General features: G+C 63.6%; 50 protein-coding genes (1 of these 50 running past the window's edge). 29 read left to right on the forward strand and 21 right to left on the reverse strand.

What is annotated here, in order from left to right:
• From A3AI_RS43460 to A3AI_RS0126675, 3 genes are all read right to left on the reverse strand, one after another.
• The coding region (locus A3AI_RS43460) for a cbb3-type cytochrome c oxidase subunit I (protein ID WP_036049552.1) at positions 1-433 on the reverse strand (433 nt) is incomplete at its 3' end.
• A 206-nt stretch (positions 434-639) separates the two neighbouring features.
• A complete protein-coding gene (locus A3AI_RS0126670; RefSeq protein ID WP_024518520.1) occupies positions 640-1,065 on the reverse strand; it encodes a CBS domain-containing protein in 426 nt (141 codons plus the stop codon).
• A gap of 48 nt (positions 1,066-1,113) precedes the next feature.
• Positions 1,114-1,947 (reverse strand): universal stress protein, encoded by an 834-nt coding sequence (locus A3AI_RS0126675; protein ID WP_024518521.1) that lies wholly within the window; start codon positions 1,945-1,947, stop codon positions 1,114-1,116.
• 214 nt (positions 1,948-2,161) lie between these two features.
• On the opposite strand from A3AI_RS0126675, the gene fixL reads away from it, so the two are divergent.
• The 4 genes from fixL to A3AI_RS0126695 all read left to right on the forward strand — a co-directional run bounded on the left by fixL (position 2,162) and on the right by A3AI_RS0126695 (position 5,592).
• Positions 2,162-3,682 (forward strand): sensor protein FixL, encoded by a 1,521-nt coding sequence (gene fixL, locus A3AI_RS0126680; protein WP_024518522.1) that lies wholly within the window; start codon positions 2,162-2,164, stop codon positions 3,680-3,682.
• A 3-nt stretch (positions 3,683-3,685) separates the two neighbouring features.
• Positions 3,686-4,303 (forward strand): response regulator FixJ, encoded by a 618-nt coding sequence (gene fixJ, locus A3AI_RS0126685; protein ID WP_024518523.1) that lies wholly within the window; start codon positions 3,686-3,688, stop codon positions 4,301-4,303.
• 43 nt (positions 4,304-4,346) lie between these two features.
• Positions 4,347-4,808 (forward strand): response regulator transcription factor, encoded by a 462-nt coding sequence (locus A3AI_RS0126690; RefSeq protein ID WP_024518524.1) that lies wholly within the window; start codon positions 4,347-4,349, stop codon positions 4,806-4,808.
• Between the two features lie 85 nt (positions 4,809-4,893).
• Positions 4,894-5,592, forward strand: a complete 699-nt coding sequence (locus tag A3AI_RS0126695; protein ID WP_024518525.1) for a helix-turn-helix domain-containing protein — start codon at positions 4,894-4,896, stop codon at positions 5,590-5,592.
• Between the two features lie 15 nt (positions 5,593-5,607).
• Here A3AI_RS0126695 and A3AI_RS0126700 read toward each other — a convergent pair whose 3' ends face one another.
• From A3AI_RS0126700 to A3AI_RS0126715, 4 genes are all read right to left on the reverse strand, one after another.
• Complete coding sequence (locus tag A3AI_RS0126700; protein ID WP_024518526.1) at positions 5,608-6,915, reverse strand: MFS transporter; 1,308 nt, start codon at positions 6,913-6,915, stop codon at positions 5,608-5,610.
• Between the two features lie 18 nt (positions 6,916-6,933).
• A complete protein-coding gene (locus A3AI_RS0126705; RefSeq protein ID WP_024518527.1) occupies positions 6,934-7,386 on the reverse strand; it encodes a PRC-barrel domain-containing protein in 453 nt (150 codons plus the stop codon).
• A gap of 71 nt (positions 7,387-7,457) precedes the next feature.
• Positions 7,458-9,668, reverse strand: coding sequence for an amylo-alpha-1,6-glucosidase (locus A3AI_RS0126710; protein WP_024518528.1), 2,211 nt, complete (start codon positions 9,666-9,668; stop codon positions 7,458-7,460).
• A 161-nt stretch (positions 9,669-9,829) separates the two neighbouring features.
• A complete protein-coding gene (locus tag A3AI_RS0126715) occupies positions 9,830-11,593 on the reverse strand; it encodes an ABC transporter ATP-binding protein (protein WP_024518529.1) in 1,764 nt (587 codons plus the stop codon).
• Between the two features lie 330 nt (positions 11,594-11,923).
• Here A3AI_RS0126715 and A3AI_RS0126720 point away from each other — a divergent pair, with 330 nt between their 5' ends.
• The gene (locus tag A3AI_RS0126720) at positions 11,924-12,994 is read left to right on the forward strand and encodes a glycosyltransferase family 4 protein (protein WP_024518530.1); all 1,071 of its coding nucleotides are present in this window, start codon (positions 11,924-11,926) and stop codon (positions 12,992-12,994) included.
• Positions 12,995-13,002: 8 nt separating this feature from the next.
• Here A3AI_RS0126720 and A3AI_RS43465 read toward each other — a convergent pair whose 3' ends face one another.
• The gene (locus tag A3AI_RS43465; RefSeq protein WP_024518531.1) at positions 13,003-13,809 is read right to left on the reverse strand and encodes a GntR family transcriptional regulator; all 807 of its coding nucleotides are present in this window, start codon (positions 13,807-13,809) and stop codon (positions 13,003-13,005) included.
• 175 nt (positions 13,810-13,984) lie between these two features.
• Between A3AI_RS43465 and A3AI_RS0126730 the strand changes: the two genes are divergently transcribed.
• The 5 genes from A3AI_RS0126730 to A3AI_RS0126750 are packed head-to-tail and all read left to right on the forward strand — an operon-like array spanning position 13,985 to position 18,576.
• On the forward strand, positions 13,985-15,244 hold the full coding sequence (locus A3AI_RS0126730) for an ABC transporter substrate-binding protein (protein ID WP_024518532.1): 1,260 nt from the start codon (positions 13,985-13,987) through the stop codon (positions 15,242-15,244).
• Positions 15,245-15,262: 18 nt separating this feature from the next.
• On the forward strand, positions 15,263-16,132 hold the full coding sequence (locus tag A3AI_RS0126735) for a branched-chain amino acid ABC transporter permease (protein ID WP_036049672.1): 870 nt from the start codon (positions 15,263-15,265) through the stop codon (positions 16,130-16,132).
• Positions 16,132-17,130, forward strand: a complete 999-nt coding sequence (locus A3AI_RS0126740; RefSeq protein ID WP_024518534.1) for a branched-chain amino acid ABC transporter permease — start codon at positions 16,132-16,134, stop codon at positions 17,128-17,130. The genes A3AI_RS0126735 and A3AI_RS0126740 overlap by 1 nt, the downstream gene beginning before the upstream one ends.
• Positions 17,127-17,879, forward strand: coding sequence for an ABC transporter ATP-binding protein (locus tag A3AI_RS0126745; protein ID WP_024518535.1), 753 nt, complete (start codon positions 17,127-17,129; stop codon positions 17,877-17,879). The genes A3AI_RS0126740 and A3AI_RS0126745 overlap by 4 nt, the downstream gene beginning before the upstream one ends.
• Positions 17,872-18,576, forward strand: a complete 705-nt coding sequence (locus A3AI_RS0126750) for an ABC transporter ATP-binding protein (RefSeq protein WP_024518536.1) — start codon at positions 17,872-17,874, stop codon at positions 18,574-18,576. Before A3AI_RS0126745 ends, A3AI_RS0126750 begins: the two co-directional genes overlap by 8 nt.
• A 120-nt stretch (positions 18,577-18,696) precedes the next feature.
• Here the strand turns inward: A3AI_RS0126750 and A3AI_RS0126755 are convergent, their stop codons facing one another.
• Together A3AI_RS0126755 and A3AI_RS0126760 are read right to left on the reverse strand one after the other, a co-directional pair.
• The gene (locus A3AI_RS0126755) at positions 18,697-20,646 is read right to left on the reverse strand and encodes an alkyl/aryl-sulfatase (protein ID WP_024518537.1); all 1,950 of its coding nucleotides are present in this window, start codon (positions 20,644-20,646) and stop codon (positions 18,697-18,699) included.
• Positions 20,647-20,690: 44 nt separating this feature from the next.
• A complete protein-coding gene (locus A3AI_RS0126760) occupies positions 20,691-21,935 on the reverse strand; it encodes an acyl-CoA dehydrogenase family protein (protein WP_024518538.1) in 1,245 nt (414 codons plus the stop codon).
• Between the two features lie 103 nt (positions 21,936-22,038).
• On the opposite strand from A3AI_RS0126760, the gene A3AI_RS0126765 reads away from it, so the two are divergent.
• Both A3AI_RS0126765 and A3AI_RS0126770 read left to right on the forward strand, forming a co-directional pair.
• Positions 22,039-22,860 (forward strand): IclR family transcriptional regulator, encoded by an 822-nt coding sequence (locus tag A3AI_RS0126765; RefSeq protein ID WP_024518539.1) that lies wholly within the window; start codon positions 22,039-22,041, stop codon positions 22,858-22,860.
• Positions 22,861-23,032: 172 nt separating this feature from the next.
• Positions 23,033-24,007: a Bug family tripartite tricarboxylate transporter substrate binding protein gene (locus tag A3AI_RS0126770; protein WP_024518540.1), complete on the forward strand. Its 975-nt coding sequence runs from the start codon at positions 23,033-23,035 to the stop codon at positions 24,005-24,007.
• A gap of 19 nt (positions 24,008-24,026) precedes the next feature.
• Here the strand turns inward: A3AI_RS0126770 and A3AI_RS0126775 are convergent, their stop codons facing one another.
• Positions 24,027-25,031, reverse strand: coding sequence for an ABC transporter substrate-binding protein (locus A3AI_RS0126775; RefSeq protein ID WP_024518541.1), 1,005 nt, complete (start codon positions 25,029-25,031; stop codon positions 24,027-24,029).
• 99 nt (positions 25,032-25,130) lie between these two features.
• Between A3AI_RS0126775 and A3AI_RS0126780 the strand changes: the two genes are divergently transcribed.
• The 6 genes from A3AI_RS0126780 (at position 25,131) to A3AI_RS0126805 (ending at position 30,355) form a co-directional block, all read left to right on the forward strand.
• The gene (locus A3AI_RS0126780) at positions 25,131-25,778 is read left to right on the forward strand and encodes a TetR/AcrR family transcriptional regulator (RefSeq protein WP_024518542.1); all 648 of its coding nucleotides are present in this window, start codon (positions 25,131-25,133) and stop codon (positions 25,776-25,778) included.
• Positions 25,779-25,871: 93 nt separating this feature from the next.
• Positions 25,872-26,645 (forward strand): ABC transporter permease, encoded by a 774-nt coding sequence (locus A3AI_RS0126785; RefSeq protein ID WP_024518543.1) that lies wholly within the window; start codon positions 25,872-25,874, stop codon positions 26,643-26,645.
• Between the two features lie 14 nt (positions 26,646-26,659).
• Complete coding sequence (locus tag A3AI_RS0126790; protein ID WP_024518544.1) at positions 26,660-27,697, forward strand: NAD-dependent epimerase/dehydratase family protein; 1,038 nt, start codon at positions 26,660-26,662, stop codon at positions 27,695-27,697.
• Positions 27,684-28,514, forward strand: a complete 831-nt coding sequence (locus A3AI_RS0126795) for a GNAT family N-acetyltransferase (protein WP_024518545.1) — start codon at positions 27,684-27,686, stop codon at positions 28,512-28,514. Before A3AI_RS0126790 ends, A3AI_RS0126795 begins: the two co-directional genes overlap by 14 nt.
• A 9-nt stretch (positions 28,515-28,523) precedes the next feature.
• Entirely contained in the window at positions 28,524-29,579 is a 1,056-nt protein-coding gene (locus A3AI_RS0126800; protein WP_024518546.1) for a dihydrodipicolinate synthase family protein, read from the forward strand.
• Complete coding sequence (locus tag A3AI_RS0126805; protein WP_024518547.1) at positions 29,567-30,355, forward strand: ABC transporter ATP-binding protein; 789 nt, start codon at positions 29,567-29,569, stop codon at positions 30,353-30,355. The genes A3AI_RS0126800 and A3AI_RS0126805 overlap by 13 nt, the downstream gene beginning before the upstream one ends.
• On the opposite strand, the gene A3AI_RS0126810 is transcribed toward A3AI_RS0126805, so the two are convergent.
• The 4 genes from A3AI_RS0126810 to A3AI_RS0126825 are packed head-to-tail and all read right to left on the reverse strand — an operon-like array spanning position 30,356 to position 35,423.
• Positions 30,356-31,429 carry an isocitrate/isopropylmalate dehydrogenase family protein gene (locus A3AI_RS0126810; protein WP_024518548.1) on the reverse strand — a complete coding sequence of 358 codons (1,074 nt, stop codon included), beginning with the start codon at positions 31,427-31,429 and terminating at the stop codon, positions 30,356-30,358.
• Between the two features lie 25 nt (positions 31,430-31,454).
• Entirely contained in the window at positions 31,455-32,558 is a 1,104-nt protein-coding gene (locus A3AI_RS0126815) for an ABC transporter ATP-binding protein (protein ID WP_024518549.1), read from the reverse strand.
• A 19-nt stretch (positions 32,559-32,577) separates the two neighbouring features.
• Positions 32,578-33,615: an ABC transporter substrate-binding protein gene (locus tag A3AI_RS0126820; protein WP_024518550.1), complete on the reverse strand. Its 1,038-nt coding sequence runs from the start codon at positions 33,613-33,615 to the stop codon at positions 32,578-32,580.
• Between the two features lie 32 nt (positions 33,616-33,647).
• A complete protein-coding gene (locus A3AI_RS0126825; RefSeq protein ID WP_024518551.1) occupies positions 33,648-35,423 on the reverse strand; it encodes an ABC transporter permease in 1,776 nt (591 codons plus the stop codon).
• 232 nt (positions 35,424-35,655) lie between these two features.
• Here A3AI_RS0126825 and A3AI_RS0126830 point away from each other — a divergent pair, with 232 nt between their 5' ends.
• The 8 genes from A3AI_RS0126830 to soxA all read left to right on the forward strand — a co-directional run bounded on the left by A3AI_RS0126830 (position 35,656) and on the right by soxA (position 43,227).
• Positions 35,656-37,056, forward strand: a complete 1,401-nt coding sequence (locus A3AI_RS0126830; RefSeq protein ID WP_024518552.1) for an MFS transporter — start codon at positions 35,656-35,658, stop codon at positions 37,054-37,056.
• A 163-nt stretch (positions 37,057-37,219) separates the two neighbouring features.
• Entirely contained in the window at positions 37,220-37,669 is a 450-nt protein-coding gene (locus tag A3AI_RS0126835) for a (2Fe-2S)-binding protein (RefSeq protein ID WP_024518553.1), read from the forward strand.
• A 15-nt stretch (positions 37,670-37,684) separates the two neighbouring features.
• Complete coding sequence (locus tag A3AI_RS0126840; protein WP_024518554.1) at positions 37,685-39,868, forward strand: xanthine dehydrogenase family protein molybdopterin-binding subunit; 2,184 nt, start codon at positions 37,685-37,687, stop codon at positions 39,866-39,868.
• 56 nt (positions 39,869-39,924) lie between these two features.
• Complete coding sequence (locus tag A3AI_RS0126845; protein WP_024518555.1) at positions 39,925-41,202, forward strand: NAD(P)/FAD-dependent oxidoreductase; 1,278 nt, start codon at positions 39,925-39,927, stop codon at positions 41,200-41,202.
• A gap of 19 nt (positions 41,203-41,221) precedes the next feature.
• The gene (gene soxX, locus A3AI_RS0126850; RefSeq protein WP_036049760.1) at positions 41,222-41,650 is read left to right on the forward strand and encodes a sulfur oxidation c-type cytochrome SoxX; all 429 of its coding nucleotides are present in this window, start codon (positions 41,222-41,224) and stop codon (positions 41,648-41,650) included.
• 13 nt (positions 41,651-41,663) lie between these two features.
• On the forward strand, positions 41,664-42,140 hold the full coding sequence (locus A3AI_RS0126855; RefSeq protein ID WP_024518557.1) for a SoxY-related AACIE arm protein: 477 nt from the start codon (positions 41,664-41,666) through the stop codon (positions 42,138-42,140).
• Positions 42,140-42,460 carry a thiosulfate oxidation carrier complex protein SoxZ gene (gene soxZ / locus A3AI_RS0126860; RefSeq protein ID WP_024518558.1) on the forward strand — a complete coding sequence of 107 codons (321 nt, stop codon included), beginning with the start codon at positions 42,140-42,142 and terminating at the stop codon, positions 42,458-42,460. Before A3AI_RS0126855 ends, soxZ begins: the two co-directional genes overlap by 1 nt.
• Positions 42,457-43,227 (forward strand): sulfur oxidation c-type cytochrome SoxA, encoded by a 771-nt coding sequence (soxA, locus tag A3AI_RS0126865; RefSeq protein ID WP_024518559.1) that lies wholly within the window; start codon positions 42,457-42,459, stop codon positions 43,225-43,227. Before soxZ ends, soxA begins: the two co-directional genes overlap by 4 nt.
• A 54-nt stretch (positions 43,228-43,281) precedes the next feature.
• On the opposite strand, the gene A3AI_RS0126870 is transcribed toward soxA, so the two are convergent.
• The 3 genes from A3AI_RS0126870 to A3AI_RS0126880 form a co-directional block, all read right to left on the reverse strand.
• The gene (locus A3AI_RS0126870; protein ID WP_024518560.1) at positions 43,282-44,940 is read right to left on the reverse strand and encodes a hypothetical protein; all 1,659 of its coding nucleotides are present in this window, start codon (positions 44,938-44,940) and stop codon (positions 43,282-43,284) included.
• Between the two features lie 16 nt (positions 44,941-44,956).
• Positions 44,957-45,661: a cysteine hydrolase family protein gene (locus A3AI_RS0126875; protein ID WP_024518561.1), complete on the reverse strand. Its 705-nt coding sequence runs from the start codon at positions 45,659-45,661 to the stop codon at positions 44,957-44,959.
• A gap of 265 nt (positions 45,662-45,926) precedes the next feature.
• A complete protein-coding gene (locus A3AI_RS0126880; protein WP_024518562.1) occupies positions 45,927-46,880 on the reverse strand; it encodes a hypothetical protein in 954 nt (317 codons plus the stop codon).
• 177 nt (positions 46,881-47,057) lie between these two features.
• On the opposite strand from A3AI_RS0126880, the gene A3AI_RS0126890 reads away from it, so the two are divergent.
• The gene (locus tag A3AI_RS0126890) at positions 47,058-50,534 is read left to right on the forward strand and encodes an indolepyruvate ferredoxin oxidoreductase family protein (protein WP_024518563.1); all 3,477 of its coding nucleotides are present in this window, start codon (positions 47,058-47,060) and stop codon (positions 50,532-50,534) included.
• 1,022 nt (positions 50,535-51,556) lie between these two features.
• Complete coding sequence (locus A3AI_RS0126900; protein ID WP_024518565.1) at positions 51,557-53,338, forward strand: NAD(P)/FAD-dependent oxidoreductase; 1,782 nt, start codon at positions 51,557-51,559, stop codon at positions 53,336-53,338.
• A 327-nt stretch (positions 53,339-53,665) separates the two neighbouring features.
• On the opposite strand, the gene A3AI_RS0126905 is transcribed toward A3AI_RS0126900, so the two are convergent.
• The 3 genes from A3AI_RS0126905 to A3AI_RS0126920 form a co-directional block, all read right to left on the reverse strand.
• On the reverse strand, positions 53,666-54,688 hold the full coding sequence (locus A3AI_RS0126905) for a S1C family serine protease (RefSeq protein WP_024518566.1): 1,023 nt from the start codon (positions 54,686-54,688) through the stop codon (positions 53,666-53,668).
• Between the two features lie 225 nt (positions 54,689-54,913).
• Entirely contained in the window at positions 54,914-55,384 is a 471-nt protein-coding gene (locus tag A3AI_RS0126915) for a hypothetical protein (protein ID WP_051382500.1), read from the reverse strand.
• A 7-nt stretch (positions 55,385-55,391) separates the two neighbouring features.
• Positions 55,392-56,996, reverse strand: a complete 1,605-nt coding sequence (locus tag A3AI_RS0126920; protein WP_024518568.1) for a GMC family oxidoreductase — start codon at positions 56,994-56,996, stop codon at positions 55,392-55,394.
• 227 nt (positions 56,997-57,223) lie between these two features.
• Between A3AI_RS0126920 and A3AI_RS0126925 the strand changes: the two genes are divergently transcribed.
• Positions 57,224-57,671, forward strand: partial view of a thermonuclease family protein gene (locus A3AI_RS0126925; RefSeq protein ID WP_024518569.1) — the 5' portion only. Its footprint extends 338 nt past the window's final position; only the first 448 of its 786 coding nucleotides appear in the window; the start codon lies at positions 57,224-57,226; the stop codon falls past the right edge of the window.

Consider the following 57,671-nt stretch of genomic DNA (forward strand, 5'->3'; position numbering starts at 1 on the left):
CCAGGACATTGCCGCCGAAGGCAAAGATCACCGCCGAGGTGTGTAGCGGGCGCAGCCGGCCAAAGCTGATCCATGGCAGGTCGAAGTTGAGCGCGGGCCACGCCAGCTGCGAGGCGATCACGAGGCCGGCCAGGAATCCGGCAATGCCCCAGAACATCGCCATGACNGTCGCGAATTTGATCGGCCCCAGATTGTAATTCGGCCGGCCGTTGATCTCCTTCGGCGGCAGCGCGGCGGGCCGATCGAAATAGCGGTTGAGGATGGCGAACACTGCCGCGACGCTGGCGGCGGCGGCAAGGGAAGCATGGAAGGCAAAGGGCGCATCGACTGCCTTGGCCGCGCCGATCAGGCAAAGAAAGGCGGTGGCGGCGAAGATGAGCGCCAGACCGCTTTCACCGATGGTCATCGCTTTTGAACTCGAGGGCTGGCTCATGCGGATTCTCGCTGGAAAGACACGCTGGCCAACAACCACGCTGCGACAATATGCTCATTGATCGAGATCAACCGTGCTTTGCGCAGTGGACAAATCGCATGACCATCTCGCGCGCAGGCTCCATCTGCCAAAGATCATTCGCCTCGCCGCGCGCGGACGCGACGGACCATGAATTGACCGCAACGATACAGTGGGAGGACGACGGCTCAGTGGTCGGCGGTTTCCGAGAGCGCCTTGAGGATGTCCTCGCGCGCGATCATGCCGGCGAGCTTCTGGTCGCCGTCCATGACCGGAATACTACGGAGACGATGCTCGACCATCAGCTGCAGCACCCGAGTCAGCCGGGTTTCGGGGCGCACATATATAAAGTCAGACGTCATCACGTCGCCGACGGTCCGGCTCATCAGATCGGCGTAGCGAGGTATCATCTGGTTGGGCGTGAAGGCAAAGCACTTCAACAGGTCGAACTTGGTGACGATGCCGACGACCTGCCCCTCCTCCTGCACCGGATAGCTGTTGAAGTCGTCGCGCTCGAACATGTCGTTTGCTTCGCGAATCGTCAGATCGCGACCGGCGGTCGTCACCGTGCGCGTCATGTAGTGTCCGGCCGTTTGCTCGAGAAATCTGTACATGTCGGCATCCCTTCGTTGCTTTGACGGCAAGCTCTCACTGTGATCGCTTCAATGCGACAGCAGCACGCAACGCGTAGACTGGGTGATCAGCCGCTGCGTCACGCCGCCGAGAATCAACTCGCGAAAACGCGAATGCCCATAGGCCCCGGCGACGATCAGGCCGGCCCCGACGCCGCCGGCGATCTCGTCGAGCGCGGCGCTGGCCCCGCCCTCCCGCCTGACTTCATCGACCCGCCGGGAAGCGGCGATGCCGTGGCGCGCAAGCCAGGCGACAACGTCGCCGACGCTCCGCTCCACTGCGGCCCGGCCGTCGCCGTCTTCGAGGATTTCGGCGACGGTCACCTCCCTGGCGAGCCGCAGCAGCGGTAGCGCATCGGTAATGGATCGCCGGGCCTCCGCCGTGTCCTTCCAGGCGACCAGCACACTGCGCAGGTCGAGCCAATCGGCAGAATCAGGCACGACCAGCAGCGGACGGCCGGCCTGCATGATCAGGTCCTTGGCGCTCGCAAGTGCAAAGGAGTCGGAAAAAGCGGGGCTGTGCCCGCCGCTGACGACGATATCGGCGCAACGCGCCTCGTTGAGGATAAAGCGTGCCGGAAAATCCAGCGCACCGCGCCATTCGACGAAAGCGGCCCGATTCTTCGTCGCGTGGCGGAATTGCGCTTCCAATTCGCCCAGCCGGTTCCTGATCGCCGCCTCGCCCTGCTCGATCAGGCTTTGCGCCTGCCCGCCGTCCGTGAAATAGAGCGGCGGAGCAAACTGCGCCGCGGCAATCCCGACCAGCCCCGCACCGAACCGCTCGGCGAGCTGGCCTGCTACCTCAATGCGGGCTCGATTGGACTGTTCAAGCGACAGGCAAACCATGACGGTTGCGATTGTCATACCTCTCTCCGCGGCGAATGCTGCAAGCCTCAGTCTAGGCCTTTCGCTGGACGGCCGGGCTGAGCTAGATCAAATACGCCGAGCCGGGTGGCTGTACGGGCACATGCTTCATTGACCGGCGTCTTGCGCTGCCGCAGCTTGCGTGGAAAGGCGCATTGCGCGAAATTATGGGGCCGGCTGGCGACCGAGGGCTAGATGGAGACGAAATCCGGACGTGACCAGCATTGTCAAAAATTCCGCCGATGCCCTTGGGCATGAGCATTTCCGCCTCAGGATCGAGGGGTTTGGCGTCGGCACCTGGGATCTCGACCTCGCCACGCACGAGCTGGAATGGTCCGAGGCCGCCGGCACCCTGCTGGGTGTCGCGCCGCCGGGCCAGGAAGTCACTTACGAATTGTTTCTCTCGTTGCTCGACCCGAAGGACCGACAGCGCACGGACGAAGCCATCCGGAAAGCCGCGGCCGGTGCTGGCGGCCTTGACGTGTCGTTCAAGGTGCCGGGCGCGTCCGGGCGTGGACAATGGATCCGCGCGCGCGCCGGGATCATCAAGGATGAGGCAGGCAAGCCGCGCCATCTCAGCGGCATCTTTCTCGACATCGGCGAGGAAAAGCAACTCGAGGAGACGCTGCGCACGCGGGAGAGCCATCTCCGCTCGATCCTCGACACGGTGCCCGACGCCATGATCGTCATTGACGGCCATGGCATCATCCAGCTGTTCTCGACCGCGGCGGAGCGGCTGTTCGGCTATTCCGAGGCGGAAGCGGTCGGCAGGAACGTGAAGGAGCTGATGCCCGAACCCGATCGCAGCCGGCACGACAGTTATATCGCGCGCTACCGTTCGAGCGGTGAGCGCCACATCATCGGCATCGGACGGATCGTTACCGGCAAGCGGCGGGACGGCACCACCTTTCCGATGCATCTCTCCATCGGCGAGATGGAATCGGACGGCGAGCCCTATTTCACCGGCTTCGTCCGCGACCTCACCGAGCACCAGCAGACCCAGGCGCGGCTGCAGGAGCTGCAGTCCGAACTGGTCCATGTCTCGCGCCTCAGCGCCATGGGCGAGATGGCCTCGGCATTGGCGCATGAGCTCAACCAGCCGCTCGCTGCGATCAGCAACTACATGAAGGGCTCGCGCCGGCTGCTTGCCGGCAGCGCCGATCCCAACACAGCCAAGATCGAAGGCGCCATGGACCGCGCCGCCGAGCAGGCGCTGCGTGCCGGCCAGATCATCCGCCGCCTACGCGACTTCGTGGCGCGCGGCGAATCGGAGAAGCGCGTCGAAAGCCTGTCCAAGCTGATCGAGGAAGCAGGCGCGCTCGGGCTTGCCGGCGCGCGCGAGCAGAACGTGCAGCTCCGCTTCAGCCTGAACCCACAGGCCGATCTCGTCCTCGCCGACCGGGTCCAGATCCAGCAGGTGCTGGTCAACCTGTTTCGCAACGCGCTCGATGCGATGGCGCAGTCGCAGCGGCGCGAATTGGTCGCCACCAACAGCAGGGTGGCGGACGACATGATTGAGATCGAGGTGTCCGACACCGGCACCGGCTTCCAGGACGACGTGCTGGCGAACCTGTTCCAGACCTTCTTCACCACCAAGGAGACCGGCATGGGTGTCGGGCTCTCCATCAGCCGCTCCATCATCGAGGCCCATGGCGGGAGGATGTGGGCCGAAAACAATGCCGCGGGGGGCGCGACTTTCCGCTTCACCCTGCCGGCGGCGCCAAACGAGAGTTGAGAGATGTCTCAAAAGGGGAACGTCTACGTCATCGACGACGACGAGGCGATGCGCGATTCACTGCACTTCCTGCTGGATTCGGCGGGCTTCCGGGTCACGCTGTTCGAGACGGCAACTAGCTTTCTCGAATCTTTGCCGAAATTCGAATTCGGTTGCGTCGTCTCGGACGTGCGCATGCCGGGGATCGACGGCATCGAGTTGCTCAAGCGCATGAAGGCGGCCAACAACAGGTTTCCGATCCTGATCATGACGGGACATGGCGACGTGCCGCTCGCGGTCGAGGCGATGAAGCTCGGCGCGGTCGATTTTCTCGAAAAGCCGTTCGAGGACGAAAGGCTTATCGCGATGATCGAGGGCGGGCTTCGCCAGGCCGGGCCGGCCGCCCGTAACGAGGCGGTCACGCAGGACATTGCGGCGCGGATTGCCAGCTTGAGCCCGCGCGAGCGTCAGGTCATGGATGGGCTGATCGCCGGCCTCTCCAACAAGCTGATCGCCAGGGAATACGACATCAGCCCACGCACCATCGAGGTCTACCGCGCCAATGTGATGACGAAGATGCAGGCCAACAGCCTCTCGGAGCTGGTACGGCTCGCCATGCGCGCCGGCCTGCTCAACGATTGAGCTACGTCAATATCGCCGTTTTCCAGGCTGATATCAAAGAGCAATGTTCCAGATCGGCTCACAGACTGCACCCGCTGTGACGTCGTCTGCCGCGAGGCCAACAATCTGCGTGGTCGACGACGACGCTGGCGTGCTCGGCTCGCTACGCTTCCTGCTGGAGACGGACGGCTTTTCCGTCCGCGCCTTCCGGAGCGGCGGGGCGGCTTTGAACGCGCCCTGTTCCAGTGACGTCGATTGCTTCGTGATCGACTACAAGATGCCCGACATAAATGGCATCGACCTGATCGCGCAGCTCAGATGCCGCGGAATCAATGCCCCCGTCGTGCTGATCACGGGCTATCCGGACAAGAATATCGCGGCGCGCGCCGAAGCCGCGGGCGTCAAGCACGTCATGCGCAAGCCCCTGCTCGACGACAGCCTGATCAAGGGCATCCGCGGTGCTATCGAGGAACATCGCTCTACCTCTCCCCGGCTCCCGGGGCCCGACCTCCGGCAATCTACGTAGGGGAACCTACTTAAGATACCGCCCGAAATTTTCAGAATTGCGGATCACACGTACGAAAGGCCATCCGCCGCACAGGAGATGGCCAATGCTGAACCCCTCGCTGAACACCCTCAACACCGTCGTGATCGGCAACAAGGTTCCGGCCAGATCTCCAGCCGCGACCGATCCTTTCGCGTTGATCACAGGTCATGCCGGCCTTGTGGCGAGCGAGTTCACCTACCGCAAGGATGAGGAGATCTATGGCGAGGACGAACCGGCGGAATATGTCTACCAGATGGTCACCGGGGCGGTGCGGAGCTACAAGCTGCTCTCCGACGGACGCCGGCAGATCGGCGCCTTCCATCTTCCTGGCGATGTCTTCGGGCTCGAGTCCGGCGCCACACACCGGCTTGCCACGGAAGCGATCATCGATACGACGGTGCGGCTTGTGAAGCGCAACAGCCTCGAACAAGCGGCCGAGGTCGACGTCCAGATCGCGCGCAAGCTCTGGACCATGACGGCGAGCGAGCTGCGCCACGCCGAAGACCACATGCTCCTGCTCGGCCGCAAAACGGCGATGGAGCGGGTCGCGACCTTCCTTCTGGAAATGGACCGCAGGCTCGCGGTCGCCAGCATGATGGCGCTGCCGATGTGCCGGCGCGACATCGGCGACTATCTCGGCCTGACGCTCGAGACGGTCTCCCGCGTGCTCTCCCAGCTTCACGCCCAGGGGGTTCTCGGCTTCTCCGGCGCGCGGCAGATCGTGCTGCGCAACCGTCAGCGCCTCCGCAACATGGACGCGTAAGAGGCGGCTTTTCCCTCAATAGGCGCGGCGTCGTGTCTCCGGCATGAGCAGCGCGATCAGGACAAGGCCGAGCGCGCCGATCGCGGAAAGCGTCATAAAGGCGACACTGCTGCCGAGCTTGTCGCTGATATAGCCGGCCAACGCCGTCGAGAGCGATGCGCCGATTCCGACTGCGGTGCCGACAATGCCCTGGGCCAGATTGAAATGGCCGGTGCCGAATGCGACATCGGCCACGATCAACGGCACCATCACGGCAAACACGGCGGCGGTGATGCCGTCAAACACCTGCACCGCGACCAGCAGATAGGGATCGTGCACCAGGGAGAACAGCAGCCCACGCACTGTCAGCGCGGCAAAGCCGATCAAGAGGATCGGCCGCCGTCCCCATGTTTGCGCCTTCGCGCCGACCGTTGGCGACATCAGCGCGACGAGCGCCTGCGGTACGATGATGCAGGCCGCGATCAGGACCGGCGCCCATTGGCTTGACCGGGTCGTGACGACGCCCGCCATCAACGGCAGCATCGCCGCATTCGCAAGCTGTAACAGCACCATACTGCCGGCGAAGATCAACAGTGGACGCTGGCGCATCAGGGCGACGATGCTGGTGGCCTGGCCACTGGCCTCCTCGGCCTCGCGCGGCAGCGCGCCATGGCAACGCGCCACGTCGACCTCGTTCTCCCGGATGCTCGCGAGCGACAGCAAGGTCGGTATGGCCAGCACGAAGGTGACCAGGAACACGGAGCGGCTGGAAACGAGATAGCCGGCCGTACCCATCACCGCCGCTGCGACGCCGTTTCCCAGCGAAGCAAAGCGGGCGTTGCGGCCGAGCCGCTCCCCGATTGCGTAGGGTCCGACCAGGCCAAGGCTGATCGCGGCAATCGCCGGCCCCAACACGCAGCTTGCCGCCGCATGCAGCGTCGCAGCTATCACTACCACAGGGAATATCGGCCACGCCGCATAGCCGAGCGCGGCAAAGCCGATGGTCGCGATCGCAAGCCCCGCAACAAGCCGCTCCGACCGGGCCGCGTCGACGATCGCACCACCCGGCATCTGGCCGATCAGGCCGACGATGCCGCCGATCGACAGCACGAGGCCGATCTGGGCCTGCGTCCATTTCTGGGTGGTCAGATAGACCGCGATGAACGGACCGAACCCGGTCTGGACGTCGGCAAGGAAGAAGATGAACCAGTCGAGCCCGCGCAGACTCTGCCGCGACGGCGTCGGCAGGAGGCGAAACTCCGGGCCCGGCGGACGCGGACCCGCTTTGCCCGCGCCCGGCGACGGGTCGCGGCTGTTAGGGTCGAGCGAATGCAACAAGTGCATCACCACGCCCGGCCTCGCTCAGTGATCGTCCAGGGGGAGCAGGTTGCCGGCTGCGCCCAGCACCACGATCGGCTTGTCCTCCTTGTATTCGGGCGCCGCGGCCACCTGTGCCTTGGTCAGTTCGAGCGTGATGGACTCACCATTCTCGGTGATGCGGCCGAAATGCAGCGCGTTCCAGTCCACCACGATCTTGCGGCTGCCGACGCCGAGGAAGCCGCCGAAGTCGATCACCGCCGCCCGCACGGTGCCGGTGCGATCGACGATGACGTCGACGATATGCCCCATATCCTCATTTGCAGGGCTCCGTACGTCACGGCCCAGCACGCCATGTGCATCCTTGGGGCCGATGATGGTGACCGAAGGCGGCGGCGTATGCTCGTCGGCGGCGGCAGGCGCCTTGGCCTGGGACTGATCGTCCGCATACGAAAGCTGCGACGCCGACGCGGTGAAGGCAACGGCCAGCAGCAGCATCCAGAGTGTTCGGCGCATTTTTCCTCCTTCCGCTGAAGGTCGCGCGTTGAGTCTTAGGTAATTCGCAGACTCTAATGCGCCAGCACGATGGAAACCTGAATTTTCCCGCGCCGGCGCATCACCTCCATCGACACGTCCTCGCCGTGGCGCCGTATTCTCAAGTCCACGCTCGAAGGCCCCAGTTGCAGATCGCGCAGGACCACCTCGTTGAGGAAGGCCGGCAAATGTGGATTGCGCAGCCGGATTTCGCTGCGCCCGATGTCGAACTCAAGACCAAGCGCCGCCTCCAGCAACGTGAATGGCGTCGCACTGGCCCAGGCCTGCGGCGCGCAGGCGACGGGATACAGCGTCGCCCCGCGATTCTTCTCGCGCCGAAAGCCGCAGAACAGTTCCGGCAAGCGGCGAAGATCCATATAGCTTGCCGCGTCGAACAGGCCCTTGAACACATGCTCGACAGCATGTTTCAGGCCGTAGCGTGCCAATCCCAGCGCGATCAGCGCATTGTCGTGCGGCCAGATCGAGCCATTGTGGTAGGACATCGGATTGTAGCGGGCCTCGCCATGAGCGATGGTTCTGATGCCCCAGCCGGTGAAGAAATGCGGCCGCAAAAGGTCGGCGGCGACTTTCCGCGCGCGGTCGTCGCGCACCATGCCGCTGAACAGAAGCTGGCCTGCATTGGAGCTGCGCACCTTGCAGGGCCGCTTGTCCCCGTCGAGCGCCAGCGCATAGGTACCGAGGTCATCGCACCAGAAGCTTTCCTCGAAGCGCTCCGCGAGTTGATGCGCTTCAAGCTCCAGCCGCTGGGCGATCTCGCGCCTGCCAAGCCGCAACGCGCAACGTGCTGCGAGCCGCTTGGCGGCGAACACGTATCCCTGCACTTCGGCCAGCGCGACGCTTCCCTCCGCGAGCCTGCCATCGGCATGGAAGACAGCATCGAAGGAGTCCTTCCAGCCCTGGTTGACGAGCCCCTTCTCCGTCGCTCGCTGGTACTCGACAAAGCCGTCACGGTCGCGATCGCCTGACACGTCGATCCAGTTCAGCGCCGCCTCGATGGCGGGCCACAACTCGGTCAGCGTTTCCTCGTCTCCGGTCCGCTCGACATAGAGGCCGGCCAGAAGCACGAACAGAGGCGTCGAATCGATGCTGCCGTAATATTGCGCAAACGGCACCTCGCGCAGCGCGGCCATTTCGCCGCCGCGCATTTCGTGCAGAATCTTCCCCGGCTCGGCATCCGCCCGCGGATCGACTTCCTTTGCCTGATAATATGCGAGCCGCCGCAACACGCCGCGCGCCACGCGCGGGTCGACCCACAGCATCTGCAGCGCGGTGATGATGCCGTCCCGGCCGAACGTCGTCGAATACCAGGGAATGCCGGCATAGGGATATCGGCCCTGCGGCGTCTCGGTCATCAGCATGTTGAGGTCGGCCATCGCCTGGCACAGCACCTCGTTGAGGATATCGTTCGACGTCTCGATGCTGGCGGCGTTGGTGGTTGACGTCCGCATCTCGCGCCGATGCGCCAGGAGGGCCGGAAAGAATCGGGCCGGCATGGACGCAGCGGGTCTGTTGCAGCCGACGGCCACGAACAGAGACCTGGATTGATGCGGAGCGAGCTCGAACCGATAGGTCGCAGCGTTGACTGAAAGCCGCGTCGGCCGTGGATCGAAATGCAGCGAGGTGCGCCGATTGCTACCGTCGAGGCCGCGATATTCCAGCAGCACGTCGGCGGGCCCTGCGAGCTTGCTCGAGCCGATGCCGCGGCGCGCCCGCTTCTCTCCCCGCACCTCGAACAAATCAGCAAAATCATTGTCGAAGAGCAGCGTCAGGTCGAAAGTCGCGACGCGGTCGCCATGATTTTGCAGACCAATGCGCTGGTAGGCCGTTCCCTGCCAAAGGAAGATGGTTCGCACGATGTGCAACATGTCCTTCGGCAACACGATGCGATCCTGCTGATAGACGTCGGGATTGGTGAGGTCGATCGTCAGCGCCGAATTGTCATCGCGCAAATTCGAGCCGAGCAACAGGGGCTGCACATCATCGAGCACCAATTCAAGCCGCGCCAGATACCGCGTATCGCAGTTGAACAGGCCGTCGGGTCCGCCCGACGAGGCCCCGATATCGCCGTGACTGTCGAGCACAATGAAAGTGTCGTCGTGCTTGAGCGACCGACGCGGGCGCGACGCCGGTCCCGTCATCGGAATGTAGAACGGCTGCTCCTCGACGACGATCGGCTCCGACAAACGAGTCATCTCGATGGTTTGGGTGATGATTTCGGCTGTCATAGTGACCTCGTGCCGCCCTCACGCGCCAAAGCGCGACGAGATCAGGCTGCATCGTCGTCGCGCCTTATTTTTTGATTGAGCATGATCTATTAGGAAAACTGCTCCACACTCTTCCAGATCATGCCCTGACAAACGCAACCGAACCCGAACATAAGTAGCAATCAGGCTGCGACTTTTGCCAACCGGCTCAGCTCCTGCGTGACCAGCTCCCGATAAGGCCCCTGCCCCTGCATCAGGCGATCCGGCGACCCATCCTCGATGATCTTTCCGGCCTTGAGCACCACCACCCGATCAAAATTGCGCAAGGTCGAGAGGCGATGAGCAATCGCGATCACGGTGCGACCACGCATCAGGCGCGACAGCGCCTCGCGGATCGCCTCCTCGGATTCGCTGTCGAGCGAGGCGGTGGCCTCGTCCAGCAGCACGATCGGTGCATCCTTCAAGAAAGCCCGCGCAATCGCAATGCGCTGACGCTGGCCGCCCGACAGCTTGATGCCGCGGTCGCCGACCATGGTGTCGAGCCCCTCGGGCAAGGTCTCAACGAAGTCGCAACGCGCTGAAATCGCCGCACGCAGCACTTCGTCATCGGTGGCGGTCGGCCGGCCGTAGCGGATATTCTCAAGGATCGAACGGTGGAACAGCGAGATGTCCTGCGGCACCACCGAGATCGCCTCGCGCAGACTTTGCTGGGTGACCCGCGCGATGTCCTGGCCATCGATGGTGATGCTGCCATGCTGCAGGTCGTAGAATCTTTGCAACAGCACGAACAGCGTGGATTTACCGCCGCCGGACTGACCGACCAGCCCGACGCGCTGGCCGGGCTGCAGCCGCAGGCTGAATCGCTCGAATAGGGTATCCCCACCCGGATATTTGAAATTGATGTTGTTGAAGGCAATCGCCGCGCCGCTCTTCACCAGTGGCTCGGCCTCAGGGTGATCGCGCAGATCGTGCGGCAGCAGCAGCGTCGCGATCGCTTCGGTCAGCCGTGCGACGTGCTGGGTGACATCCACCAGCGCAACCGCAAGATCGCGCGTGGCGCTGAGAATGGAAATGCCGAGCGTGCAGACCAGCACCACATCGCCGGTGGTAGCGCCACCCTTCTGCCAGAGCGTGATGACCCAGGCTAGCAGCCCGATCGTGAGCATCACTGTCACCGCGGCATGAGTGAGCCTCAGCTTCTCCAAATACCGCAGGCTGCGCCCGCGCGCGACCAGTTCCCGGTCCACGGTTGCGTCAAAGCGCTGATGCTCATGGGCGATCCCGCAGAATGCGCGGACCAGCGGCATGTTGCTGATGACATCGACCATCTCGCCATCGACAACGGCAGCCTTGTCGGCGAAATCGTCATGCAGGGGTTTGCCCGCCGCAGCCAGCCGGAACATCGCGAACACCATGGCACCGGCGATCACGATCATGACCAGTGACATGGTCAGGCTTACAGTCCCAATCAGGGCTATTGCCGCAACTGTGGCAATGCACGGCGGCAACACATTCCAGACGAACATGTTCTCGACCGTGAAGACGGCGTTCGACGTCGCCGTGATCCGGCTCGTCAGCATGCCCGGCAAGCGGTCGGAGAAATAGCTCGGGGCATGCCCGGTCAGATGGCGAAACATGTCGCGCCGGAGATCGCCTGTGACGCCGACGAAGGTGAAGCTCGCAATCCAGCTCGCGATCCGCCACAGAAAATTGTCGGCAGCTATGAGCGACATGAGAAAGACGAATGCCAGCCATACGCTTCCCGCGTGGTCAGGTCCGCCCGCGAGGCTGTCGACCAGAGACTTCACGCCATATTGGGTTCCGACGGAACAGGCGACGGCGGCCATGACAGCCGCCAAAATAGCAAGATGAGAGGCCGGACGGCGGCGCAGATAGCGCAACACGAACGGAAAAGGGCGGTGCGCGTATCCTGAAAGCTGATCCATTGGAATGCCAAACCCCTGGTCGATTGTTTCTGTGAGGCCGATTTGTTTGTGTAAGCCCTCAGCGGTCCACGTTCCCCAACTCTGTGAACGACTGACAGGCCGATCCGGTTCCTGCCCCTTCTCGTGCACAGCGCCGGTCCGATCAAGCGGGAGCAGAGCAGAGCAGACATCTGATCGCCGCTTTGGTCATGAAGAAGGCAGGTGCACAAGGATGTCGAAGAAGTAAGCTTGCTGAATGGAACCTCGCAGATGCGGGAACGTTCCCCTGACGGCACGCCGGTGCCGACGAGGGGGCTGGCTCTTCTATGATCGCAAACAGGAGAAAGTGAGATGCGCATCGCGCAGGTTGCTCCGTTGACGGAGGCTGTTCCACCAAAGCTTTATGGCGGCACCGAGCGCGTGGTGCATTGGCTGACTGAGGAACTCGTGACGCTAGGCCACGATGTGACCTTGTTTGCGAGCGGCGACTCCCAGACCTCCGCGAAGTTGGACGCGACCTGGCCGAAGGCGCTGCGCCTCGACGGTTCCGTACGCGACCCCAATGCCCTTCACATGGTGATGCTGGAGCGGGTGCGACGGAAATGTGACGACGAGGAACTCGATTTCCTCCACTTCCACCTCGATTATTATCCGTGGTCGCTGTTCGAACGGCAGCCGACGCCGCTCGTGACGACGCTGCACGGCCGGCTCGACCTGCCGGAGCACCAGCCGGTGTTCAACACGTTCTCATCTATTCCGGTGATCTCGATTTCCAACGCGCAGCGGCGCCCGGTGCCGCAAGCCAATTGGGTGACCACGATTCACCACGGCCTGCCGGAAAATCTGCTGACGCCGCGCCCCTGCAAGCAGGAGTATCTGGCCGTGCTTGGTCGTATCGCGCCCGAAAAAGGCGTCGATCGCGCGATCAAGATCGCCATGCGTTGCGGCATTCCGCTCAAGATCGCAGCTAAGGTCGACCGAGCCGACCAGGACTATTACGAGGAGCTGATCCGCCCGCTGATTACGGGCAATCCGCTGGTCGACTATATCGGCGAGATCTCCGACCACGAAAAATCCGATTTCCTGAGCGGCGCGCTCGGACTGCTCGTCCCGATCGACTGGCCCGAGCCGTTCGGGCTCGTCATGATCGAGGCGATGGCCTGCGGCGCGCCAGTCATCGCCTATAACCGCGGCTCGGTGTCCGAGATCATCGAGGACGGGTTGACCGGATTCATCGTCGAGGACGAGACGAGTGCGGTCGCCTGCGTGGGGCGGCTCGGCCAGCTATCGCGGCCGGCGATCCGGAAGCGCTTCGAAACACGTTTCACGGCGCGGCGCATGGCACTGGACTATCTGGCGGCCTATCGCAAGCTGACCGAGGCGACGGAGCCGCGGATCAAGCTGGTGAGCAGCGCGGAATAGATCTCCGCCTACCCGTCCGCGGAAGAGGCTTTGCCGAAACGCTGCTCGTAGGCCTTGATATAGGCCTCGGGCGAGGGTTTCAGATGCCGCCGCGTCAGCTTAATCAGTTCGTCGCGACGGCCGGCGCGCAGCGCCCTGATCATCTCCAGATGATCGCGGCGCGCCCGGTCGAGCGACTGCGGCGAGGCATTGGCATAGAAGCGAATGCCATACACCTTGTGTGCCAACAGATCGATGGTTTCGATCAGGCAGGCATTGCCGCACAGACCGAACAACGCCTCGTGAAACCGTAGATTGCTGTAGAACACGGTGAGCAGGTCGCCTGCGGCCACCGCTGCGCTATGTTCGCGATGCAGCTCCTCGAGCCGGCTGATATCAGTCGCAGCCACCGGGAACGGGATGACGCTCACCGCCATCACCTCGAGCTCCTCGCGGACAGCATAGATCTCGCGCACCTCCTGCGGCGCCAGCCCGCGCACCATCGCGCCGCGATTGGGGATGCGCTCAATCAGTCCCTTGCGAACCAGCTCGAACAGCGCGAGCCGCACGTCGCCGCGATGTGTCTGGAACAGATCGCAAAGATCCTGCTCGATCAACCGCTCGCGCGGATGGCGCCGCCCGAGCACGATATCTTCCTCGATGCGCCGAGCGATCATCTCGGCTGGGACAAGTCCGCGCCCTGGGCTCGGAGCGCCGACGGCCGGTTTGTCTGCAGAGGTCTCCGCGCCGCGAACGCCCACCTTGATTGCGGCGGTCGTCGCCGCGCCTGCCTTTGTTGGCTTGAGCGGCATTGGCTTGAGCGGCTTTGCGGCCATGATCGTTCCGACCGGTCAGCGCGTCGCCCCGCGGGACGCGGCGCAAGCGGCATGTCTCCAAGCCATCATAATATTGCAAACTATATTGTAAACAATCCTGGGAGGGGCTACGCTCGGTCCAAAGCGGACGGTGGGTTCGAGACCCGCGATAGATCCGAACAGCGGAGGAAACGGCATGACGAAGCCACGCAACAGGTCCGTCCCCGATCGCGAGAGCAGCGGCACGCATCCCCTGCTCTCGAAGCGGTACGGCCGCCGCAAATTCCTCATCAAGACCGGCAGCGCGGTCATGGCCAGCGCATTCGGGGCGATTCCGTTGCGGGGCTATGCAGCTGAACCCGTCAATATCGGCGCGCTCTATCCGACCACGGGCAGCATGGCGCAGATCGGCGTCGGCTGCGCGGCTGCCGCAAAGCTTGCAGTCGAGATGGTCAATGAAGCCGGCGGCATCAAGTCGCTCGGCGGCGCCAAGCTCAACCTCATCATCTCCGACGTCCAGAGCGACACCACTGTCACCCGAACCGAGACCGATCGCCTCATCACCGGCAACAAATTGTCCGCCATTCACGGCTGCTATGCGAGCGCGCTCACCCTGATCGCGAGCGAAGTTTGCGAGCGCGCCAAGGTGCCGATCATCACCGGCTCGAGCTCGGACCAGCTCAACAAGGGCCGCAGCTACACCTTCACCCCGTTTGCACGCGCCTCGCAGTTCGCCCAAGCCCAGCTGCAGATGTCGAAGCTTGTCTCCGACAAGCCGAAAGTCGCCGTCATCTTCGAGAACACCGCTTTCGGCACCTCGACGTCGAACGGGCTGAAGGAGCTTGCGCCGGGTGAAGGCGTCGAGATCGTGATGTTCGAGCCCTACTCGGCCGGGTTCACCGACGCTGGCCCCCTGATCAACAAGGTCAAGGCCTCCGGCGCCAACATGCTGTTCTCGGTCTCCTATCTCAACGATCTCATCCTTATCGTACGCACCGTGAAGCAGGTCGGGCTCAACATCGCCATCAACGGCGGCTCCGGCGGCTTCGTGATGCCGGATTTCTACAAGAACGTCGGCAAGCTGGCCGAAGGCCTGCAGGGCGTGGCGCATTGGAATCATGACATCGACGCCAATGCCCAGAAAGTGAACGAGGAGTTCAAGAAGCGCACCGGCGATTTCCTGTTCGAATATGCTGGCGGCCTGGTGGCACAGACCTTCATGCTGGCGGATGCGCTGGAGCGAGCCGGCTCCGCCGATCCGCAGAAGGTGCGCGAGGCGCTGTCGACGCTAGACGTCTCCTCGGGCTACGCGGCGATGGCGCCGGGCGGCAAGGTGAAATTCGGCCCCGATGGCAAGAACATCTATGGTCGCCCCGTGGGTGTGCAGTGGCAGAACGGCGATCTCGCCAGCGTCTTCCCCAAGGACGAGGCCCGCGCTCCCCTGATCAAGAGCTGAGCTGGGCAAGGTTTCAAAATGCTGGAGACAGTGGCCCAGGCCGTCATCAACGGCCTGCTTATCGGCGGCATCTACGCGCTCGTCAGCATCGGCGTGACGCTGATCTTCGGCGTGGTCAAGATCGTCAACTTCGCCCAGGGCGAATTCGTGATGATCGGGATGTATATCAGCTATTTCCTCGCCACCTATTTCGGTGTCGACCCGATCGTCTCGCTCCTGGTGTCGATGCCTGTGCTGTTCGTGATCGGCGTGCTGGTCCAGCATTTCCTGATCCGCAGGGTGCTCGGCCCGAACGACATGCCGCAGATCTTTCTGACCTTCGCGCTGTCGCTGCTGCTGCTGAACCTCGCGCTGCTGTTGTTCACTGCTAATTATCGCACGGTCCATACGTCGTATTCGGACGAGGCCTTTCATTTTGGCGGGTTTTACGTTCCGGAAGCGAAGCTGATCGCCTTCGCCGTGGCGATGGGGCTGAGCGGCGCGCTCTGGGCGTTCCTGCATACGACCGACCTCGGCAAGGCGATGCGGGCTGCATCGCAGAACCGCGACGTCGCGACGCTGATGGGAATCAACCCCAACCGTGTGTTCTGCGTCGCGTTTGGCGCGGCGCTCGCGCTCGCCGGCGCCGCCGGCTCGCTCCTGATGCCGTTCTATTCGGCCTACCCTTTTGTCGGACAGGTGTTCGTGCTGATGGCCTTTGTCGCCGTCGTGCTGGGTACGCTCGGCAATGTGCTGGGCGCGCTGGTCGCGAGCCTGATGATGGGGGTGGCGGAATCGCTCGGCATCCAGTTCGTCGGCGCCGATTCCGGGTTGATCGTGGTGTTCGCCATGCTGCTCTTGACCCTGGCGTTCAGGCCGCAGGGCCTCGGCGGCGGGAGAATGCGCTAGTGTCGGATATCGGCAAATGGAAATGGCTTGCGCTCGCCGCGCTCGCCCTGGTTGTGCTCGCGCTGCCGCAGGTCGTGAAGAGCTCGTTCGCGCTCGACATCTTCATCCGCATCCTGCTGTTCTCGTTCATCGGTGTCGCCTGGAACCTGATGGGCGGCTACGCGAAACAGCTCTCGCTGGGACATGCCGCCTATTTCGGGCTCGGTGCCTACACCTCGACCATCATGCAGATCGATTTCGGCATCTCACCCTGGATCGGCATGGTCGCGGGCGGCATCGTTGCTTCGATTGCGAGCCTGCCGATCGGCTGGCTCTGCTTCCGCCTGCGCGGTCCCTATTTCACCATTGCTACCATCGCGACCGCGCAAGCCTTGATGCTGATCTTCCTGAAATTCCGTGATTTTGCCTGGGGCGCCGAAGGCACAACCATTCCCAATCTCGGCAGCGCACCTTTGATGCTGCAGTTCGAGACCAAGGCGTCCTATTATTATGTCGTAGCCGGCCTGCTGGCGCTCGCCCTCTTCGTCACCTGGCGCATCGAGCGCTCCTGGATGGGCTACTATCTTGTTGCCATCGGCGAGGACGAGGATGCGGCGGAGGCCATCGGCGTGAATGCGCCGCGCATCAAGCGCGACATCTACATGATCAGCGCCTTCCTCACCGCGCTCGCCGGCACCTTCTATGTCCAGTACATCTACTTCATCGATCCCGCGACGGCCTTCAGCTTCAACATATCGATCGAGGCCGCGCTGGTCTCGATTGTCGGCGGCATCGGTACCCTCTGGGGTCCGGTGATCGGAACCGTGCTGCTCGAAACCACCTCGACGCTGCTGCAGAGCTGGCTCGGCTCCTCCACCGGCGGCATCCAGCTCACGGTCTACAGCCTGATCCTGATGGCGATCATCCTATGGCGTCCGACCGGGCTGATCAGCCTGTTCAATGAAGCCCGGCGGCGCCATCTCGACCAGAAGCCAGCGCAGGTGAGGACATCGCCATGACCGACGCGCTGGTGGTCAAGGGCTTGAGCAAGCGCTTCGGCGGCTTGCGCGCCGTGCAGGACGTTGGTTTCACCGTGAAGGAAAACGAGACCGTGGCGCTGATCGGGCCGAACGGAGCCGGCAAGACCACGAGCTTCCATCTCATCACCGGGTTCCACCGCGCCGATTCCGGCTCGGTCAAGGCGTTCGGGCAGGAGGTCGTGGGTCTGAAGCCGCACGACGTTTGCGCGCTAGGTCTCGCCCGCACCTTCCAGGTCGCAAAGCCCTTCGGCGCCATGACGGTGCTTGCCAATGTCATGACCGGCGCCTTTCTGCGCGACCGTCATGTCGCCGCCGCGCGCGAGCGGGCGCGCGAAGTCATCGATTTCGTCGGCCTGTCTTCGCGCGAAAATACGCCGGCCAAGGATCTCACCACCATCGACCAGCGCAGGCTGGAAATGGCACGTGCGCTCGCGACGCAACCGCGCATCCTCCTGCTGGACGAAGTGATGGCCGGGCTCAATCCGGCCGAGATCGACCAGGCGGTCGCGCTGGTCGGCAAGCTGTCGCAGCGCGGCCTGACCATCGTCATTGTCGAGCATGTGATGCGCGCGATCATGGCGGTCGCGCGCCACATCGTCGTGCTCGACCACGGCCAGAAGATCGCGGAAGGGGCGCCGAAGGACATCGTGGAAAATCCCGAGGTCGTTCGTGCCTATCTCGGCTCCGGCTACGTTCACGCACCGGCCGGCGGAGGCCCCCATGCTTGAGCTGAAGGGCGTCAGCGCTGCCTATGGCTCGGTGCCCGCGATCTCGCATGTCTCCATCAACATCAATGCCGGCGAAGCCGTCGGCCTGTTGGGCGCCAACGGTGCCGGCAAGAGCACGACCCTGCGCGCGATCTCGGGGCTTGTGGCGCTAGCGTCGGGATCGATCAGCTTCGACGGCGTCGATGTCGGCTCGCTCCCACCGCACAAAATTCCAGAACTCGGCATTGCCCATGTGCCGGAAGGACGCCAGGTCTTCCCGGAAATGACGGTGCAGGAGAATCTGGAGATCGGTGCATTCGTGCCCAGGGCCAAGGCCGAGCGTGCCAGGACCATGGAGCTCGTCTACGATATCTTCCCCCGCCTTGCCGAGCGCAAGCGTCAGCTTGCGGGCACGATGAGCGGCGGCGAGCAGCAAATGCTGGCCGTCGGCCGCGGCTTGATGCTGAAGCCAAGGCTCTTGATGCTGGATGAGCCATCACTGGGATTGGCGCCGGTCATGACCGACGTGACATTCGAGAAGATCGCCGAAATCCACAAGATGGGCACGGCGATCCTGCTGGTCGAGCAGAATGTCAGCCGCGCGCTGTCCCTGGTCGACCGGGCCTATGTGCTGGAGAGCGGGCGCGTGATCATGCACGGCGACAGCGAGGATCTTGCCAACAACAGGCAGGTGCAGGCGGCGTATCTGGGGATTTGAGCTCAACCTTGCGCTGTCATTCGGGGGCGGACCGACAGGACCGAACCTGGAAATCTCGGGATTCTCAGGTGCGTAATTGCGCACCATAGTTCGATGCCTTCATCGCCCCAGAATGACGATTCAAGTCACTACCGTCCGCTTCGGCTCGACGATCTCGAACATCCGCGGGAATTCGTCCATCAGCGCCATCAGTTCGGCCAACCGCATCGCATTGCCCGTGAATGCAATCTTTCCAGCCGCTACCGCCTCGGGAAAACTCGTCTGCTTGGCGATCACCTCGTCCAGCGTCGCGCGCGCCAGCGTGAAGCTCGCATCGGCCGCTTCGGACTTCGTTCCCTCGCGATAGGTCAGCGCGCAATTCTCCAGCGTAAGCACGAAGCTCTCATTCGTATCGCTGAACGTCCAGTTCAGCACGATGTGCTTGCCTTCCGCTTTCGGCCCGTTCAACCGCACGCCGAGCACATCCCATAATTGCGAGGTGCGCAGCGCTGCCAGCGTCTCGCGCGGCATCGGCGGACGCGGCGGCGCCTTCGGCAGGCCCTGCCGCAACTCCTGCGCCCCGAACAGATAGGCGTTGCGCCAGGTCGAGCTTTCCGCGGCATAGCCAAGCTGCTCGAACGTGTCGGCAAGCAGCGCGCGTGCGGCCTGGTTGTCGGGATCGGCGAAGACGAGATGGCTGACGGCCTGCGCCACAAAGCGAAATTCGCCCTTGGCAAAATCCGCCCGCGCCCGCGCCAGCAGCGCATCGGCGCCGCCCATGTATTCGACGTATTTCTTACCCGCCTCGACCGGCGGCAGCGGATCGAGATTGACGGGATTGGCGTCATACCAGCCGAGATATTTCTGGTAGATCGCCTTCACATTGTGCCGGATGTGACCGTAATAGCCGCGACCATGCCAGGCACCTTCCAGGCTGTTCGGCAGGCGGATGGTTTCGGCGATCTCCGCTGCCGTCAGGCCATGATTCATCAGACGAATGGTCTGGTCGTGCGCGAATTTATAGAGATCGCGCTGCTGGCGGATCATGGTGTCGATGCGTTCGCGTCCCCACACCGGCCAGTGATGCTGGCCGCACATCGCCTCCGCCTTGCCGCCCCATAGCGATAACGCCTCATCAAGATATTTCGACCAGGCAAGCGCATCGCGCACATCCGCTCCACGGAATGGCAGCAGGTTGTGGAAATTATGCGTGCAGTTCTCCGCGAGGTTCAACACCTTGTAACGCGGAATGTAGAAATGCATCTCGGCCGGCGCCTCGCTGTTCGGCGCCATCTGGAATTCGAATGCGACGCCGTCGATGGTGCGTTTATCGCCGGTTTCCATGATGAGGTCGGTTGGGCGCACCAGCGCCACCGATCCCGCCGCCATCGATTTGCCGAGACCGCAATCGACCTGTCCGCGCGGCCCTTTGGCCAAAAACGGCCCGAACTGGTACTGCGCGCGGCGCAGCATCGCCGGCCCCGCGATGATGTTCTCGGAGACCGCGTGCTCCATGAACAGGTTCGGCGCGATGATTGGCACCTTGCCGCCAGCGAGCACGTCGTCGGTCAGCACGCCGCGCGCGCCGCCCCAATGATCAGTATGGGTATGGGTGAAGATCACGGCCGCGACCGGCCGCCGACCGCGATGCTTGAAGTAGAGCTCCATTGCGGCACGCGCGCCCTCGATCGACGTCAGCGTGTCCACCACGATGACGCCGCTGTCGCCCTCGATCAGCGTCATGTTGGCGATGTCGAGGCCGCGCACCTGGTAGACGCCGGGCACCACCTCGAACAGACCATGATGCATGTTGAGCCGCGCCTGCCGCCACAGGCTCGGGTTCACCGTCGCCGGCGCCACGGCCTCCGACATGAAACCGTAGGGCTCGAGGCTCCAGACCACCCTGCCCTGGCTCGAGGTGATCTTCGCGTTCTCGATGGTGCCGAGAAAGCCGCGCGCGGCATCGTCGAAATCGGCGGTGTCGCCGAACGGCAGCGCCTTGAGCATGGACTCGTGCTGCGCAATCACCGCGTGCGAGGCGGCCTTTGGCGTTTCCTTGGCGGGGGCTTCGCCGGTTGCTGACGTGCTCATACGCGTTCTCCCTTGAAGGACAGCGAATAAAAAAAGTGGACGGTTCACGCGGGATGCGTTGCGAGATAGGGCGAATTGGCGATCGACCATCGCGGCATCGCTTCCATCTTGAAGATCTGCCGCAGATGGACCTCATCGGGACCATCGCCGATCCGCAACAGCCGCCCCCAGGCAAGCGCCTGGTGGATCGGTGTGTCCTCCGAGCCGCCCATGGCACCGAACACCTGCATCGCGCGATCGGCAATCCGCTGCAGCATTGCGGGCACCGCGAGCTTGATCAACGACACATCGCGCCATGCACCGTGATGGCCGGCCTGGTCGAGCCGCCAGGCGCAGCGGTAGCAGAGCAGCCGCGCCTGCTCGAGTTCGACGCGGGATTCGGCGATCCAGCGCTGCACGGTGTCATATTGAATGACCGGGCGGCCAAAGGCCGAACGCTCGGAAGCCCGCACCATCATTAGCTCGATCAAGAGTTCGCACAACCCGATCGAGCGCATGCAATGGTGAATGCGCGCAGGCCCCAGTCGGATCTGAGCGACCTTGAAGCCCTCGCCTTCAGCGCCAAGCAGATTCTCGCGGGGCACGCGGACATTGTCGAAAATGAGTTCGCCGATCGGCGCGACATGGTCCTCGCAGCCCATCCAGCGCAGCCTCCGCACCAGACGCACGCCGGGCGCATCCATCGGCACGATGACGCAGGAATGCCGCCGCGTGCGCTCCGCCCCTCCATCGGTGACGCCAACCACGATAAGGAAGCTGCACTGCGGATGCGCGGCGCCGGTGATAAACCATTTGCGCCCGCTGATGACGTAGTCGCTACCGTCGCGGACGATCCGCGTGGCGATATTGGTCGCGTCGGATGAGGCGACATCCGGCTCCGTCATGCCGAACGCCGAACGGGTCTCGGCGTTGAGCAGTGGATTGAGAAAGCGCTGCTTCTGCGCGGGTGTCGCGCAATTCTGCAGCGCGATCATGTTGGGAACGTCGGGCGCTTGGCAGTTAAAGACTTCCGGCGCCCAGAACAGCCGGCCCATGATTTCGGCAAGCGGCGCATAGTCGAGGTTGGAGAGCCGCGTGCCCGGCTCATCGGAGGCGAGTTCAGGGAGAGCGAGATTCCACAGGCCCCTCGCGCGCGCCTTCGCCTGCAGTTCGGTGACGAAAGGCGCACTCCCGCGTTCGACCGCGACATGGTCGAGCCAGGCGCGGTGACGGGGCAGCACCTCGGAATCGAAGAACGCCTGCAGCTTCCTGCGCCAGGCTTCGGAACGCGCCGACGGCTCGAAATCCATGTTTCCTCCCTCAAGGAGGGCCATCTAACCGAATATTGATACACATTGCAAACTCTGTTTCGATATATTGACATTTTGGCATTTCTAGCCTGATATTTATCGTATGGCTGCAGGTTCCCTCCAAAACCCAACCACTGCCCGGACCGTTGCCGACGATCCGTCCTTCGCAACGACGCTGGCGCATGGGCTGGACATTCTGGCTGCGTTCCAAACGGCAGGCAGCGAGCTGTCGAATGCCGATCTCGCAACTCGTACCGGCCTGTCACGCCCGACGGTGTCGCGACTGACATACACTCTGGCGCAACTCGGTTATCTCAAGCGCGACGCGAAGGGACGCTTTCAGCTCGGGCTCGGGGTGCTGGCGATGGCCTATCCGCTGCTCTCGGCCATCAAGGTGCGGCAGACGGCGCGTCCCCTGATGCGCGATTTTGCCGCCTATGCCGGGGGCACTGTTTCGATCGCGATGCCGTTCGGCCTCGACTTCATCTATATCGAAACGCTGCGCACCACCGATGCCGTTCCACATGTGCCAGATGTCGGCTTCTCCAGCTCGCTGGCGCCGACCGCGGTCGGACGCGCGCTGCTCTCGCTCTTCACCAGCGATGAACTCGACGCCTATGTGAAGCGCGTCAGAGCTGAGCGGCCGCAGGAGGCCGATTATGTCGAGAAACGGACGCTTCCCGATATCGCGCTTTGCAGGGAGCGTGGCTTTGCCATTTCGCTCGGCGAATGGCGCCGCGAAATCTTTGGCGTTGCCGCGCCGCTGTATCGAACACCGGCGGGCGATTGCCTGTCCGTCAATTGCGGCATTCCCTCGTTTCGCTTCAGCGCCGAGCAGATCGAGCGCGAATGCGCACCGCGCATCCTGGGGCTCGCCCGCAGCATCCGCTCGCTGGTGGCAAACGACGAACGAATTCCGGTCTAAGGCGCGATGAGATTTGGTTGAATCGTCATCGCGCTTCAGGTCTCTGATTGAGCATGATCTTTTCGGAAAACCGCTACACACTTTTCCGGATCATGCTTTAGCCTTTCATGGCGCGACTGAACAAGAGCCGCATCGCGCGAACGACGCGGCCCTGAAATGGGGGGAGTAAAGGATGAGCTGCAGCAAAGCCGTCCTTGCGTTGAGCGCTGCGCTGGCCTGGATTGCCGCCGCGACGCCGGTGCGGGCGCAGAGCGATTACCCGAGCCGGCCGATCCACATCATCGTCCCTTACCCCGCCGGCGGCATTGTCGACATCGTGGCACGGGCGGTGACCGAGCAGGTCGGACGCGATCTCAAGCAATCCATCGTGGTGGAGGACCGGCCAGGCGCCAACAGCAATGTCGGCACGGCGGCGGTCGCGCGCAGCGACGGCGATGGCTACACCTGGCTCGTGACCGGGCCCGCCGTCCTGGCCAATCCCACCCTTTACAAGGACGCCGGCTGGGACATCAAAAATTTCAGATGCGTTGGTCTCGCGGTCTGGAATCAGAGCGTTGCGCTGGTGCCGCCGACACTGCCGGTGAAGACACTGGGCGATTTCGTCGAGCTTGCGCGCTCCGAGCCCGGCCAGTTCAATTTTGGCAATCCCGGCACTGGCTCCTCGATCGATCTCTCCGCACAGAAATTCTTCCGGGTCGCCGACATCAAGCTGACCAATGTCGGCTACAAGGGCCAGCCACAGGCCCTGATCGACCTGATGACCGGCCTGATGCATTTCGAGATAACCTCGATGGCGTTGGCGCTGCCGCACATCAAGGAAGGCACGGTGAAGCCGCTTGCGGTGTTCACCGAAAAGCGCGTGGCCGAGCTGCCGGATGTCCCGACCATCGCAGAGGCCGGATTTCCGGAAGCCGCCTACGTGCCCTGGTACGGCATCTACGTGCCAGCCACGACATCAGATGCACTGACGGCCAAAATCCACGCCGCGATCAACAAGGCGCTGGAAAATCCCGAGGTGCAGCGCCAGCTCTCCATCGCCGACATCCCGGGAAAGCCGATGTCGCTGGATGAGCTGGCGGCCCTTATGAACGGCGACTACGAGAAATTGACCGCCGTGATCAGGGCATCGGGGATCGAACCGCAATAGGCGGCCTGCACGCGACGGATCATTTCTTCACCCTGCTCGCGTCCATCTTGATCGATGAATCCAGCATTTTCGTCGTGAACGCCGTCCGCACGTCGAACGGCTTCTCCATGCCGAGATAAGTCTGCACCAGCTCGTAGTCCTGCTTCATGCGCTCGCCGTCGATCCAGCCGAGCGCCCTGGTGGTGGTGAACTCATCCGTCATGAGATATTTGATGCGCTCCCACTGCCGCTGCTGGTTCTCTCTGTCGAGCCCGGATACCTGGTCGAGCAGCGCCTGCAGGCAGGGCGCGACGTCGGCCACGCAGGCTGCATAGGCCTTCTGGGTGATCTGGACGAAATCGGCAACGAGTTTCGGGTTCTTTTCGAGAAAAGCACCGTTGACGATCAGCGAGTTGCCGTAAGGGTTGAGCCCGATATCCTTCCAGTTCACGTAACCGAGGTCGGCGCCGAATTCGATCACCTTGAGATCATGCTCGTTGTAGAAATCGGAGATGATGTCGACGGTGTGGCTCTTCAGCGCGGCAATCTTGGCGGTCGGCCCGACATTGACGAAATTGACCGAATCGGGCGCGATCCCCGCCGCCTTGGCGAAGGCCGGCCACATCACGCGCGAGGCATCGCCGGGCGGATTGCCGATCTTGTGGCCGGGAAAGTCCTTCGGACCGTTCACGCCATAGCTTTTCAGCCAATAAAAGGTCTGTCCGGTATTGGCGTAGATGCTCATCAGCGCCACCACGTCCGCGCCCTTGCTGCGCGCAACCAGTGCGGTCGCAAGGTCCGCGACCCCGAACGGCGCCCCGCCGGAGCCGACCTTCAGCGCGGAGACGCCCGAGCCCTTGCCGGTCTCGATGGTGAGATCAATGCCGGCCTTTTCGTACCAGCCCTGCGCCTTGGCGTAGTAGAATGGCGAATGATCCGCCGTCGGAGTCCAGTTCAGGGTGAGATTGACGGCCTCGCCGGCGCGCGAAGGCGCCGCGGGCGCAAGAAGGGCAAGCGCAAGCCCGGCGATCTTCAGGCACTTCATGGCGACGCTCCTTTTCCGCTAACCGCCCTTGTCGACCGTTGTCCTCAACGCTACCAATGCAACAAGGGACTCCTGTGATTGTCAACTGGCTGGTTGGAAATGCTCAAACGAAGCTCGAATGGCGGGACGGTGCAGCGGCGCAATCCGGAAGCAACGCGGCGAAAACTCCTGGTCGCAGCCCGGCACGAATTCGCCGCAAGCGGACTTGCGGGGGCCCGGGTCGACGAGATCGCAGCGCGCGCCGGCGTCAACAAGCAGCTGGTCTACCATTATTTCGGCGACAAGGACGCGATCTATCTCGCAGTGCTCGAATGGGTCTATGAGGAGATTCGCGAGCAGGAGCGCAAGCTGAACCTCGAAGGCCTGCCGCCCGAGGCCGCCATTCGAAAGCTGATCGAGGCCTCGTTCGACCACCTCGCCGCCCATCCCGACTTCATCGTGCTGCTCAACGACGAGAACCGCGGCGGCGCCCGTCATGTCCGCGGCTCGAAACGGCTGGAGGCGATGCATTCCCCCCTGGTCAGCATGGTCTCGAAGATCCTCAAGCAGGGCGTACAGAACGGTGCCTTCCGCCGCGGCATCGATCCGGTACAGCTCTATATTTCGATCGCTGCCTTAAGCTATTTCTTCTTCTCCAACACACCGACGCTGTCGGCAATCTTCGGCAAGGACTTGCGCAGTCCGGCCGCCCAGCGTGCCCGCCGCAAGCATGTGGTCGACCTTGTGATGCAGTCGTTGCGACCATAATCAACCAGATGGTTGAAACGAGGGAAGGACCGCGATAGGTTGAAGGAAGCGCAGCCCGCGGACGGGCGCGACGGAACATCGAGGGAGCACCCATTGCGACCGACCGGCGGCCATTCCGCGCGATCCATCGCGATCATCCTGGTCGTGCACCTCACCGTGCTCGTGCTCTGGCAGGTCATGGTCGATGCGTTCCATGTACCGAAGTTCATCCTGCCCTCGCCGCTCGCGGCTCTCAGCACACTGGCGTCTGCCAAATATGCCTGGGTTTCCAACCTCGCGGTCACGGGAGTCGAGATCCTCGGCGGCTTTGCGCTCGGCGCCTTTGTCGGCGTGGCGCTGGCGGTCATCTTCAGCTGGGCGCCGCTGGTCAGCCTTGCGCTATTGCCGTTGTTCGTCACCCTCAACATGATCCCGAAGGTCGCGCTCGGCCCGCTCGTGATCGTCTGGTTCTCCTACGGGATCGTTCCGAACATCCTGATCGCCTTCTCGATCTGCTTCTTCCCGATCCTCTTGACGACGGCGCGTGGACTGAACGAGGTCGAGCCCGATCTGCTCGATCTCGTCAAATCGCTGCGCGGCTCGCGCTGGGTGCTGTTCCGCAAGATCCAGCTACCCGGCTCGCTGCCTTATGTCTTTTCCGGCATGAAGGTCGGCGCCATCCTCGCGGTTGCGGGAGCCATCGTCGGCGAGTTCATCGCCTCCGACCGTGGGCTCGGCTATCTTATGATCCAGGTGCAATCCTCCCTCGATACGCCGGCCATGGTGATGGCGGTGGCGCTGCTGACCCTGCTCGGGGTCGCGCTTTACGGCCTGGTGCTCGGACTCGAACGCCTGTTCGTGGTGCGCGACGTGAGGCTGCAACGCTAAGGAATGGATTGAACATGCTGCTCTCACGCGAGTCGCTACCGACAACGATCGCCGACATAGCGGCCCTCGACGAGTTACTATGCCGGCCAAGCCAGGCGCTGATCGACGACCTCAAGAAGGTCGATGGGGACATCATGGTGCTCGGCGTCGCCGGCAAGATGGGTCCGACGCTCGCCGGACTCGCCAAGGCTGCAGCGCCCGAGCGGCGTGTCACCGGGGTTGCCCGATTCAGCGACACCGGCGTGAAGGACTGGCTGCATGCGCGCGGCGTCGAGACCATCAATTGCGACCTGCTGAACGAGGCCGCGGTTAGCGCATTGCCGAAGGCGCCCAACATCATCTTCATGGCCGGCCGTAAATTCGGCGCCGAGGGTGATCTCGCGCTGACCTGGGCGATGAACGCCCATGTGCCGGCCATCGTGGCGCAGGCCTTTCGCCAGTCGCGGATCGTGGCCTTCTCGACCGGCTGCGTCTATCCTTTCGTCCCGGTGGACGGCAAAGGCTCAGACGAGAGCATGGCGCCCAATCCGCCCGGGGAATATGCGCAATCCTGCGTCGGGCGCGAGCGCATGTTCGAATATTTCTCGAAAACGTGTGCCACGCCGGGCCGGCTGTTTCGGCTGAACTACGCCATCGATATGCGCTATGGCGTGCTCTACGACATCGCGAGCAAGGTCTGGCAGGGACAGCCGATCGACGTCAGCCTCGGCCATGTCAATTTCATCTGGCAGGGCGATGCCTCATCGCAGGCGCTGCGCTGCCTCGCGCATTGCGAGACGCCGACCAGCCCGATCAATGTCAGCGGCCACGAGATTTGCGCCGTGCGCGATCTCGCCGCCCAATTCGGAGCGCGGCTCGGCCGCGAACCCGTTATCGTCGGCCAGGAGCAGCCGACCGCCTGGCTCACCGACACGTCGCAGGCGGTAGAGCTATTCGGCCTGCCGCTTGTCGATACCGCGCGGCTGATCGCCTGGACCGCCGACTGGGTCGCCCGCGCCATGCCGAACCTGGGCAAGCCGACGAAATACGAGGTGCGCGATGGTCGCTATTGAGAAGGAGCTTCCGCTGCTCCAACTCGACGTGCGCGATGCCGCAGCCGGCCTTGAATTGTCGCGCGGGGCGAAATGGAACCAGAACGAAGCGGACTGGCGGTTCTTTCTCGCCAAGGGCACGGTCTATGGCATGCGCGATTCCGCCTCGGAGCTGATCGCGACCGCGGCACTCCTGCCCTACACCAAACGCGAGGCGTGGATCAGCATGGTGCTGGTCACGGAGAGCTGGCGCAGGCGAGGACTCGCGACGAGGCTGGTCGATGCCTGCCTTGATTCGGCGATGCGGCTTGGCCTCACCACCTGGCTCGATGCAACGCCGGCCGGCGCGGCCGTCTACGGCCCGCTCGGTTTTGCCCCGACGATTCAGCTGCGGCGACTGCGCCTCGAGCGCGGCACCTCGGCAGGTCCAGGCAACGAGCTCGCGCCGGGCAAGCTCGGCGATTTCATCACCTGCGACATCGACGCCATGGGCTTCGACCGCCGCGATCTGATCAGCGAACTCTGCGGCCGGCCTGGGTCGCGACTGCTCTCGACCAATGAGGCGACGGCCCTGGTGCGTGATGGCCGCACCGCGCGCCAGATCGGACCGGTCTTTGCGGCCAGTCCGGAGAGCGCACTCGCGCTGGTTGCCGAGATCGTCGCAGGCGAACCCGGCGCGCATCTGATCGATGCGGTTGCTGACCATGCTACCTTCCTCGACGGCTTGATGCGGGCGGGCTGGACCATCGAGCGGCCGTTCCAGCGGATGCGCTTCGGTCGCACGGCTGTGCAACCCGGCGAGCCTCCGTTCGCCGTCGCCGGCCCCGAATTTGGATAGGACAGCGCCATGCACCACAGCCAAATGCCACCCGAGGTGCGACGCCTGATTTCCGAAGGCACCGTGCTGCCCGCGCATCCGCTCGCCCTCGATGCCAACCGCAAGCTCGACCACGTGCATCAGCGCGCACTGACGCGTTATTACATCGATGCCGGAGCCGGCGGGCTCGCGGTCGGCGTGCACACCACGCAATTCGCGATCCGCGACGTTGCCCTCTATCGCCCCGTGCTGGAGCTCGCGGCCGAGACTGCATCGAGCTGGACCAAGCGGCCGCTGGCGCTCATCGCGGGCCTTGCCGGGCCGACGCGACAGGCGGTGAGCGAAGCGAACACCGCGCAGAGCATCGGCTACCACGCCGGGCTGCTCAGCCTCGCCGCGATGAAGTCGGCCTCCGAAGACGAGATCATCGCGCATTGCGAGACGATCGCGCGCGAAATCCCGCTGGTCGGCTTCTATCTGCAGCCGGCTGTCGGCGGCGTGATCCTGAGCGCCAATTTCTGGCGGCGCTTTGCCATGCTCGACAACGTCATCGCCATCAAGATTGCGCCGTTCAACCGCTATCGCACCCTCGACGTGCTGCGCGGCGTTCATGCGGCCGGCGCGCTCGACCGGATCGCGCTCTATACCGGCAATGACGACCACATCCTGCTCGATCTCACTCTCCCATTTGACCTGCGTGAAGAAGGCATCACCACCCGCACCTACTTCAAGGGCGGCCTGCTCGGCCATTGGTCGGTCTGGACGAAGAGCGCCATCCAGCAATTCGAGCGCTGCAAGGCCGCGCGCCACAAGGATATGGTCCCAGCCGATCTCCTGGCGCTCGATGCGCGTGTCACCGACTGCAACAGCGCCTTCTTCGACGTCGCGAACAATTTCCATGGCTGCATCGCCGGCTGTCACGAGGTGCTGCGCCGGCAGGGTCTGATGCAGGGCATCTGGTGCCTCGACCCGAACGAGGGCTTGAGCCCCGGCCAGATCGAGGAGATCGACCGCGTCTGCAACGAGCATGCCGATCTCTCGGATGATGATTTCGTCGCGGCGCATTTGCAGAAATGGCTGGCATGAGCTCGCCCGAGCCTTTCGTCAGCCTGCGCAATGTCCGCAAGGTCTATCGCTCCGGCGGGACCGAATTCCTCGCGGTATCCGACGTCACCATGGATGTGCAGGAAGGCGAGCTGGTCTCGCTTGTCGGCCCCTCCGGTTGCGGCAAGACGACGGTGTTGAAGATACTCGCCGGACTTCATGAGGCCGACGGCGGCAGCGTCAGAATAGGCAATAGTCAGACACGGTTCGATCCTGCCCGCGACATCGGCATGGTGTTCCAGCAGGCACTGCTGTTGAAATGGCGCACCATTCTCGACAATGTGCTGCTGCCGGCGGAGATCATTGGCCTGCCGATGAAGGCCGCACGGGCGCGGGCGCGCGATCTGCTCAAGCTCGTTGACCTCGCCGGTTACGAGGACAAATATCCGCAGCAATTGTCCGGTGGCATGCAGCAGCGCGTCGCGATCGCGCGTGCCTTCATTCACGATCCCAAGCTGATCCTGATGGACGAGCCGTTCGGCGCACTGGATGCGCTGACCCGCGAGCAGATGAATCTGGAGATGTTGCGGATCTGGCGCGAGAGTGGCAAGACCATCATCTTCGTCACCCACTCGATCCAGGAAGCGGTGTTCCTCGCCTCGCACTGCGCCGTGCTCACCGCAGGGCCGGCGCGCATGGCCGAATATTTTCCGATTGAGCTGCCGTTTCCGCGCGCGTTGCCGATCAAGACCACGGACGAGTTCGGCGCTTATGCGCGGCGGATTTATGTAAAGTTGGGACTGGGCGCGGGGACCTGATCAGCTTGCCGAGGCCCCCGACCGCAGCAAGTCCGTGATCGCCTGCCCGGTGGCGGTCGTCCCCAATGTGCCGCCAACATCGCGCGTCACCCGCCCCTCCCGCATCGCAGCCGCAACCGCGTCCTCGATCCCATGCGCGGCTGCTTCAAACCGCGGGGCACCGATGCGTTCGGCGTTCCAGGCGAGCAATAAGGCCATGGACAGGATCAGCGAGATCGGGTTGGCGATGTCCTTACCTGCGATATCCGGCGCCGAGCCGTGCGCTGCCTGTGCCATCGCGTATTTCGCGCCGACATTGAGCGATCCCCCGAGCCCGAGGCTCCCGGAGAGCTCCGCGGTGAGATCGGAGAGGATGTCGCCGAACATGTTGGTGGCCACGATGACGTCGAATCGCTCCGGCTGGCGCACCACATGCGCCATCATGGCATCGACCAGGACGTCGTCGACGGCAAGTCCCGGATAGCCGCGCGCTGCCTCGCGGCAGACATCGAGAAACATGCCGTCGCCGATCTTGAGCACATTGGCCTTGTGCACGATGGTGAGGCGCTTGCGCCGCTTCATCGCGAGCCTGCAGGCCGCATGCGCAATGCGCTCGCAGCAGAGCCGCGTGATCCGCCGCAGCGAGACGACCACGTCGGGCGTGACCAGAAGCTCCGCATTGCCCTGCTCCATGTTGCGGTCCGCATAGAAGCCTTCCGTGTTCTCCCGCACCACCACCAGATCAAAGGTGCCGAACCGCGCCGGCCGTCCTGGATAGGTGCGCGCCGGTCGGATATTGGCGAACAGATCGAGGTTCTTGCGGAAATAGCGCGACGGATTGATCTCGCCGCGCGCCTCGTCCTTGAAGTCGAAAGTCGCGGTCGGCCCCAGAATCAGGCCATCAGCGGCGCGCACCGTCTCGATCAGATCGGGCCGCACGGTGGTGCCGAACATCTCGAGACTCGCATGACCAACCGCATGCTCCTCGAGCGTCACGCCGAGTTGAAAGCGTTCGGAGGCCGCCCGCAGCACGGCGAGCGTGGCGGCCGCGATCTCCGGCCCGATCCCGTCGCCGGGCAGAACAACGATGCGCATGATGATTTCCTGGCAGTTCGACGGCCTAATCGTACGACGCGGAGCCGGTGTCGCGATAGGCCCACAGGGCTTCCGACGGCAGCGTGACAGGGGCCTCTGCGCCGACTGCATGGCGGGCGGCGGTGCCGAGCTCGAGCACTTCGAGCCGGTGACCGAACAGCTCGATGTCGTAGACGGTCTGCGTTCCCTGGTAGCGGCGGTCGGTCACTTTGGCCGTGAACGCATTGGTGCCGTCCTGCCGGCCGATCGCGATATTCTCCGGCCGGAGCGCGATTCGCACCTTTTCGCCGGCACGCAGTTGTTGCAGCAGGGCGACCTCGGCAAGGCGACCCTCGCCGAATTCAATCGTGCCGAACCTGCCGTTGCGCGCGACCAGCGTACCGACGAGCTCGTTGGTGGCGCCGGTGAAATTGGCGACGAAGAGATCGGCCGGCCGGTTGTAGATCTCGTCGGGCGTGCCGATCTGCAGCAGCTTGCCGTTTCGCATCACGCCGATGCGGTCGCCGAGAACGACGGCCTCGGCCTGGTCATGGGTGACGTAGAGCGCGGTCATGCCGGTCTGCTTCAGGATCAGGCGAAGATCATCCCGGAGCCGCAGGCGCAATTTGGCATCGAGATTCGACAGCGGCTCGTCGAGCAGCAGCAACTGCGGCCGGTAGACGATGCTGCGGGCCAGCGCGACGCGCTGCATCTGCCCGCCCGATAGCGCGACCACCGGCCGCTCGGCATAGTCGGAGAGGCCAACAAGCCTCAAGACCTCGTCGACCCTGCGATTGGCATCGTCGCGACCGACCTTGCGGTGTTTCAACGGATAGACCACGTTCTGCCGCACCGTCATATGCGGCCACACCGCATAGGACTGAAACACCATACCGAGGTCGCGCGAGCGCGGCGGCACCAATACGCCCCGCGCCGGAGAAGAGACGACCTTGCCGCCGATCGCAATTTCGCCGTCCGTCGGGTGCTCGAGCCCGGCAACGCAGCGCAGCGTCGTGGTCTTGCCGCAGCCGGAGGGCCCGAGCAGGACGACGATCTCGCCGGCCGGCACGGCAAAACTGACGCCATCGATCGCGGGGCGGCCGATCGCGAACTGCTTGTGCAGTTCGGTGACCTCGAGCGTCGCCGTCATCGCTTCTGCTCCACGCGCATCACTGCCGGTAACCGTAGGTCTTGTCCCAATCGGCGACCCAGGCGGCATGCAGCTTCACATATTGATCGAAGTTCGGATACCAGACCTTGACCAGCTTCGGATCAAAGCCCTCCGGATAGACCGGAGGCACCTTCAGCGACGTCAAATTGCCGAGCTCCTTGATCATGAAGGTCTGCCCCTCCTTGGAGAGACACCAGTTCAGGAACAGCTTTGCGGCATTGGGATGCGCGGCGGTCTTTGGTATGCCACTGGCGTAAGGATTCACCGGCGCGCCCTCGGGCGCAAAGAAGATCTGGATCGGTGCGCCTTCCTTCTGCTTGGGATAAATCGCGTTGTAGAGCAGCGGTGCAATCGCGACCTCCCCGCGCACCAACGCATCCGATGTCGGCGCACCTGAGGGATAGAGGATCGGGTGGGTTGCGGCCTGCCTGGTCCAATAGTCCTCGCCGAGCACCTGGCGCTCGAACATGATGCGGGTCCAGGTGGTGCCGCCGGATTCCGCAAACACCTGGCCGATCAGCTTGTCGTATTGCGGCTTGGTGAGATCCATCCAGTTCTTGGGCGGATCCTTCACGAGCTCTGTGTTATACGCAATGGACCAGACCAGCGTGGCGCGCGGCCAGAGCTTTGGCGATATCTGCGCGTCCGGATTGTAGTCGGCCGCATTCGGCGGCGCATAATCCTGGAACAGGTCGGTAAGCTCGGCCATCAGTGCGCGGTCGGAGTGATCGACCACGTCGGCAATCAGCTTGCCCGCCGCGGCCTCGGTCCTGACGCGGGTGATCAGCTGGCCGCCCGGCGCCCGCACCATCTCGACCTTGATCTCAGGAAAGCGCTTGTTGAAAGCCTTGATCACCTGCTGCTCGACTTCGGCAAAATTGGCAGTGTAGAAGACGAGCTTGCCTTCGGCCTTGGCGGCCGCGATCAATTCGGGCGAACCAAAATTCTCATCCGCGCGCGCTGGCACGCTGGCGAGCGTGATGCCGAGCCCGACGATGCCGGCCCATCCGGCAAGGCGTGCAACCCTTTCCTTCATTTCGCTCCTCCCTCTTTCCTTGTTCTTTGGCTTTACTTTATTCGTTGCGCGACCGTACCCTGTGAAGCCCCGCGCGACAGCCAGTTGGCGCCGCCGATGAGAAGCCCGAGCAGCACTGTCTGCACCAGGCTGAAGGCTGCGGTTTTTCCGATATTGCCGCCCTCGTAATAATCGAGCAGCAGCACGCTCATCACCATGGTGTCGCTGGTGTAGAGAAACAGCGAAGAGCCAAGCTCGCGGATCGCGAGCACGAACAACAGCGTCATCGAGGCGATTACGCCGGGTCGCGCCAGGGGCAGTACAACGGTCGCGATGGTGCCGAGCGTTCCCCTGCCGCAGACCCAGGCGGCCTCCTCGAGTTCGCGATGGATCTGCAGGAACGAGGTCGACAGCGATTTCACCGTATCCGGCATGAAGCGCGCGATGAAGGCGAGCGCCAGGATCCAGATCGTGCCATAGAGCCCCCCGGGAACGCCGATCCAGGCCCACAAATAGGCAACACCGACCACAAGCCCGGGGATCGCGACCGGTAGCGTCGAGATCAGGTCGAGGCTGCGGCGGCCCGGGACACGGGTGCGATGGATGGTGTAGCCGATCGCAAACGCAAGCGCACCGCCAGCGATGGCGGTGATGATGCCGACCTCGACGGCGTTATAGATCGATTTGAGGGTCAGCGGATTGTCGAAGATGCTGTTGAAGTGCATCAGCGAGTACTGCCGTGTGTCGAACAGGCTCGCGACATCGCGGATGAACATGAATTTGCGGAAGGCCGCGACCGTCAGCGCCAGCATCGGGAGCACCACGACGACCACGAGATAGAGCAGTCCGAGCCCGAAGGTCAGCCAGCGCCACGTCCCGAGATCGAGGCTGCGGGGCCGGAACGCCTTGCCGGCGACGGTCGTGAAGCTCTTGCCGCTCAACACCCGCTGCTGCAGATAGACGAGCAGGCCGGTGACCAGCATCAGGACGATCGCCACGGCCGCGGCGGTGTTGTAGAGCGGCGGCGACCAGTTGGTGAGCTTGAAGATATAGGTCGTCAGTACGTTGATGTTTGCGGGAGCGCCCAGCACCGCCGGCACGCCGTAGATGCCGAGCATGACGATAAAGGAGAGCAGCATGCCGGAGACGATCGCCGGCATGATCAGGGGAAAGGTCACCGAGAACAGCGTCGCAACCGCGCTCGCGCCGGAAATCTCGGCGGCCTCCTCCAGGCTCGGGTCCATGTTGCGCAAGGCAGATGCGGTAAACATGTAGACATAGGGCGCGTAGTATATGCCAAACACAAAAATGAGCCCGGACATCGAGTAGAGATCGACATGCCAATCGAGCCCGGCCCATTTGAAGACAGTGTTGATCAGGCCGGTCTTGGGTGAGCCCAGAATCGACCAGGCGACCCCCGCCACCAGCGGCGGGGCAAACAGCGGCAGGATGCTGGTTGCGGCGATGAAGCCCTTGAACGGCGTATTGGTGCGGACCACGATCCAGGAGAACAGAAGCCCGATCGCGACCGCGATCACCGTGCCGCCGCCGCAGACGATCAGCGTGTTCGAGAGCGCCTCTGCAACATTGGGGTTGGCGAGCACGCTGAGGAAATTGGCAATCGAGAGGTGCTTCAGGCTGAGGCCGTCAACCACAGGATTGGTGTCGGTGAGCGCGCCGAGCAGGAGCGTCAGCACGGGGTAGATCACCAGGAATGCGAGGATGGCGAGCAGCAATGCGACCCACAGGCAGGCAGCCGCCCCGCTCCGGCGCTTCGTTTCAATGCCCAGACCTTCGGCCTCGATGCGCCGGATTACCTGTTCCTGCAAAGCGCGTTTTCCCCCGGAGCCGGGCCTGATTTATTCTTGGGACACCCGTTTCACGGAAGCCTAGTCTATCGCTCCCCCTGCCGAAAGTATCCGAAAGTCGGCCGGAACATTTTGGCGCGTCCCGATCGCATGGGCCTCATGCATCGATACGGCTGTGGTGCGGCGCACGGTCGTACTAGATGATTGCGGCCAACCTCGCATTTGCCGTCGGCCGCGGAGAATCTTTCTCAGAATGTTCGTCGATCGAAACGCCGCCAAGGCCCCCGCGACCCCGGTGACCGACGGCCTGCCGTGGGAGCGGCGGCGCTGGGCGATAGCCGCGATTTTTACCGCGCTTGCCATGGCCTCGCTGGATACGGCGATCGCCAACATCGCGCTGCCTGCGATCTCGGCAGAGCTGCATGTCAGCCCTGCCGAAGTGGTCTGGGTTGTGAACGTCTACCAGATCGCGCTGGTCGCAACGCTACTGCCGCTCGGCGCGCTGGGCGAGATCGTCGGCCATCAACGTATCTATCTCGGCGGACTGATCCTGTTCACCCTGGCTTCGCTCGGCTGCGCGCTTGCCTGGTCGCTAGACAGCCTACTGGTGGCGCGGACACTGCAGGGTCTCGGCGCCAGCGGCATCATGAGCGTGAACACCGCGCTCGTCCGCTTCGTGTATCCGAGCCGCATGCACGGCCGCGGCTTCGGCCACAATGCGCTGGTCGTGGCCACCGCCTTCACGTTCGGGCCGACGATTGCCTCCGGCATTCTGGCGGTCGGCTCCTGGCCCTGGCTGTTTGCGATCAACATTCCCTTCGGCGTCATCGCCATCCTGATCGGTATGAAGACCCTGCCGGCGACGCCGCGCAGCGCGCATAAGTTCGATTTTCCGGGCGCACTGCTGGCATCGGTGTGCCTCACCCTGTTCATTGTCGGCATCGGTAGTGCGGGGCATCAGACCTCGCCTGTGGTGGTCGTGGCGGAGCTTGCGGCGGCGTTGTTGCTCGGCTTTGTCCTAACGCAGCGCCATGCCGACCATCCGGCGCCGATGCTGCCCGTCGACCTGTTCCGGCAGCCGCTGTTTGCGCTGTCGGCCGCGACCGCGGTCTGTTCCTTCGCTGTGCAGGGACTCGCCTTCGTGTCGCTGCCCTTCTATTTCGAGGACGTTCTGCTCCGCTCGCAGGTCGAAACTGGCTTCTTCATGACGCCCTGGCCGCTGGTGGTCGCGATCATGGCGCCGATCGGCGGGCGTCTGGCCGACCGCTACTCGGCCGGCGCGCTCGGCGGCCTTGGCCTCGTCCTGTTGGGACTAGGCATGCTGTTGCTTGCGCTTCTGCCGGCGAGCCCGAGCATCCCCAATATCGTCTGGCGCACGATGATCTGCGGCGTTGGCTTCGGCCTATTCCAAACACCGAACATGAAGGCGCTGATGTCCAGCGCCCCGCCACATCGCAGCGGCAGTGCCAGCGGCATCGTGGCAACGGCCCGGCTGATCGGGCAGACCACGGGGGCGGCGCTGGCCGCCTTCTGTTTTGCGCTGGCAGGCCATAATGGCGCGACCGTCGCGCTGGCACTCGGTGCCGGCTTTGCCGCCGTTGGCAGCCTCGTGAGCTTCCTGCGCCTGACGGTCCAACCGCGGCGCAATGCCTAGTGTAAGACGCGGCTAACACCGGTCAGCTATCTTTCTTCCCGTCTCGCCCAATTTTATTCTCGCACTCGCGAGCGCAGAATATTGATTTGAACCATTCCAATTTTGGCGCACAACTCCCCCCGCGAAGCCCACTCGGTGGATTGGGCCAATCAGGGGATCTGCGATGGCAAACCTCACAATAAACGGCAAGACTTTCACGATCGACGTCGAACCGGATACGCCTCTTTTATGGGCGATCCGCGAGAATGTCGGGTTCACTGGGACGAAATATGGCTGCGGCATTGCACAATGCGGTGCCTGTACTGTGCATGTTGACGGCGTTGCGATGCGCTCCTGCGGCGTGACCGTGAGCGAAGCAACCGGCAAGCAGATCACGACCATTGAAGGCCTCGCCGCCGAGGGCACCCTCAACAAAGTGCAGCAAGCCTGGATCGACCACGACGTGCCGCAATGCGGCTATTGCCAGAGCGGCATGATCATGGCGGTCACCGCGCTTCTGAAGGACAATCCGAAGCCGACCGACCAGGACATCAACGACGCCATCACCAATATCTGCCGCTGCGGCACCTTCCAGCAGGTGCGCGAAGCGATCCACGCGATCGCGAACGCATAAGAAGGAGGGTTGATCATGAACAAGCATGTTTTGCCTCAACTCAATCGTCGCGCCTTTGTCATCGGCGCAGCCAGCGTCGGTGCTGGCCTTGCGATCGGCCTCGATCTTCCCTTCGGCGGCCCCAGCGTCGTCCGCGCCGCTGACGGCTCGCCCGAAGTCAACGCCTGGGTTGTGATCCGACCCGACGACACCGTCGTCATCCGCATCGCTCGTTCCGAAATAGGCCAGGGCACGCTGACCGGGCTTGCGCAACTCGTAGCCGAGGAGCTCGAGTGCAACTGGTCGAAAGTGCAGACCGAGTTTCCGACGCCCGGCCAGAACGTGGCGCGCAAGCGCGTCTGGGGCGATTACTCGACGGGCGGCAGCCGCGGCATCCGTACCTCGCAGGACTACGTTCGCAAGGGCGGCGCCATCGCTCGCGTGATGCTGCTGCAGGCGGCGGCGAACGAATGGAAAGTGCCTGTGGCCGAGTGCGCCGCGTCCAACAGTGTCATTACGCACACCGCCTCAGGCAGGACGACGACGTACGGCAAGGTGGCGGAAGCTGCCGCAAAGCTGCAGCCGCCGGCCGACGTCAAGCTGAAGGATCCCAAGGACTGGAGGCTGATCGGCAAGAGCGTCAAGCGGCTCGACACCGCCGACAAAACCACAGGCTCGGTGATCTACAGCATCGACCTCAAGCTGCCGGGCATGCTCAATGCCGCGATCAAGGATTGCCCCGTCACCGGTGGCAAGGTGAAGAGCTACGACGAAGCCAAGATCGCCGGCATGAAGGGCGTGAAGAAGGTGGTGAAGGTCGGCGATAGCGCCGTCGCCGTCGTCGCCGATACCTGGTGGCACGCCAAGACCGCGCTCGACGCGCTGCCGATCGTCTGGGACGAAGGCGAGAACGCCAAGGTCTCCAGCGCCACGATCGCGAAGTGGCTGGCGGAAGGGCTGGAGTCCGGCCCGGCCTATGTCGGCAATCAAAGCGGCGACGTGAATGGTGCGCTGGCGGGATCGGCCAAGAAGGTCGAAGCCGTCTACAGCTATCCCTATCAGAACCACGCCGCGATGGAGCCGTTGAACGCGACCGCGCTCTACACTCCGGACAAATGCGAGGTGTGGTGCGGCACCCAGAATGGCGAAGCTGCGCTGGCCGCGGTACTGGAGGGCTCTGGCCTGCCGGCGGACAAATGCGACGTTCACAAGCATCTCGTCGGCGGCGGATTCGGCCGGCGCGGTCAGACCGATTACGTTCGTCAAGCGGTCGATATAGCCAAGCAGATGCCCGGCACGCCCGTCAAGCTATTGTGGTCCCGCGAAGAGGACATGACCCATGGCCGCTATCATCCAATCACGCAATGCAAGATGACGGCCGGCTTCGATGCCGGCAACAATCTGACCGCACTTCACATGCGCATCTCGGGCCAGTCCATCCTGTTCAGCCTGCGCCCGGAAGCGCTAGTCAACGGCAAGGACCCGGCGACCTTCGCCGGTCTCAACGCCAATGGCGAGGCAGCGATCGGCTACTCGATCCCGAATATCCTGATCGAGCATTCGATGCGCAATCCGCACATCATTCCGGGCTTCTGGCGCGGCGTAAATGTCAATCATAACGCGATCTATCTCGAATGCTTCATCGATGAGCTCGCGCATGCGGCGGGCCAGGATCCGCTCGCCTTCCGCCGCAAGCTGATGGCGCAACATCCGAAGCACTTGGCCGTGCTCAATGCCGTCTCGGAAAAAATCGGCTGGGACACGCCGCCGCCGCAGGGCGTTTTTCGCGGGCTAGCGCAGTTCGCGAGCTATGGCACGTATGTCGCAGGCGTCGCCGAGATTTCGGTTGTCGACGGCAACAAGATCAAGGTGCACCGGATGGTTGCCGCGATCGATCCCGGCTATGCCGTCAATCCCGCACAGATCGAGCGGCAGACCGCAGGCTCTTTCGTCTATGGTCTCAGCGCCCTCGTCTACGGCGGCTGCACCGTCAAGGACGGCCGCATTGAGCAGACCAACTTCGACACCTACAATTCGATGCGGATTGCCGAGATGCCGAAGGTCGAGACCATCGTGATGCCGAGCGGCGGGTTCTGGGGCGGCGTCGGCGAGCCCACCATCAGCGTGGGGGCGCCCGCGGTGCTGAATGCTTACTTCGCGGCCACCGGCAAGCGGCTTCGCTCGGTGCCACTGCGGGACCAGAATATCAGCTTTGCCTAGCTGAACGAGGCGGTGGCTCTTCGCGAGCCGCCGCCCTATCCTTTCGGACCATGTGGATGAATGCAGTGCGCGAGATCGGGCGAAGGAACGCCATTCGCGGCGGGCTGGCGCTCGCGGCATCACTGGCGTTGCCGTCGATTGCGCGTACGCAAACGTCCGCTCGCGTCGTCGTCATCGGCGGCGGATTCGGCGGCGCCGCCTGTGCACGTGCCTTGAAGCAGTTCGACGCCAAGCTCCAGGTGACGCTGGTCGAGCCGAACAAGGTCTTCACTGCCTGCCCCTTCAGCAATGAGGTGATCGCGGGCCTGCGCGACATCGGCGCCCAGCAATTTGGCTACGAGAAGATCGCGGCGGCCGGAATCGATGTCGTCGCCAACGCCGCGGCGAAGGTCGATCCCCAGGTCCACCGCGTCACGCTCGCGGACGGGTCCACGCTTTCCTATGACCGTCTCGTGCTGGCGCCGGGAATTGAAGTCCGCTTCGACGCCCTGTCCGGCTATGACGAGGCCGCGTCACGGAAGATGCCGCATGCCTGGCAGGCCGGGGAGCAGACGCTGCTACTGCGCCGACAGATCGAGTCCATGGATGATGGCGGCGTGGTTGCGATCGCGGTCCCCGCGAACCCCTTACGCTGTCCGCCTGCACCTTATGAACGGGCGAGCCTGATTGCGTATTATTTGAAGCAGCACAAGCCGCGCTCGAAGGTGCTCATTCTCGATGCCAAGGACAATTTTTCGCAGCAACGCCTGTTCGAGAAGGCCTGGCACGAGATTTATGACGGCATGATCGAACGGATATCGCTATCGGATGGCGGACGCGCCACCGCGGTCGATCCTGCTACCAACACCATCGTCACCGAATTCGGCGACCACGTCGCGCAGGTTGCCAATGTGATCCCGCCACAGCGCGCCGGCCGCATTGCGCAAGTCGCGGGCGCCGCCGACAAGACCGGCTGGTGTCCGATCGATCCCATGACGTTTGCGTCAAAGCTTCTGCCCGACGTGCATGTGATCGGCGATGCCTGCCTTGGCGGCGGCATTCCGAAATCGGCCGCGGCCGCGAGCGCGCAAGGCAGGGCCTGCGCCAGGGCGATCGTGAATGGTCTTGCGGGCAAGGCGCCCGAGACGCCACGACTCACCGGCATTTGCTACGACACGGTGGCGCCCGGCTATGCGTTCTCGCTGGCTGGCCTCTATCAGCCGAAGGACGATATGTTCGCCGAGATCGAAGGCGGCGGCACCAGCGCGCTCGATGCGCCGCGCGAGGTGCGCGCACGCGAGGCGGAGGCCGCGCAGAGCTGGTATCGAACCATCACGGAGGAGACCTTTGGCTAGCCGGCTGCATCCTCTCCTCCTGCTCGCCATTGCCCTCGCCCCAGCGTTGGGCGCGACGGCGAAGGCCGAAGCGCTGGCGCCTTTCACCGTTATCGGCGACGGCATTCCGGATTCGCTGACAGGCAAGGCGGGTGACGCCGCACACGGCCGCGCCCTCGTGCTCGATCGCGCCAGCACCTGCATCCTTTGCCACTCCGGACCGTTCCCGGAAATTCGGTTCCAGGGCGACCTCGCGCCGAACCTCGCAGGCGCAGGCAACCGCTGGAGCGTCAGCCAGCTTCGCTTGAGGCTGGTCGATGCCTCTCGGCTCAATCCCGTGACGATCATGCCCTCCTATTATCGTCTGGAGGGGCTGGTGCGGGTCGGCCAGGGCTGGCGCGACAAGCCGATCCTCTCGGCGGAACAAATCGAGGATATTGTGGCCTATCTAGCAACGCTGCGCGACTAGGGTGCCGAACGAGATGCCCGGCAAAGACCGATCCACGCGACGCTATTTTCTCAAGGCTGCCGGCGGCACCGCGCTTGCTGGGGCGATGGTGCGCATCACGCTGCAACCGGCGGACGCAACACCGGCAATGCTCAATGCCGCGATCCGCAACGTGGTCGGCGAAGCCTCCTTGCGCACCGGCAGGGTGAAGCTCGACATCCCGCCGCTGGTCGAGAATGGCAACACGGTGCCGATGACGGTGAGTGTGACGAGCCCGATGACCGCGGACGACTACGTCAGGAGCATCCACGTCTTCAATGAGAAGAATCCCCAGCCCTATATCGGCAATTTCTATCTCGGCCCGGCGGCCGGCCGCGCCCAGGTTTCGACCCGTATTCGCTTGGCCGACAGCCAGAAGGTGGTGGCGATCGCGCAGATGTCGGACGGCTCGTTCTGGTCGGCCAGCGTCGATGTCGTGGTGACGCTCGCAGCCTGTACGGAGGAGTTGTGATGGCCTCCGCTTTGATCAATGTTCCCAAGCGGGCCAAGCGCGGCGACGTCATCGAGATCCGGGCACTGACCTCGCACATCATGGAGACCGGCTACCGCCGCACTGCCGCGGGCGAGGTGATCCCGCGCGACATCATCACAAGCTTCACATGCCGCTACAATGGCCGCGAGATCTTTCGCGCCGACATGTTCCCGGCGATTGCCGCCAATCCCTATCTGTCGTTCTTCACCACGGCAAATGAGAGCGGCACGTTCGCATTCGAATGGATCGGCGACAACGGATTTTCGCAGACCGCATCAGCGGCGATCACCGTCGAATGAGAGGGATTGGCGCGATCGTTTCAGCGTTGTTGCTCGTCAGCGCATCTGCGGGCGAGATTCCGCAGCAGCAGCGCCGCTCCGGCTATAGCTTCATGGCGCCGGACACCAAGGCCATGCAGGACGACGACACGTCCAATCCCGGCATGCTCTGGGTACTTGACGGCGAGGCGCTCTGGAACAAGCCAATCGGCACGGCGAACAAGGCGTGCGCCGATTGCCATGGCGGCGCCAAGGCCAGCATGAAGGGCGTGGCAGCCCGTTACCCGGCCTTCGACAAGTCACTCGCCCGCCCGGTCGATCTCGAGCAGCGCATCAACCTGTGCCGCACGGCGCAACAGCAGGCGCCCGCGCTCGACTATGAGAGCCACGACCTGCTCGCGCTCACGGCCTTCATCGCTCATCAGTCGCGCGGCATGCCGATTGCGCCGGCAAGCGACCCGCAGCTTGAGCCGTTCCTTGCCAGGGGCCGCGCGCTGTTCATGCAGCGGCAAGGCCAGCTCAATCTCGCCTGCGCCAATTGCCATGACGACAATTGGGACAAGCATCTGGCGGGATCGGCGATCACGCAGGGGCAGCCGACGGGCTATCCGATGTACCGGCTGGAATGGCAGACGCTCGGCTCGCTCTCGCGCCGCCTGCGCGGCTGCATGACCGGAATTCGCGCGCAGGCGTTCAGCTACGGCGCGCCGGAGCTTGTCGAGCTCGAGCTTTACCTGATGTCGCGCGCGGGCGGCATGCCGGTCGAGACGCCGGCGGTGCGGCCGTGAAAAGAGCGGACCGCACCAGGCGGCCCGTTCGTCCCGTTCTCAGGCCGCCTGCGCCTATTCGGCCGGCGCTGCCATCGGTATCTCCGGATGAGACACAAAATGCTCGCTGGTGCCAAGCTTGCTGAGCCCAAATAGCCCCGCCGCAACCACCGCATACGAGAATGCCAGCGCAGGCGACACGCCGAGACCGTTGCCGATGCCGACGGCTTCGCCATGCATGAAGCCGAAATAGGTGAGCACGGCGCCGGCAAATGCAAACGCCGATGCCTTGACGAAGTCGCGCTCGATCACGAACACGCCGATCGCACCGAGGATGAGGCCGGTCAGGATCGAGCCGCCGCCCATCACCTCCAGGCCGTGATAGATCACGCCCTGCTGCGGCAACGACATGATCGCCGCGGTCTTGACCTCGGCGAGCCTCTCCGGCGAGAGCCCGCCAACCGTCTGCATGGCACTCGTCATCGAGGCCATGCCGGTATCGATCATGAGCTTGGCCCAGGCCGCAAGGTGTGGCGTCAGCGCGAGCACGATCGCAGGTGCGTGTTTGACCGGCGTGGTCTGGAACGCCTGCGCGCCGATCAGCATGCCGATATAGAGCAGGATCGGCAGGATCGCGACGACCGGCACCAGCGCCAGCAGCACCGAGATGATGCCGAACCAGGACAGCACGATCACCATCACGCCGGTCGCAGCCGAATAGCCGATCCGCCCGCCCATCGCCTTCCAGCCGGGATGGCCGATATAGACCGCGTTGATGAAGGGATTGCCCATCAGGCAGCCGATCAGGCTGACGACGCCATCGGCGGTCAGCACCCGCGTGGTCGGATATTCGTCGCCCGCCGCTTCAGCGCTCTCGACATTGTCCATGGCTTCGACGAGATCGTAGATGCCGAACGGCACCGCGGTCACCAGGATGATGCCGAGATATTCAAAGCCGGAGAAGATGTAGTTGACTGCCGGGATCGGCACCGAGAAGCCGAAATTTGCGAAGGCGTCACCTACGCCCTTGATGCTCAATCCGCCGAGACCGAGACCGAAAATATTGGAGCCCCAGCCGATGATCATGCCGGCCGCGATCGCGACCAGGCCCGCCGGAGTGCCCTTCGGATATTTCACGCCGCCGAACCAGCTCACCAGGATGATGGCGAAGCAGACGAGACCGATCTGCGGCGTCACATACATCTCCAGCGCCGGCCGCATCGAGATGAAGGTGACGGAGACACCGGCGAGGGTGCCGAGCAGCGCGGCGCGCGGGGTGATCTTGCGCACGATCGGCGCGATGAAGCCGCCGATCATCAGCATGAAGCTCTGGAAAAACACCCAGACCAGACCCGCCGACCAGCCCTTCAGCGGATCACCGGTCTTGATCGCGATCGGCAGCATGATCACGAAGGTGACGATGAACATATGCGGCACGCTGATGCCCGAAGGCAGCGCGCAGACGTCGTTGCGGCCGGTCTTCTGCGCCAGCCGATACGCGAGGAATGCGTAATAGAAAGTGGACAGGCACATCATCAGGCCGAGCGCGGGCAGGATGCGGCCGAACACGATCGAATCAGGCACCTTCAAGACGAAGCGCAACAGCCCCGTCAGCACCAGCATGTTGACCAGAATGTTGGTGCCGAATCCGAAAAACGCGTTCCAATCCCCCGACGTCCAGACCACCGGCTTGAAACCGGCCGGCGCTGATGTCGCCGTCCCGCTCGTGCTCATCCTGATGCTCCCGCTGCTAAACTATCGCTGTCTCCGCATTCACTGCCTTCAGAATCGCGGCCGAGTCGGTGACCCAGCCGAAGATGCCACCCTGGGCCTTGATCATTTTCAGGCCCATGTCGTGGAACTCGGGGAAGTAGGAGGCACAGCCATCGGAGATGACGACGCAGCGGTAGCCGCGGTCATTGGCCTCGCGCACGGTGGTGTTGACGCAGACCTCGGTGGTCACGCCGCACACCAGGAGATTTTCGATGCCGTATTTCTGCAGCACGTCGGAGAGTTCGGTAGCGTAGAACGCGCCCTTGCCCGGCTTGTCGATCACGACCTCGCTGTCGAGCGGGTAGAGATCGGCAATGATGTCGTGGCCAGGCTCGCCGCGGATCAGGATCCGTCCCATCGGACCGGGATCGCCGATGCGCAAGGATGGCGCGCCGCGCTCGACCTTCGCCGGCGGCGCATCCGACAGATCAGGCAGATGACCTTCGCGAGTGTGGACGACCAGCATCCCCATCTCGCGCGCCATGCCGAGCAGGTTGGCGATCGGCTGCACCGCAGTGGCAAGCCGCAAGACGTCGTTGCCGAGTGTCTCGCCGAAGCCGCCCGGCTCCATGAAGTCGCGCTGCATGTCGATGATGACGAGCGCGGTTGCAGTCCAGTCCAGTTCGACCGGTTCGGGCTCCGCAACGACAGTTGCAATTGAAGCCTGTCCTGAGTTCAACATGGCAATCCGCGCCCCCTGCGCGACAGAACTCTCAAAATCAAGTGAAGCAAGCGCCGTGCCATTGTGTACAATTCGGATCGGCGCAACGCGATGTCGGAATCTCGCGTGTTTTCAACCGCTTGAGCGCGGCACCTCGGGTTGCTCAATCCGTGTGCGAAGCCGCGGCGCGACGCGCTTGCTCATTCGTTGAGCGCGAATTGCATGCACGCACCTCTCCGTCGCCAGTGAAATGAGCGGCAGAGACCGGCGCTCCCCAGGTGAAAAGCTATGGATAAAGCTCGGCGTAGTCCTGCGCGTAACGCGCGTAGGAGTCCTTCAGGATGGCGTGGTTGAGCAGCATGGTTGCGATCGGCGAGGCACCCGCCGCCGGATCAAGCACCGTGGTGCGCACCCAGAGGCTTTCGGTGCGGCGGCTGCCGCTCATGGCCACCACCTCGCGCTCCAGCTCATACTCCTGATCGACAAACAGCGGCCCGTTGAGAAGCCTGATCTCCTGGTCTGCGAACAGGCCGACAGCCGGGCCGCGCGACGGCAGGCGGTCCTCCCTCGCCTTGTATTGAAACAGCACGCTCAGCATCTCCATCGGGATGATCGGCCGGCCGAACGGATTATCCGATGTGCGCGAATAGAGCAGCGAGTCCTCGGTGATCACCTCGAGCTTCTGACGCAACGAGAACGGATAGAGCTCGCCCATGTTCTGGTCGAACGCCATGCGCACACGCTGACGCTGCGTTCTCATGCCAAGCTTGAGGTCGCACAGGATCACTGGATCAGAGAGCGGCTTGAGCTCGCCCAGCCGCAGCTCGAGCGCCGTAGGCGGTGCGTTCAATCCGACCGACGCGGTGCCACGCAATACTTCGGTGCCGTCGCGCTTGATCATCCTGATCTCGCCTTGCCGCACACCATCATGCGGCTTCGCCAGGATGGCCTCCACCTCCTCGCCTTCGAACACGGCATTGCGGTAATGCGCGGAGAGGCAGCCGGTGCGAAACCACTCGATGCCCCATTGCTCGACACAGAGCGGGACGAACTGGCTGAAATGGGTCGGCCCCTCGATGGTGCCGCCCTGGAAGCCGAGCTTTTGCGCGGTGGCATCATCGTGGATCGAGGCGTGCGAATCGTAGCTTTGCGCCTGCAGCATCTGGCGCGGCGCCCGCCATGGCCCGACCAGTTCGGTGTCGGTTTCCTCGATCTTGGTCCCAAACAAGCGTGATGCCATGACATTTCTCCGTAACGGCCATGCCGGCCCGTATGAACCGGGTCAGCTATATTGACTTTGCCGGCACATGCTTTTGACTGGCCACCGCATCGATCTGCCGGACCAAGAAGACCTTATTCCCAAGAAGGCAAGTCCCAAGAAGAAGCGACACGACCAAGACGACAGGGAGCACCCACGATGACGCTGCTGCAGGTTGAGCTGGACGACAAATACCGGCTCGAGGCGAAGCGGATCTATCTCTCCGGCGTTCAGGCCCTGGTGCGGCTGCCGATGCTGCAGCGCCAGCGCGACCGCGCTTCCGGGCTCAACACCGCAGGCTTCATCTCCGGCTACCGCGGCTCGCCGCTCGGCATGTACGACCACGCGTTGTGGCGCGCCAAGTCCTTCCTGCAATCGCAGGATATCGCTTTTGTACCTGGCCTGAACGAGGATCTCGCCGCGACCGCTGTGTGGGGTAGCCAGCAGATCGGGCTGTTCCCGGGCGCCAAGGTCGATGGCGTGTTCGGCATCTGGTACGGCAAGGGCCCGGGCGTCGACCGCTCGGTCGATGCGCTCAAGCATGCCAACTCGGCCGGCACCTCGCGCAACGGCGGCGTGCTGGCGCTCGCCGGCGACGATCACGGCTGCCAGTCCTCGACACTGGCGCATCAGAGCGAGCAGGTGTTTGCGGCAGCCCTGATCCCGGTGATCAATCCCGCGACCTTGCAGGACTATCTCGACCTCGGCCTCTATGGCTTTGCGTTGTCGCGCTATTCCGGCTGCTGGATCGGCTTCAAGGCGATCGGCGAAACGGTGGAGAGTTCGGCCTCGGTCTATAGCGCCTCCGACCGCATCCAGATCGTGACGCCTGATGATTTCGAGATGCCGCCGGGTGGCCTCAATATAAGGTGGCCCGACCCGCCGCTGGAGCAAGAGGCCCGGCTGTTCGGACCGAAGATGGCCGCCGTCGCCGCTTTCGTCCGCGCCAACAAGCTCGACAAGATCGTGCTCGATAGCAAGCCGGCGCGGCTCGGCATCCTCGCGACCGGCAAGGCCTATCTCGATTTGCGCCAGGCGCTAGCCGATCTCGGCATCAGCGAGCGCGATGCGCAAGGACTGGGACTGCGGATCTACAAGGTCGCGCTGACCTGGCCGCTGGAGGAGCAAGGCGCCAAACGCTTTGCCGAAGGGCTGCAGGACGTTCTCGTGGTGGAGGAGAAGCGCGGCTTCATCGAGGATCAGCTCAAGCGCATTCTCTACAATATGGATGCCTGGAGCCGGCCCAGCGTGGTCGGCAAGCGCGACGAGGCTGGCGGTCTGCTGCTGCCGAGCGAAGGCGAACTCACTCCGACCATCGTGGCGTCCGCGCTCGTGGCGCGGCTGCGGCGGCTTGGCCACAACAGCCCGGTGCTGGAGCAGCGGCTGGCGCGGCTCGAGGCGTTCGAGCATCCTGTCGCGGCGCAGGCGCCGATCTCGCTGCAACGTACTCCCTATTTCTGCTCGGGCTGCCCGCACAACACCTCGACCAAACTGCCCGAAGGCAGCCGCGCCATGGCCGGTATCGGCTGTCACGGTATGGCGCTCTATGTTCCGGCGCGGCGCACCGCGACCATCACCCAAATGGGCGGCGAAGGTGCCAACTGGATCGGACAAGCGCCCTTCACCAGCGAACAGCATATCTTCCAGAACCTCGGCGACGGCACCTACACCCATTCCGGCCTTCTGGCGCTCCGCGCCGCGGCAGCCTCCGGCGTCAATATCACCTACAAGATCCTCTATAACGACGCGGTGGCCATGACCGGCGGCCAGCCCGCCGAAGGCAGCTTCTCCGTGGCGCAGATCGCGCACCAGGTCTGGGCCGAAGGCGTCAAGCGGCTTGCGATCGTCTCCGACGACCCAGGCAAATATCCGCCAAGCGGCTATTTCCCATCCGGCGCGACGGTGCATCATCGCCGCGAGATGGACCAGCTGCAGCGCGAGCTGCGCGACACCAAGGGCCTCACCGTCCTGATCTACGACCAGACCTGTGCGGCCGAGAAACGCCGACGCCGCAAGCGCGGGCTCTATCCCGATCCGCCCAAGCGCGTCTTCATCAACGACCTCGTCTGCGAAGGCTGCGGCGACTGCTCGCAAGCCTCGAACTGCGTCTCGGTGCAGCCGCTCGACACTGAATTCGGCCGCAAGCGCCAGATCGACCAGTCGAACTGCAACAAGGATTACTCCTGCGTCGAGGGCTTCTGCCCGAGCTTCGTCACCGTGCACGGCGGCAAGCTCAAGCGCGTCGAGACCTCTGCCATCGATACCGGTCACCTCTTTGCCGACCTTCCCTTGCCGCAGACGCCCGCGCTTGCCGCGCCCTACAATATCCTCGTCACCGGCATCGGCGGCACCGGCGTCATCACCATCGGCGCCCTGCTCGGCATGGCCGCCCATGTCGACGGTCGCGGCTGCTCGGCGCTGGACTTCACCGGCCTGTCGCAGAAGAACGGCGCGGTGATGAGCCATGTCCGCATCGCGCCGACGCCGGAGGATATCGCCGCGGTCCGCATCACCACCGGTGGCGCGGACTTGATCCTCGGCTGCGACATCGTGGTCTCCACGGGTACGACGGCGCTGAGCCGCGTCGAGCGCGGGGTGACCAAGGCCTACGTCAACGCCGACCTGCAGCCGACCGCGAGCTTTGTGCAGAACCCCGACATCGATTTCGAGATGGGGGCGATGCAGACCGCGCTGCGCGATGCGGTGGGCGAGCGCAATCTCGACATCATCGATGCGACAGGCATTGCCGCAACCTTGATGGGCGACAGCATCGCCACCAATCCCTTCATGCTTGGCTTCGCCTTCCAGAAGGGCGCGATCCCGCTCTCGCTGGAAGCGCTGATGCGCGCCATCGAGATCAATGGCGCGGCGGTCGAGATGAACAAGCAGGCCTTCACCTGGGGCCGGCTCGCAGCGCATGACATGGCCCGCGTGCGCAGTGTGATCCAGTTCCGTGCCCGCGCCGCCCAGCCGTTGCGCTCGCTCGACGACGTCATCGACGTCAGAGCGAAATTCCTGACCGACTACCAGGACAAGGCCTACGCCGACCGCTACCTTGCTGCGGTCGCCAAGGTGCGCAAGGCGGAAACCGCCGCCTTGCCCGCGTCCACCGAACTGACCGAGGCGGTGGCGAAGAACCTGTTCAAGCTGATGGCCTACAAGGACGAGTACGAGGTCGCGCGGCTCTACACCGACGGCAGCTTTGCGAAGAGACTGTCGGACAAGTTCGACGGCGACTTTCAGCTGAAATTCTACCTGGCGCCGCCGATCTTCGCCCAGCGCGACCCGGCCACCGGCCATCTGCAGAAGAAAGAATATGGCGGCTGGATGATCCATGCCTTCCGCTGGCTCGCCAAGCTGAAGCGTTTGCGCGGCACCGCGTTCGATCCGTTCGGACGAACGACGGAGCGGAAGGCCGAGCGCAAGCTGATCGAGGATTATCTTGCGATGATCGAGCAACGGATCGCCGGGTTGCGGCCGGAGCATATTCCGCTGCTCGCAAAGCTCGCGCGCGTGCCCGAGACGATCCGCGGTTACGGCCATATCAAGGAGGAGAACATCAGGAAGGCCAGGGCCGAACAGGCGCGGCTCGAAGCGGAGCTCGGCAATGCCAGCTTCGCCGCGGCGGCGGAGTGAGAACACTCCGCGTTGTCCTGGCGGAAGCCGGCCCGACATCGTGTCGGCGTTCGGCTTCAATCAACGCTCCGCCGTCATTGCGAGCGAAGCGAAGCAATCCAGAGCCGTGCTGACGACTCTGGATTGCTTCGTCGCTTTGTTCCTCGCAATGACAAGAGAGAGACACAAGCCAACCTTCCCGCGGCGCGTTTCGCCCGGGTTTTACATCTTGCTTTCGCCCTCGAAACATGGAGGGCGCAGGGAAGACCGGGTGCCCGCACGCACCCATGGGCCTTCGCGCGAAGAAGTTGCGCGAAAGCGCGAAGCCACGGGTACAGGCGGAATCACACCGGCCTTCCCTGCGCAGTGGTTTACGGCTTATACGTGATCTCCTCGGTGAACCATCCCGTTTGCCACCGTCGCCCGCACATCATCTTGCACGAGCTTGGCACCAGATCTCTGGGGCGCCAGGACCACACGACTTCGCTCGTCCGCGGATGCGCCGCTCGTCTGTCAGCGCCCCCACGTCCACCGCATCCCCCCTCGCGCGTCGTGACGATCGCGATGCGCCCCTCTTGGCGAGGCGGGATGCTAGAATACTTCCGATTTGCAGAATTTACAACGACGACCACCTGCGGCAGATTGGCACGACGGGCAATTTGCGGATGGCTGGCATGCCGAGCCGCAAGATGCCGAGCCGCGAGATGCAGAGGCGCTCATCAATGCGCGCCTGGCACGCCCTTCATTGTCGTGAAGGTGGGGCACTATTCGACTGGCTCGTCGGCGCGGTCGAGCAGCGGCAGCGGGCGATTTAAACTCGCTCATAGGTCGCCGGGGTCCGAGTTTGCTTAGGTAAATCTGTCACAAGTGACGAAATGCTGTCTGTCTGACAGCGACCGCGATCCGCGTCCATCCACCATCCTCGTTACAGACGCAACCCAACAATCCAATGTGACATCGTGCGGAAACAGATTCTCCACGAGTATCCAACCAGTTGGGCGTGACGATAGTCCGCTCGAACCAGCGCACGGTTGGAGTTGCCGATGGACAGAACTGCAAGCGAAACGACCATCGAGACATGGGTCGCGGCGTTCGGTGCAGCTCTCGATCGCCACGACATCGACGCCGTACTCGATCTCTTCGAACCGGACGGCTTCTGGCGTGATCTCGCGGCACTGACCTGGAATGTGTATACGGCCGACGGCCGCGATGCGATCCGCGCCATGCTCTCGGCATGTCTCGAAAGGATCGCGCCGACCGCCTGGAACATTGACCAGCCCCTTGGTTCCAACAATGGCGTCGATCAGGCCTTGCTGTCCTTTCGAACGCGCACGGCGCGGTGTTCGGCGATCCTCCGTCTGAGAGGCGGGCGCTGCTGGACGTTGCTGACCGCGGTGTCGGAGCTTATCGGTTTCGAGGAGACGACCCGCGCCCGCCGCACCAGCGGCGCGCCGCCGCGATACGAACGCGGGCGGCCCGACTGGCGAACGGAGCGGGACCGCCGGACGACCGAACTTGGCTTTGCACAGCAGCCCTATTGTGTGATCGTCGGCGCCGGGCAAGCAGGTCTCGGGCTCGGGGCGCGCCTCAAGCAGCTTGGCGTGCCGACGCTGATCGTGGATAAGCGCGAACGCCCATCCGATACCTGGCGCGAACGCTACGCGACGCTCTCGATGCACTCGCCCGTGTGGTACGACCACATGCCCTATCTGCCCTTCCCCGAGACGTGGCCACGCTTCGCATCCAAGGACCGTGTGGCGGACTGGCTGGATGCTTATGCGACCATCATGGATCTCGACATCTGGGCCGGCGCAAACTGCGTTGGATCACAATACGACGAGGCGCTTGGCACGTGGCGGCTATCGATCATCCGCGGCGGACGATCGATCGAGCTGCGGCCGACGCAACTCGTGCTCGCGACTGGCTTCTGGGATGCGCCGTACGTTCCCGACATCCCGGGCCGCGATCGCTTCGCGGGCCCACAGCGGCATGTTGCGGACGTGCGTGAGATGGAGCGATGCGATGGGTTGCGAAGCATCGTAATCGGGGCGGGAACATCGGCGCACGACATCGCCGCACAGCTCTGGGAGGCCGGCGCCAACGTCACGATGATCCAGCGCAGCCCGACGATCGTGATGCGCATCGACTCGCTGCTGCCCGCCGTCGAGATCTATGATACCGACACTCCTGCGCCAAAGCCGCCGACCGAGCTCGCCGATCTTCTGGCAGCCTCCATTCCTAGTCGCCTCATGCCACAATTCCAGGCTCCCTTCATCGCCGCGATCAAGGCCAAGGATGCGGACTTCTACGAAGGACTGAGCAAGGCCGGCTTCCTGTACGACTTTGGTGCGGATGGCGGCGGCTTCTTCACACGAGGGATGCAGGACCCCTCCGGCTTCTACATCGACGTGGGCGCCTCGGAACTTATCATTAATGGCGATGTCGCCGTGCGAAGCGGCGTCTCGGTCGCCTCGATCTGCGAACGGAGCGTGGTTCTGAGCGACGGGGTTGAACTGCCGGCCGACTTCATCGTCTATGCTACGGGATACCAAAAGCTGGCCCAGGCTGGGGCGATCCTTTCGAGCGAGATCATCCAGAAACTCGGCCCCATCGGCGGCATTGGCTCCGGGGTGCGCCGCGACCCTGGGCCATGGACTGGAGAGACCCGCAACGTATGGAAGCCGACGCGGCAACAGGGCCTTTGGTTTCACAACGGCAATTTTGGTCTGATGCGTTTCTTTTCGCGCATACTGGCATTGCAGATCAAGGCCCGCCATGCAGGTCTGCCGACGCCGATCTACGGCATAGAGCAATTCCGGTTCTGATTGAATCAGAACCGGAGCTCTGGATTCTTGTTTTGACCCGTTTTCTTCACGAGGCGCCTTTGGAGGAGAACCTCCCACTGCGCCGTCTCCATTTTTCCTGATAGGAGACGAAGCTTTCTTCCAACTCGAAAGCACATTCCTGCCAAGGCGGGGGCAGTCAGGGATGAGGCCGCCGAGGTGCCATGGGCAAGCCCTCCCTGCCGATCAGTTGACCTGTTACCCATGTCGCCGGTCCAGTCTGTTGCCCACGTAGCCGGTTAGGAGCCCCGACTGCACCTCTCCCTGCCGGGAGAGGTCGACCGAGCCTGCGGCGAGACTTGCTCAGCGCTAGCGCGCCTCGCGCTTGCGCTCGACCGGATGAATGTCGATCGCCCGCAGCCGGCCTAACCGCAACACGTCCATCGCCAACGTCTTCTCGATGCGGTCGCGGTCGAGGACGCGGATCAGGTCGTCGACGCCGTTGATGTCGACACCATCGAGCCTGATCACGACGTCGCCGGGCAGAAGCCCCGCCTTCGCTGCCGGGCCGTCCGGCTCGATCTGCATCAGAAGCGCACCCATCTTGTTCTCGACACCGGCGAGCACCGCGTGACGCCGCGGCACCGGCGCGGTCTGGCCGGAAACGCCGATATAGGCCCGCCGGACATAGCCATGACGGATGATCTCCGACAGCACGAATTGCGCGGTGTTGCTCGCGACCGCAAAGCAGATGCCTTGCGTGCCGTTGATGATGGCGGTGTTGATGCCGATCACTTCGGCCTGCGACGACACCAGCGGGCCGCCGGAATTGCCGGGGTTGAGCGCGGCATCGGTCTGGATCACATCCTCGATGGTGCGGCCCGAAACCGAGCGAATCGAGCGGCCGAGCGCGGACACCACGCCCGCGGTAACCGTCGACTCAAAGCCGAGCGGATTGCCGATCGCGACCACGAGCTGGCCGCGGCGCAGCGTCTTGGAATTGCCCAGCGAGGCATAGCGCAGGTCACGAGCGCCGTCGGCGCGCAGCAGCGCGAGATCGGTGTCGGGATCGACGCCGAGCACATGGGCGTCGGTGTCGAAGCCTTCGATGTCGCGCAGCCTGATCTCCTTGGAGGTGCCGACGACGTGGCTGTTGGTCAGCACAAGCCCGTCGGGCGAGATCACGATGCCCGAGCCAAGCCCGCCGCGCTCGCGCGCATTGCGAACCTTGGGGCCGGTCTCGACGCGCACCACGGCCGGGCCGACCTGGTCGGTGACGTCGATGACGGCATTGGAGTAGGCGTCCAGCAGCGCCCGGTCGTTGACCGGCGCCTGCTCTGTGGCTTGCGACGCCGAGGCGTCGACAAATGTATCGGTGGTGAAATCCAGCATGGCGAATTCCTTTGAGGCCATGTGAGATGGTCATGAGGCAGCCGATGCGCAAGGCCGCCTGCCCGAGTGGCCAGGGCGCGAACAACAACTCTCCCGACCAGGGAGAGGTGAAGCAGGCGGCAACGGCCGGGCTATTCCCCTGCCCCCGTCACGTGTCCGCGCAGCTCCTTCAGCCGAACCCGTATCCAGATGCGTAGGGAATTCGGCACCGAAGAGGATGCAGGCTCATGGCGCCCTGCGCCACATCGACGGGCGTGCCTTGACCGGATCGAGCAGCGACCAGTCGCCCTGCTCCAGCGTGTGGCCCAGCGGAAACGGCGCCCGCGGTTCCAGTTTCAGGGACCGCAGCACACGGTCGTCGCGATAATAGCACTGCAGCACGACACGCACGAGCGTCGCGGCTGCCACCCCGCCGCTCTCGCGAAATTCCCGCGCCACCGCCTCGCGCCTTTGCGCATCGAGCGCGGCCAGCGGTTGGCCCGCGAGCCGCCCGATATGGTCAAGCGCCTCGCGGACGCGCGTGGCGTCGCGGCCGAGTGTTGCGAGAATATCGGCCTGGATCATGGGATCGTCGGCCCCGGGCACCCTGTACTCGGCGCTTTCCGGAATCATCATCGCGGCGATCGCGCGCAAATCGTCGCGTTGCCCTGGTGTGAGGCCGGTCCCGGTCACTGTATTCGTATCAACACTGTTCATTGTCGCCTCAATCGAACAAATTGGCCAGGCGCTGTTTCATCTGATCGGCGACATAGAGCGCGATCGCCTGGATGGTGGAGGTCGGGTTGACGCCGCCCGAGGTGACGAACACGCTGCCGTCGACGATGAAAAGATTCTTCACATCGTGCGAGCGGCCCCATTCGTTCACCACCGAACGCTCGGGGTCCGTGCCCATGCGCGCGGTGCCGAGCAGATGCCAGCCGCCATAGGGAATCGGGCTGTTCAGGCAGATGTCGCTCGCCCCGGCCGCGGCCAGGATCTCCTTGGCGCGCGCGATGCCGTGCTCCATCATCTTCCTCGAGTTCTCCGAGATCGTGTAATCGACCCGCGGCGCCGGAATGCCGTGGCTGTCCCTGAGCACCGGATCGAGCGTCACACGGTTATGCTCCTCCGGCAGGTCCTCGCAGATCGCCGACAGTGCGAGGCGATGGCCGTTGAGCTTGCGGAAGACGCGATGATGGTCGGCGCCCCAGGGCAAAATGCCCTTGGCCTCGCTCATCACCGCCTCGAACACCGGCCCCGCGCCGCGGCCGAACTGGATGGCATAACCGCGCACGAAGCCCCGCGAGAGGTCCGTATCGTAGAACTCCTTGCTCCACAGGCAGGTCGGCGGCGCGCGGTTGCTGTCGGTTTCCTCCTCGACGAAGCCATAGACCTGGGCGTAAGGGTGAAACATCAGATTCTTGCCGACCAGGCCCGACGAATTGGCAAGCCCGTTCGGGAAGCGGCCAGAGGTGGAGTTGAGCAGAAGCCGCGGCGTGCCGATGCCGTTGCAGGCGATGATGACGACCTCGGCCGGCTGGAATTGCTCGACGCCGTCCTGGTCGTAATAGACGACGCCGGAGGCCATGCCGTGCTCGTTGGTCAGGATTTCTCTCACGCGGCAATGCGTGCGCAGCTCGATGCCGGCGCGCAGGGCGTGCGGCCAATAGGTGATGTCGGTCGAGGCTTTCGCACCTTGCGCGCAGCCCGGCGTGCAATGGCCGAGATTGATACAGCGCGCCCTGCCCTCATAGTCGGTGGTCGCAACCGTCGTATCCGAGGGCCACCAGTGCCAGCCGAGCTTGTTCATGGCCTTGCCGAACAGCGTGCCGGACTTGCCGAGCGGCAGCGGCGGCATCGGCGGCTCGGTCGGTGGAAAAGCGGGATCGCCTGATAGCCCCGAGACGCCCATCATGCGGTCGTTCTCGGCAAAGAACGGCTCCAGCATCTCGTAGCTGATCGGCCAGTCGTCGGCGACGCCGTCGAGCGACTTGACGCGGAAATCGGACGGACTGAGCCGCGGCCAATGCGCCGTGTACATGATGGTCGAGCCGCCGACGCCGTTGAAATTCACCACCTTGATCGGCGAATTGTCGTCATTGATCGGATAATCTTCGGCACGCGCGCGGATGTTCGGGCTCGGCGAATAGTCGCCGTAGAAGCGCGCCTCCCAGTCGCGCCCGGTCGAGGGATAGGCGGACGGATTCATCCAGCCACCCTGCTCCAGGCAGAGAATGTGCATCTTGGTGTCGGCGAGGCTCCAGGCCACCGCAGCACCGGACGCGCCGGCGCCGATGATCAGGACGTCGACCGGATCGTTCTTTGGCATTTCACCCCCTTGAAGCCGTCGCCGCTATCGATCGGCGATCGGTGCACCGCAACGCGGCGACTGCAGCCGCCGGTGACAAATCGACGATAGGATCAGTTCGGGGCTGGAGTAAAGCGACTGAAACCGGGGACATCCATGCAGAGCACGGGTGCAAGACGTCAATTTTTGTGACAATGCAACTGTGGTAGCTACAACATCCTCGCCCGCAACGCCCCGGTGAATGACGCATGCGACGATCTAACCTGCCTCATCTGCTCTGGTCGGCCTGCGCCATTGTTCTTGCTTTGTCGCTTGTTGCGATTCCCGGCATCACCAATGCCACGACCATGGTGGTCAGGGACGGCGATACCGTGCAGCTCGGCGATGTCGCCTATCGCCTCGACGGCGCGGACGCACCGGAATTGGACCAGGTCTGCATCGACGACCATGCCGATCCCTGGGCTTGCGGCCTCGACGCGCGCGAGCAACTGACGAAGCTGATCGGCGGCCGGCCCGTCCATTGCGACGATCTGGGTGCGGACAAGACCTTCAAGAACCGCCGTCTCGGCATCTGCCGCGTCGAGGGCGACACGACCAGCCTGAACCAGCAGCTAGTGCAGAAGGGCCTTGCGGTGAGCGTCGAGCCGGCGGCAAAACTGCATCTCAAGGACGACGCGGCCGCCGCGAAAGCGGACA

This window comes from Bradyrhizobium sp. Tv2a-2, from assembly GCF_000472425.1.
Taxonomy (GTDB): domain Bacteria; phylum Pseudomonadota; class Alphaproteobacteria; order Rhizobiales; family Xanthobacteraceae; genus Bradyrhizobium.

Bases quoted from the DNA above. Each gene is read 5' to 3' on its own strand.
- A3AI_RS0126780 (WP_024518542.1), top strand. From the start codon at position 25,131: ATGCTCAAACGAAGCTCGAATGGCGGGACGGTGCAGCGGCGCAATCCG.
- A3AI_RS0126755 (WP_024518537.1), bottom strand. From the start codon at position 20,646: ATGAGCACGTCAGCAACCGGCGAAGCCCCCGCCAAGGAAACGCCAAAG.
- A3AI_RS0126775 (WP_024518541.1), bottom strand. From the start codon at position 25,031: ATGAAGTGCCTGAAGATCGCCGGGCTTGCGCTTGCCCTTCTTGCGCCC.
- soxZ (WP_024518558.1), top strand. From the start codon at position 42,140: ATGGCCTCCGCTTTGATCAATGTTCCCAAGCGGGCCAAGCGCGGCGAC.
- A3AI_RS0126690 (WP_024518524.1), top strand. From the start codon at position 4,347: ATGTTCCAGATCGGCTCACAGACTGCACCCGCTGTGACGTCGTCTGCC.
- A3AI_RS43465 (WP_024518531.1), bottom strand. From the start codon at position 13,809: ATGGCCGCAAAGCCGCTCAAGCCAATGCCGCTCAAGCCAACAAAGGCA.
- A3AI_RS0126855 (WP_024518557.1), top strand. From the start codon at position 41,664: ATGCCCGGCAAAGACCGATCCACGCGACGCTATTTTCTCAAGGCTGCC.
- A3AI_RS0126720 (WP_024518530.1), top strand. From the start codon at position 11,924: ATGCGCATCGCGCAGGTTGCTCCGTTGACGGAGGCTGTTCCACCAAAG.
- A3AI_RS0126745 (WP_024518535.1), top strand. From the start codon at position 17,127: ATGACCGACGCGCTGGTGGTCAAGGGCTTGAGCAAGCGCTTCGGCGGC.
- A3AI_RS0126700 (WP_024518526.1), bottom strand. From the start codon at position 6,915: ATGCACTTGTTGCATTCGCTCGACCCTAACAGCCGCGACCCGTCGCCG.
- A3AI_RS0126790 (WP_024518544.1), top strand. From the start codon at position 26,660: ATGCTGCTCTCACGCGAGTCGCTACCGACAACGATCGCCGACATAGCG.
- A3AI_RS0126765 (WP_024518539.1), top strand. From the start codon at position 22,039: ATGGCTGCAGGTTCCCTCCAAAACCCAACCACTGCCCGGACCGTTGCC.
- A3AI_RS0126870 (WP_024518560.1), bottom strand. From the start codon at position 44,940: ATGAGCACGAGCGGGACGGCGACATCAGCGCCGGCCGGTTTCAAGCCG.
- A3AI_RS0126735 (WP_036049672.1), top strand. From the start codon at position 15,263: ATGCTGGAGACAGTGGCCCAGGCCGTCATCAACGGCCTGCTTATCGGC.
- A3AI_RS0126760 (WP_024518538.1), bottom strand. From the start codon at position 21,935: ATGGATTTCGAGCCGTCGGCGCGTTCCGAAGCCTGGCGCAGGAAGCTG.
- A3AI_RS0126750 (WP_024518536.1), top strand. From the start codon at position 17,872: ATGCTTGAGCTGAAGGGCGTCAGCGCTGCCTATGGCTCGGTGCCCGCG.
- A3AI_RS0126730 (WP_024518532.1), top strand. From the start codon at position 13,985: ATGACGAAGCCACGCAACAGGTCCGTCCCCGATCGCGAGAGCAGCGGC.
- A3AI_RS0126770 (WP_024518540.1), top strand. From the start codon at position 23,033: ATGAGCTGCAGCAAAGCCGTCCTTGCGTTGAGCGCTGCGCTGGCCTGG.
- A3AI_RS0126795 (WP_024518545.1), top strand. From the start codon at position 27,684: ATGGTCGCTATTGAGAAGGAGCTTCCGCTGCTCCAACTCGACGTGCGC.
- A3AI_RS0126675 (WP_024518521.1), bottom strand. From the start codon at position 1,947: ATGACAATCGCAACCGTCATGGTTTGCCTGTCGCTTGAACAGTCCAAT.
- A3AI_RS0126800 (WP_024518546.1), top strand. From the start codon at position 28,524: ATGCACCACAGCCAAATGCCACCCGAGGTGCGACGCCTGATTTCCGAA.
- A3AI_RS0126805 (WP_024518547.1), top strand. From the start codon at position 29,567: ATGGCTGGCATGAGCTCGCCCGAGCCTTTCGTCAGCCTGCGCAATGTC.
- A3AI_RS0126840 (WP_024518554.1), top strand. From the start codon at position 37,685: ATGAACAAGCATGTTTTGCCTCAACTCAATCGTCGCGCCTTTGTCATC.
- A3AI_RS0126845 (WP_024518555.1), top strand. From the start codon at position 39,925: ATGAATGCAGTGCGCGAGATCGGGCGAAGGAACGCCATTCGCGGCGGG.
- A3AI_RS0126670 (WP_024518520.1), bottom strand. From the start codon at position 1,065: ATGTACAGATTTCTCGAGCAAACGGCCGGACACTACATGACGCGCACG.
- A3AI_RS0126890 (WP_024518563.1), top strand. From the start codon at position 47,058: ATGACGCTGCTGCAGGTTGAGCTGGACGACAAATACCGGCTCGAGGCG.
- A3AI_RS0126905 (WP_024518566.1), bottom strand. From the start codon at position 54,688: ATGCTGGATTTCACCACCGATACATTTGTCGACGCCTCGGCGTCGCAA.
- A3AI_RS0126695 (WP_024518525.1), top strand. From the start codon at position 4,894: ATGCTGAACCCCTCGCTGAACACCCTCAACACCGTCGTGATCGGCAAC.
- A3AI_RS0126835 (WP_024518553.1), top strand. From the start codon at position 37,220: ATGGCAAACCTCACAATAAACGGCAAGACTTTCACGATCGACGTCGAA.
- A3AI_RS0126875 (WP_024518561.1), bottom strand. From the start codon at position 45,661: ATGTTGAACTCAGGACAGGCTTCAATTGCAACTGTCGTTGCGGAGCCC.
- A3AI_RS0126920 (WP_024518568.1), bottom strand. From the start codon at position 56,996: ATGCCAAAGAACGATCCGGTCGACGTCCTGATCATCGGCGCCGGCGCG.
- A3AI_RS0126710 (WP_024518528.1), bottom strand. From the start codon at position 9,668: ATGACAGCCGAAATCATCACCCAAACCATCGAGATGACTCGTTTGTCG.
- soxA (WP_024518559.1), top strand. From the start codon at position 42,457: ATGAGAGGGATTGGCGCGATCGTTTCAGCGTTGTTGCTCGTCAGCGCA.
- fixJ (WP_024518523.1), top strand. From the start codon at position 3,686: ATGTCTCAAAAGGGGAACGTCTACGTCATCGACGACGACGAGGCGATG.
- A3AI_RS0126915 (WP_051382500.1), bottom strand. From the start codon at position 55,384: ATGAACAGTGTTGATACGAATACAGTGACCGGGACCGGCCTCACACCA.
- A3AI_RS0126880 (WP_024518562.1), bottom strand. From the start codon at position 46,880: ATGGCATCACGCTTGTTTGGGACCAAGATCGAGGAAACCGACACCGAA.
- A3AI_RS0126715 (WP_024518529.1), bottom strand. From the start codon at position 11,593: ATGGATCAGCTTTCAGGATACGCGCACCGCCCTTTTCCGTTCGTGTTG.
- A3AI_RS0126830 (WP_024518552.1), top strand. From the start codon at position 35,656: ATGTTCGTCGATCGAAACGCCGCCAAGGCCCCCGCGACCCCGGTGACC.
- A3AI_RS0126810 (WP_024518548.1), bottom strand. From the start codon at position 31,429: ATGCGCATCGTTGTTCTGCCCGGCGACGGGATCGGGCCGGAGATCGCG.
- A3AI_RS0126815 (WP_024518549.1), bottom strand. From the start codon at position 32,558: ATGACGGCGACGCTCGAGGTCACCGAACTGCACAAGCAGTTCGCGATC.
- A3AI_RS0126705 (WP_024518527.1), bottom strand. From the start codon at position 7,386: ATGCTGCTGCTGGCCGTTGCCTTCACCGCGTCGGCGTCGCAGCTTTCG.
- A3AI_RS0126900 (WP_024518565.1), top strand. From the start codon at position 51,557: ATGGACAGAACTGCAAGCGAAACGACCATCGAGACATGGGTCGCGGCG.
- A3AI_RS0126820 (WP_024518550.1), bottom strand. From the start codon at position 33,615: ATGAAGGAAAGGGTTGCACGCCTTGCCGGATGGGCCGGCATCGTCGGG.